54 protein-coding genes and 1 tRNA gene (2 of these 55 only partly in view) are annotated in these 55,915 nt (G+C 67.1%); 32 read left to right on the top strand and 23 right to left on the bottom strand.

Annotated elements, in window-relative coordinates; genetic code table 11:
* The 3 genes in view from ACREYQ_RS02110 to arsC are tightly spaced (at most 11 nt apart) and all read left to right on the top strand, a layout consistent with a single transcriptional unit that may run on beyond the window.
* A protein-coding gene (locus tag ACREYQ_RS02110) for an ArsR/SmtB family transcription factor (protein ID WP_432260343.1) crosses the window boundary here: on the top strand, positions 1 to 325 show its 3' portion. Its footprint begins 20 nt before the window's first position; 325 of the gene's 345 nt are visible here — the last part of the coding sequence; its start codon lies beyond the left edge, outside the window; it ends in the stop codon at positions 323 to 325.
* Positions 322 to 1,392, top strand: a complete 1,071-nt coding sequence (arsB, locus tag ACREYQ_RS02105; RefSeq protein ID WP_432259153.1) for an ACR3 family arsenite efflux transporter — start codon at positions 322 to 324, stop codon at positions 1,390 to 1,392. Before ACREYQ_RS02110 ends, arsB begins: the two co-directional genes overlap by 4 nt.
* A gap of 11 nt (positions 1,393 to 1,403) precedes the next feature.
* Positions 1,404 to 1,817, top strand: a complete 414-nt coding sequence (arsC, locus tag ACREYQ_RS02100; RefSeq protein ID WP_432259152.1) for an arsenate reductase (glutaredoxin) — start codon at positions 1,404 to 1,406, stop codon at positions 1,815 to 1,817.
* 244 nt (positions 1,818 to 2,061) lie between these two features.
* On the opposite strand, the gene ACREYQ_RS02095 is transcribed toward arsC, so the two are convergent.
* Positions 2,062 to 2,613, bottom strand: a complete 552-nt coding sequence (locus tag ACREYQ_RS02095; protein WP_432259151.1) for a single-stranded DNA-binding protein — start codon at positions 2,611 to 2,613, stop codon at positions 2,062 to 2,064.
* Positions 2,614 to 2,810: 197 nt separating this feature from the next.
* Positions 2,811 to 4,061, bottom strand: a complete 1,251-nt coding sequence (locus ACREYQ_RS02090) for an MFS transporter (protein WP_432259150.1) — start codon at positions 4,059 to 4,061, stop codon at positions 2,811 to 2,813.
* Positions 4,062 to 4,440: 379 nt separating this feature from the next.
* Between ACREYQ_RS02090 and uvrA the strand changes: the two genes are divergently transcribed.
* Positions 4,441 to 7,305, top strand: a complete 2,865-nt coding sequence (gene uvrA / locus ACREYQ_RS02085; RefSeq protein ID WP_432259149.1) for an excinuclease ABC subunit UvrA — start codon at positions 4,441 to 4,443, stop codon at positions 7,303 to 7,305.
* A 96-nt stretch (positions 7,306 to 7,401) separates the two neighbouring features.
* Complete coding sequence (locus ACREYQ_RS02080; RefSeq protein ID WP_432259148.1) at positions 7,402 to 7,887, top strand: adenosine-specific kinase; 486 nt, start codon at positions 7,402 to 7,404, stop codon at positions 7,885 to 7,887.
* 125 nt (positions 7,888 to 8,012) lie between these two features.
* On the opposite strand, the gene ACREYQ_RS02075 is transcribed toward ACREYQ_RS02080, so the two are convergent.
* The 4 genes from ACREYQ_RS02075 to ACREYQ_RS02060 all read right to left on the bottom strand — a co-directional run bounded on the left by ACREYQ_RS02075 (position 8,013) and on the right by ACREYQ_RS02060 (position 12,751).
* On the bottom strand, positions 8,013 to 9,401 hold the full coding sequence (locus tag ACREYQ_RS02075; RefSeq protein ID WP_432257801.1) for an IS4 family transposase: 1,389 nt from the start codon (positions 9,399 to 9,401) through the stop codon (positions 8,013 to 8,015).
* 253 nt (positions 9,402 to 9,654) lie between these two features.
* Positions 9,655 to 11,334, bottom strand: a complete 1,680-nt coding sequence (locus ACREYQ_RS02070) for a Na/Pi cotransporter family protein (protein WP_432259147.1) — start codon at positions 11,332 to 11,334, stop codon at positions 9,655 to 9,657.
* Between the two features lie 189 nt (positions 11,335 to 11,523).
* Positions 11,524 to 12,135 carry a LysE family translocator gene (locus tag ACREYQ_RS02065; protein ID WP_432259146.1) on the bottom strand — a complete coding sequence of 204 codons (612 nt, stop codon included), beginning with the start codon at positions 12,133 to 12,135 and terminating at the stop codon, positions 11,524 to 11,526.
* 43 nt (positions 12,136 to 12,178) lie between these two features.
* Positions 12,179 to 12,751: an adenine phosphoribosyltransferase gene (locus tag ACREYQ_RS02060; protein ID WP_432259145.1), complete on the bottom strand. Its 573-nt coding sequence runs from the start codon at positions 12,749 to 12,751 to the stop codon at positions 12,179 to 12,181.
* Positions 12,752 to 12,954: 203 nt separating this feature from the next.
* Here ACREYQ_RS02060 and ACREYQ_RS02055 point away from each other — a divergent pair, with 203 nt between their 5' ends.
* Together ACREYQ_RS02055 and ACREYQ_RS02050 are read left to right on the top strand one after the other, a co-directional pair.
* The gene (locus ACREYQ_RS02055; protein WP_432259144.1) at positions 12,955 to 13,533 is read left to right on the top strand and encodes a DJ-1/PfpI family protein; all 579 of its coding nucleotides are present in this window, start codon (positions 12,955 to 12,957) and stop codon (positions 13,531 to 13,533) included.
* Positions 13,534 to 13,634: 101 nt separating this feature from the next.
* A complete protein-coding gene (locus ACREYQ_RS02050; RefSeq protein WP_432259143.1) occupies positions 13,635 to 14,009 on the top strand; it encodes a ribbon-helix-helix domain-containing protein in 375 nt (124 codons plus the stop codon).
* 20 nt (positions 14,010 to 14,029) lie between these two features.
* Here ACREYQ_RS02050 and ACREYQ_RS02045 read toward each other — a convergent pair whose 3' ends face one another.
* Positions 14,030 to 16,009, bottom strand: coding sequence for a monovalent cation:proton antiporter-2 (CPA2) family protein (locus ACREYQ_RS02045; protein ID WP_432259142.1), 1,980 nt, complete (start codon positions 16,007 to 16,009; stop codon positions 14,030 to 14,032).
* A gap of 141 nt (positions 16,010 to 16,150) precedes the next feature.
* Here ACREYQ_RS02045 and ACREYQ_RS02040 point away from each other — a divergent pair, with 141 nt between their 5' ends.
* From ACREYQ_RS02040 to ACREYQ_RS01990, 11 genes are all read left to right on the top strand, one after another.
* Positions 16,151 to 17,134 (top strand): KpsF/GutQ family sugar-phosphate isomerase, encoded by a 984-nt coding sequence (locus ACREYQ_RS02040; RefSeq protein WP_432259141.1) that lies wholly within the window; start codon positions 16,151 to 16,153, stop codon positions 17,132 to 17,134.
* A gap of 40 nt (positions 17,135 to 17,174) precedes the next feature.
* Entirely contained in the window at positions 17,175 to 17,804 is a 630-nt protein-coding gene (lptC, locus tag ACREYQ_RS02035; RefSeq protein ID WP_432259140.1) for an LPS export ABC transporter periplasmic protein LptC, read from the top strand.
* 120 nt (positions 17,805 to 17,924) lie between these two features.
* Positions 17,925 to 18,572, top strand: a complete 648-nt coding sequence (lptA, locus tag ACREYQ_RS02030; protein ID WP_432259139.1) for a lipopolysaccharide transport periplasmic protein LptA — start codon at positions 17,925 to 17,927, stop codon at positions 18,570 to 18,572.
* Positions 18,573 to 18,629: 57 nt separating this feature from the next.
* Positions 18,630 to 19,430: an LPS export ABC transporter ATP-binding protein gene (gene lptB, locus ACREYQ_RS02025; protein ID WP_432259138.1), complete on the top strand. Its 801-nt coding sequence runs from the start codon at positions 18,630 to 18,632 to the stop codon at positions 19,428 to 19,430.
* 135 nt (positions 19,431 to 19,565) lie between these two features.
* Positions 19,566 to 21,047: an RNA polymerase factor sigma-54 gene (locus ACREYQ_RS02020; protein WP_432259137.1), complete on the top strand. Its 1,482-nt coding sequence runs from the start codon at positions 19,566 to 19,568 to the stop codon at positions 21,045 to 21,047.
* A gap of 48 nt (positions 21,048 to 21,095) precedes the next feature.
* Positions 21,096 to 21,446, top strand: a complete 351-nt coding sequence (gene hpf, locus ACREYQ_RS02015; RefSeq protein WP_010814386.1) for a ribosome hibernation-promoting factor, HPF/YfiA family — start codon at positions 21,096 to 21,098, stop codon at positions 21,444 to 21,446.
* 421 nt (positions 21,447 to 21,867) lie between these two features.
* Positions 21,868 to 22,323 carry a PTS sugar transporter subunit IIA gene (locus ACREYQ_RS02010; protein WP_078195189.1) on the top strand — a complete coding sequence of 152 codons (456 nt, stop codon included), beginning with the start codon at positions 21,868 to 21,870 and terminating at the stop codon, positions 22,321 to 22,323.
* 80 nt (positions 22,324 to 22,403) lie between these two features.
* Positions 22,404 to 23,375, top strand: a complete 972-nt coding sequence (gene hprK, locus ACREYQ_RS02005; protein WP_078195188.1) for an HPr(Ser) kinase/phosphatase — start codon at positions 22,404 to 22,406, stop codon at positions 23,373 to 23,375.
* A 161-nt stretch (positions 23,376 to 23,536) separates the two neighbouring features.
* Positions 23,537 to 23,914, top strand: coding sequence for a PsiF family protein (locus tag ACREYQ_RS02000; RefSeq protein WP_432259136.1), 378 nt, complete (start codon positions 23,537 to 23,539; stop codon positions 23,912 to 23,914).
* 108 nt (positions 23,915 to 24,022) lie between these two features.
* A complete protein-coding gene (gene rapZ / locus ACREYQ_RS01995; RefSeq protein ID WP_432259135.1) occupies positions 24,023 to 24,907 on the top strand; it encodes an RNase adapter RapZ in 885 nt (294 codons plus the stop codon).
* A gap of 82 nt (positions 24,908 to 24,989) precedes the next feature.
* Entirely contained in the window at positions 24,990 to 25,649 is a 660-nt protein-coding gene (locus ACREYQ_RS01990) for an LON peptidase substrate-binding domain-containing protein (protein WP_432259134.1), read from the top strand.
* A gap of 19 nt (positions 25,650 to 25,668) precedes the next feature.
* Here ACREYQ_RS01990 and mutY read toward each other — a convergent pair whose 3' ends face one another.
* The 3 genes from mutY to mutM form a co-directional block, all read right to left on the bottom strand.
* Positions 25,669 to 26,847: an A/G-specific adenine glycosylase gene (gene mutY / locus ACREYQ_RS01985; RefSeq protein WP_432259133.1), complete on the bottom strand. Its 1,179-nt coding sequence runs from the start codon at positions 26,845 to 26,847 to the stop codon at positions 25,669 to 25,671.
* 276 nt (positions 26,848 to 27,123) lie between these two features.
* Positions 27,124 to 29,076, bottom strand: coding sequence for a dynamin family protein (locus ACREYQ_RS01980; RefSeq protein ID WP_432259132.1), 1,953 nt, complete (start codon positions 29,074 to 29,076; stop codon positions 27,124 to 27,126).
* Positions 29,077 to 29,367: 291 nt separating this feature from the next.
* The gene (mutM, locus tag ACREYQ_RS01975; protein ID WP_432259131.1) at positions 29,368 to 30,258 is read right to left on the bottom strand and encodes a bifunctional DNA-formamidopyrimidine glycosylase/DNA-(apurinic or apyrimidinic site) lyase; all 891 of its coding nucleotides are present in this window, start codon (positions 30,256 to 30,258) and stop codon (positions 29,368 to 29,370) included.
* 153 nt (positions 30,259 to 30,411) lie between these two features.
* On the opposite strand from mutM, the gene ACREYQ_RS01970 reads away from it, so the two are divergent.
* From ACREYQ_RS01970 to pth, 7 genes are all read left to right on the top strand, one after another.
* Entirely contained in the window at positions 30,412 to 32,355 is a 1,944-nt protein-coding gene (locus ACREYQ_RS01970; RefSeq protein ID WP_432259130.1) for a tetratricopeptide repeat protein, read from the top strand.
* A gap of 91 nt (positions 32,356 to 32,446) precedes the next feature.
* Complete coding sequence (locus tag ACREYQ_RS01965) at positions 32,447 to 33,058, top strand: outer membrane lipoprotein LolB (RefSeq protein WP_432259129.1); 612 nt, start codon at positions 32,447 to 32,449, stop codon at positions 33,056 to 33,058.
* Positions 33,059 to 33,066: 8 nt separating this feature from the next.
* Complete coding sequence (ispE, locus tag ACREYQ_RS01960) at positions 33,067 to 33,945, top strand: 4-(cytidine 5'-diphospho)-2-C-methyl-D-erythritol kinase (RefSeq protein WP_432260342.1); 879 nt, start codon at positions 33,067 to 33,069, stop codon at positions 33,943 to 33,945.
* A gap of 59 nt (positions 33,946 to 34,004) precedes the next feature.
* Positions 34,005 to 34,081, top strand: a tRNA-Gln gene (locus ACREYQ_RS01955).
* A gap of 94 nt (positions 34,082 to 34,175) precedes the next feature.
* Positions 34,176 to 35,129: a ribose-phosphate pyrophosphokinase gene (locus ACREYQ_RS01950; protein ID WP_010814374.1), complete on the top strand. Its 954-nt coding sequence runs from the start codon at positions 34,176 to 34,178 to the stop codon at positions 35,127 to 35,129.
* Positions 35,130 to 35,261: 132 nt separating this feature from the next.
* Positions 35,262 to 35,879 carry a 50S ribosomal protein L25/general stress protein Ctc gene (locus tag ACREYQ_RS01945; protein WP_432259128.1) on the top strand — a complete coding sequence of 206 codons (618 nt, stop codon included), beginning with the start codon at positions 35,262 to 35,264 and terminating at the stop codon, positions 35,877 to 35,879.
* A 150-nt stretch (positions 35,880 to 36,029) separates the two neighbouring features.
* A complete protein-coding gene (gene pth / locus ACREYQ_RS01940) occupies positions 36,030 to 36,626 on the top strand; it encodes an aminoacyl-tRNA hydrolase (RefSeq protein ID WP_432259127.1) in 597 nt (198 codons plus the stop codon).
* Between the two features lie 76 nt (positions 36,627 to 36,702).
* Here pth and ACREYQ_RS01935 read toward each other — a convergent pair whose 3' ends face one another.
* From ACREYQ_RS01935 to ACREYQ_RS01915, 5 genes are all read right to left on the bottom strand, one after another.
* Positions 36,703 to 36,963, bottom strand: a complete 261-nt coding sequence (locus ACREYQ_RS01935; protein ID WP_078195177.1) for a YfhL family 4Fe-4S dicluster ferredoxin — start codon at positions 36,961 to 36,963, stop codon at positions 36,703 to 36,705.
* A 68-nt stretch (positions 36,964 to 37,031) separates the two neighbouring features.
* Positions 37,032 to 37,517 (bottom strand): pantetheine-phosphate adenylyltransferase, encoded by a 486-nt coding sequence (coaD, locus tag ACREYQ_RS01930; RefSeq protein WP_432259126.1) that lies wholly within the window; start codon positions 37,515 to 37,517, stop codon positions 37,032 to 37,034.
* 245 nt (positions 37,518 to 37,762) lie between these two features.
* A complete protein-coding gene (gene rsmD, locus ACREYQ_RS01925) occupies positions 37,763 to 38,410 on the bottom strand; it encodes a 16S rRNA (guanine(966)-N(2))-methyltransferase RsmD (RefSeq protein ID WP_432259125.1) in 648 nt (215 codons plus the stop codon).
* Positions 38,411 to 38,459: 49 nt separating this feature from the next.
* The gene (locus tag ACREYQ_RS01920; RefSeq protein WP_432259124.1) at positions 38,460 to 39,842 is read right to left on the bottom strand and encodes a M16 family metallopeptidase; all 1,383 of its coding nucleotides are present in this window, start codon (positions 39,840 to 39,842) and stop codon (positions 38,460 to 38,462) included.
* 9 nt (positions 39,843 to 39,851) lie between these two features.
* Entirely contained in the window at positions 39,852 to 41,411 is a 1,560-nt protein-coding gene (locus ACREYQ_RS01915) for a M16 family metallopeptidase (RefSeq protein WP_432259123.1), read from the bottom strand.
* Between the two features lie 217 nt (positions 41,412 to 41,628).
* On the opposite strand from ACREYQ_RS01915, the gene ftsY reads away from it, so the two are divergent.
* Positions 41,629 to 42,738, top strand: coding sequence for a signal recognition particle-docking protein FtsY (gene ftsY, locus ACREYQ_RS01910; RefSeq protein WP_432259122.1), 1,110 nt, complete (start codon positions 41,629 to 41,631; stop codon positions 42,736 to 42,738).
* An 82-nt stretch (positions 42,739 to 42,820) separates the two neighbouring features.
* On the opposite strand, the gene maiA is transcribed toward ftsY, so the two are convergent.
* Positions 42,821 to 43,468 carry a maleylacetoacetate isomerase gene (gene maiA / locus ACREYQ_RS01905; RefSeq protein WP_432259121.1) on the bottom strand — a complete coding sequence of 216 codons (648 nt, stop codon included), beginning with the start codon at positions 43,466 to 43,468 and terminating at the stop codon, positions 42,821 to 42,823.
* A gap of 4 nt (positions 43,469 to 43,472) precedes the next feature.
* Positions 43,473 to 44,174, bottom strand: a complete 702-nt coding sequence (locus tag ACREYQ_RS01900) for a fumarylacetoacetate hydrolase family protein (RefSeq protein WP_432259120.1) — start codon at positions 44,172 to 44,174, stop codon at positions 43,473 to 43,475.
* Positions 44,175 to 44,428: 254 nt separating this feature from the next.
* Here ACREYQ_RS01900 and ACREYQ_RS01895 point away from each other — a divergent pair, with 254 nt between their 5' ends.
* The 5 genes from ACREYQ_RS01895 to ybiB all read left to right on the top strand — a co-directional run bounded on the left by ACREYQ_RS01895 (position 44,429) and on the right by ybiB (position 49,601).
* Complete coding sequence (locus ACREYQ_RS01895) at positions 44,429 to 45,070, top strand: ANTAR domain-containing response regulator (RefSeq protein WP_432259119.1); 642 nt, start codon at positions 44,429 to 44,431, stop codon at positions 45,068 to 45,070.
* Positions 45,071 to 45,436: 366 nt separating this feature from the next.
* Entirely contained in the window at positions 45,437 to 46,747 is a 1,311-nt protein-coding gene (locus ACREYQ_RS01890; protein ID WP_432259118.1) for a CmpA/NrtA family ABC transporter substrate-binding protein, read from the top strand.
* A 52-nt stretch (positions 46,748 to 46,799) separates the two neighbouring features.
* The gene (gene ntrB, locus ACREYQ_RS01885) at positions 46,800 to 47,705 is read left to right on the top strand and encodes a nitrate ABC transporter permease (RefSeq protein ID WP_432259117.1); all 906 of its coding nucleotides are present in this window, start codon (positions 46,800 to 46,802) and stop codon (positions 47,703 to 47,705) included.
* An 18-nt stretch (positions 47,706 to 47,723) separates the two neighbouring features.
* Positions 47,724 to 48,527, top strand: a complete 804-nt coding sequence (locus ACREYQ_RS01880; RefSeq protein WP_432259116.1) for an ABC transporter ATP-binding protein — start codon at positions 47,724 to 47,726, stop codon at positions 48,525 to 48,527.
* 75 nt (positions 48,528 to 48,602) lie between these two features.
* Positions 48,603 to 49,601: a DNA-binding protein YbiB gene (gene ybiB / locus ACREYQ_RS01875; protein WP_432259115.1), complete on the top strand. Its 999-nt coding sequence runs from the start codon at positions 48,603 to 48,605 to the stop codon at positions 49,599 to 49,601.
* Positions 49,602 to 49,609: 8 nt separating this feature from the next.
* Here ybiB and ACREYQ_RS01870 read toward each other — a convergent pair whose 3' ends face one another.
* The gene (locus ACREYQ_RS01870) at positions 49,610 to 50,485 is read right to left on the bottom strand and encodes a pirin family protein (protein ID WP_432259114.1); all 876 of its coding nucleotides are present in this window, start codon (positions 50,483 to 50,485) and stop codon (positions 49,610 to 49,612) included.
* A 352-nt stretch (positions 50,486 to 50,837) separates the two neighbouring features.
* Between ACREYQ_RS01870 and rpoH the strand changes: the two genes are divergently transcribed.
* On the top strand, positions 50,838 to 51,767 hold the full coding sequence (gene rpoH / locus ACREYQ_RS01865; RefSeq protein WP_432259113.1) for an RNA polymerase sigma factor RpoH: 930 nt from the start codon (positions 50,838 to 50,840) through the stop codon (positions 51,765 to 51,767).
* A 104-nt stretch (positions 51,768 to 51,871) separates the two neighbouring features.
* On the opposite strand, the gene ACREYQ_RS01860 is transcribed toward rpoH, so the two are convergent.
* The 5 genes from ACREYQ_RS01860 to ACREYQ_RS01840 all read right to left on the bottom strand — a co-directional run.
* A complete protein-coding gene (locus ACREYQ_RS01860; protein WP_432259112.1) occupies positions 51,872 to 52,492 on the bottom strand; it encodes an SCO family protein in 621 nt (206 codons plus the stop codon).
* Positions 52,493 to 52,607: 115 nt separating this feature from the next.
* Positions 52,608 to 53,552, bottom strand: coding sequence for a heme o synthase (cyoE, locus tag ACREYQ_RS01855; protein ID WP_432259111.1), 945 nt, complete (start codon positions 53,550 to 53,552; stop codon positions 52,608 to 52,610).
* Positions 53,549 to 54,661: a COX15/CtaA family protein gene (locus tag ACREYQ_RS01850; RefSeq protein WP_432259110.1), complete on the bottom strand. Its 1,113-nt coding sequence runs from the start codon at positions 54,659 to 54,661 to the stop codon at positions 53,549 to 53,551. Before ACREYQ_RS01850 ends, cyoE begins: the two co-directional genes overlap by 4 nt.
* Positions 54,662 to 54,671: 10 nt before the next feature.
* A complete protein-coding gene (locus ACREYQ_RS01845) occupies positions 54,672 to 55,322 on the bottom strand; it encodes an SCO family protein (protein ID WP_432259109.1) in 651 nt (216 codons plus the stop codon).
* 78 nt (positions 55,323 to 55,400) lie between these two features.
* On the bottom strand, positions 55,401 to 55,915 hold the 3' portion of the coding sequence (locus ACREYQ_RS01840) for an SURF1 family protein (RefSeq protein ID WP_432259108.1). 253 nt of this gene lie beyond the right edge of the window; the window shows 515 of its 768 coding nt (coding positions 254–768); its start codon lies beyond the right edge, outside the window; the stop codon is at positions 55,401 to 55,403.

Raw genomic sequence — 55,915 nt, 5'->3', positions numbered from 1 at the left:
CGACGCGCTCGCCGCCCTGGCCCATGCGATTCGTCTGGCCGTTTTTCGCCTGCTTGTGCAAGCCGGCCCCGACGGCCTGCCCGCCGGCCGTATCGCTGAACTGATGGAAATGCCAGCCTCGTCGCTGTCCTTTCACCTCAAGGAACTGCATCGCGCCGGGCTGCTCACAAGCCGCCAGGATGGGCGGTCGATCCTCTACTCGGCCCGCTACGAGACCATGAACGATCTGCTCGGTTATCTCACGGAGAACTGCTGCGGCGGGAATCCGTGCTCCCCTGTGACCCGCTGCAGCATCGGCGAAGCGCCTGCGGGGCTGAAGCAATGAGCACGGCACAGCAAGCCGCCGTTGCAGCACCAGGCAGCGCCATCGGGTTTTTCGAACGCTACCTGACTGTCTGGGTCGCGCTCTGCATCGTCGCCGGCATCCTGCTCGGACAGGCGTTGCCCGGCGTGTTTCACGCCATCGGCGCCATGGAGGTGGCACGGGTGAACATCCCGGTCGGCCTGCTGATCTGGGTCATGATCATCCCGATGCTGATCAAGATCGATTTCGGGGCGATGGGCCAGGTCACCGGCCACTGGCGCGGCATCGGCGTGACGCTGTTCGTGAACTGGCTCGTGAAGCCGTTCTCGATGGCACTGCTCGGCTGGATCTTCGTGCGGCACGTCTTCGCGGCGTGGCTGCCGGCCGGCCAGCTCGACAGCTATGTCGCCGGCCTGATCCTGCTGGCAGCGGCGCCATGCACCGCGATGGTCTTCGTCTGGTCGCAGCTCTGCAAGGGCGATCCGTATTTCACGCTGTCGCAAGTGGCGCTCAACGACGCCATCATGGTCGTGGCCTTTGCACCCGTGGTCGGACTCCTGCTGGGGCTATCGTCGATCACCGTGCCGTGGGATACCCTCATCACGTCTGTCGCGCTCTATATCGTCATTCCGGTGTTGATTGCCCAGATCATCCGCCGGGCATTGCTTGCGCACGGCGAGGCAACGTATCGGCGCGTGGTGGGTGCACTCGGCCCTTATTCGATCACGGCACTTCTTGCCACGCTGGTCTTGCTCTTTGGCTTCCAGGGCAATGCCATTGTCGAGCAACCGCTGATCATTCTGCTGCTGGCCGTCCCGATCCTGATTCAGGTGATATTGAATTCCGGCCTCGCCTATTACCTCAATCGCCGCTTCGGCGTTGCCCACTGCGTGGCTGGCCCCTCGGCGCTGATTGGTGCCAGCAACTTCTTCGAGCTGGCGGTCGCCACCGCCATCAGCCTGTTCGGCTTTCAATCCGGCGCCGCGCTGGCCACGGTGGTCGGCGTACTGATCGAGGTGCCCGTCATGCTGCTGGTTGTCGGCGTGGTGAACCGATCCCGCCATTGGTACGAAGCCAGGACGAACTGAGAACCCGAACCATGTCTGTCACGATCTACCACAACCCCGCTTGCGGCACTTCCCGCAACACGCTGGCCATGATTCGCAACGCGGGCATCGAGCCACAGATCATCGAGTACCTGAGCGCCCCACCGGATCGTGCCGCCCTGCAGGACATGATCCGGCAAGCCGGCCTGACGGTGCGCCAGGCCACCCGCGAGAAGGGCACCCCCTATGCGGAACTCGGCCTGGGCGATCCGGCCCTGACGGATGACCAGTTGCTCGACGCCATGCTGGCCCACCCCATCCTGATCAATCGTCCGTTCGTCGTGACGGAGCTTGGCGTGCGTCTGTGCCGCCCGTCGGAACTGGTGCTCGACATCCTGCCGTCGCCCCAGCAAGGCCCGTTCACCAAGGAGGACGGCGAGGTGGTCATCGACGGCAAGGTCGAATGATCACAGGCCGCGAGGCCTGGGCATCGCGGTCAGGCGCATCATCGCCCTGAACGGGATGCCCTCGGAAGCTCTCATGCTGTTCAGTTAAGGTATCAAACGCTACTGTCATTCCCGCGCAGGCGGGAACGACGGTGGTCAACTGAACGGCATGACCTCGGAAGCCCCCGACTTTCCGGCGCTTCTAATCCAAAAAAATCCCCGCACAAAGGCGGGGTTCTTCTTCGCGGAATTCCGTTACAACATCTCAGAACGGAATATCGTCGTCCATATCCTCGAAACCATTCGATGCCGGCTGCTGCGGACGGCGCGCAGCGCCACCGCCCTGGCCGCCACCCTGGACGCCCGCCTGACCACCGCGGCCGCCGCCGTAGCCACCGCCGCCCGATGCTTCGCGGCTGTAGCCACCGCCACCGCCCGCGCCGCCACCGTAGCCGCCTTCGTCACCGCCACCGCCGCCACCTTGGCGCCCGCCCAGCATTTGCATCTGGTCGGCAACGATTTCGGTCGAGTACTTGTCCTGGCCGGACTGGTCCTGCCACTTGCGGGTGCGGATGCGGCCTTCGATATAGACCGACGAACCCTTCTTCAGGTACTGCGCGGCGATCTCGGCAAGCTTGCCGAACATCGAGACGCGGTGCCATTCGGTGGCTTCCTTCATCTCGCCGCTCTGCTTGTCCTTGTAGCGGTCGGTGGTCGCCAGGCGAAGGTTGGTCACGGCGTCGCCGCTGGGCATGTAGCGGGTTTCCGGATCTGCGCCGAGGTTGCCGACGAGAATGACTTTGTTGACCGATGCCATGTGAATATTCTCCAAAAGCCACGCGCTGTGTTGAAAAGCGTGGCAATACGATGACGGTAAAGCGGACTGTAGTGTGACGCGATACGGCGATGACGTAAACGAACATCGCGCCCCCGGCCAGACGTCGGGTGGCGCGATCATGCTAGGCCCTTTCCAGGCCAGATTCTTTACGAAGTGATGCGGACTCAGTTGCGGATTCAGGCGGCCGTAGCGGGTGCAGCTTCCTGCCCGCGCGCCGGCGGCGCCTTCATGCTCCAGGCGATTATAAGCCACAGCAGCAACACCGCCGCGCAACCGACGAACACTGCGCTGCGGCCCTCGTGCTTGAGCAGCCAGCCGCCCACGGCCCCGCCCAGGAACAGGCCCAGGGCCTGCGTCGTGTTGTACACGCCCAGCGCCGCGCCGCGCGCGGCCGCGGCATAGCGCGACACCAGCGAAGGCTGCATCGCCTCCAGCACATTGAAGGCCACAAAGAAGAGCAGCAATACGCCGACGATGGTCCACAGCCCGTGCACGGTGGCAAACAGCAGCTGCACCGCGGTCATCAGCGCGACCGCGCCCAGCAGCACCGGGCGCACGCGGCCGTAGCGCTCGGCCGCCATCATCGGGCCCAGCATCAGCACAAAGGACACCAGCACCACCGGCAGGTAGACCTTCCAGTGCTGGTCCAGCGGCATGCCGGCATCGGCCAGCATGGCCGGCACCACCATGAACATGGCCACCTGCGATGCGTGCAGCGCCAGCACACCCACGTTGAGGCGCACCAGGTCGGGGTTGAGCAGCACCTTGCGGAACGGCAGGCGCACCGGATGCGGCGGCGGCGGGGTCGGCACCAGGAACAGCGTCACGCCGATCGCCACCACCCCCAGCACCGACATCAGCCCGAAAATGCCGGACATGCCAATGCTGTGCAGCAGCGGCGAGGCGATCACCAGCGACAGCGCAAAGGTCAGGCCGATGCTGCCGCCCACCATCGCCATCGCCTTGGTGCGATGGCGTTCGCGCGTCAGGTCGGCGATGCAGGCGGTGATGGCCGCGGAGATCGCACCCATGCCCTGCAGCGCGCGGCCGGCGATGATGCCGCTGAGCGTGTCGGAAAAAGCCGCCACCAGGCCGCCGGCGATGAACAGCAGCAGGCCCGCCACCATCACCGGCTTGCGCCCGATCCGGTCGGACAGCCAGCCCAGCGGGATGTGCAGGAAGGCCTGCATCAGGCCGTAGATGCCCATGGCCAGGCCCACGCGCTGGGCGTCGTGCCCGTCGGGCAGGCCGCGCGCGTATTCGGCAAAGACGGGCAGGATCAGGAACAGGCCGAGCATGCGCAGGGCGAAGATGCTGGCCAGCGACACGGCGGCGCGCAACTCGGCGCGGCTCATGCGCTCGCGGGCGGGGGCCTGGGATGCGTCGGCGGCACCCGCACCCGGAGAAGAAGACTGGATCGACGGCATTGCGATCGTGGGATCGTGGAATCTTTCAGGCTGGCTGCCCGAGCCCGGTAATGCGGCACGCGGCAACGGCAGTTTTGATCGGGATCGCGGGGAGAAGTTGCCGCCCGGAACCCGGGGCCTGCGGCGGCTTCGCCGGGCACCTGCATGGCGCGGGCCACCCCGGAAACCGAAGTTGGGTATATTAACAGGTTTGCTCCTTCGCGCTTTCCGGGTCACCTGGCCATGCCAGAGGGTCCCCGGGCGTGTGCCCGGGCGCGCATTCCGGCCGTCGCCAGCGGTCGGAAGTGCCAATTTCGGTACTTGTTTCGGGTTCTGCGATTCCTTCAGACAGCCCTGCCAGCCTGGCGGGGCGGCCTGTCTGGCGACGACTTTTCGGCATATGGAAGAAATCAAGATCCGTGGGGCGCGTACCCACAACCTGAAGAACATCAATCTCGACCTGCCGCGCAACCGGCTGATCGTGATCACCGGCCTGTCGGGTTCGGGCAAGTCCTCGCTCGCCTTCGACACGCTCTATGCCGAGGGCCAGCGCCGCTACGTGGAGTCGCTGTCCGCCTATGCCCGCCAGTTCCTGCAGCTGATGGAAAAGCCGGACGTGGACCTGATCGAGGGGCTGTCGCCGGCGATCTCGATCGAGCAGAAGGCCACCAGCCACAACCCGCGCTCGACGGTGGGCACCGTCACCGAGATCCACGACTACCTGCGCCTGCTGTACGCCCGCGCCGGCACGCCCTACTGCCCGGACCACAACCTGGCGCTGCAGGCGCAGAGCGTGTCGCAAATGGTGGACGCCGCGCTGGCGCTGCCCGAGGACACCAAGCTGATGATCCTGGCGCCGGTGGTGGCCGACCGCAAGGGCGAGCACATGGACCTGTTCGACAGCATGCAGGCGCAGGGCTTCGTGCGCTTTCGCATCCGCTCGGGCGGCGGCGCCGCGCACGAGGCCGAGGCCAAGGTCTATGAGGTCGACGCGCTGCCGAAACTGAAGAAGACCGAGAAGCACACCATCGAAGTGGTGGTGGACCGCGTCAAGGTGCGCGCCGACATCAAGCAGCGCCTGGCCGAGTCGTTCGAGACCGCCTTGCGCCTGGCCGATGGCCGCGCGCTTGCGCTGGAACTCGACAGCGGCAAGGAGCATATGTTCAGCTCCAAGTTTGCCTGCCCGATCTGCTCGTATTCGCTGCAGGAGCTGGAGCCGCGGCTGTTCTCGTTCAACAACCCGATGGGCGCCTGCCCCAGCTGCGACGGGCTTGGCCAGATCACCTTCTTCGACCCGAAGCGCGTGGTGGCCTTCCCCAACCTGTCGCTGGCCTCGGGCGCGATCAAGGGCTGGGACCGCCGCAACCAGTTCTATTTCCAGATGCTGCAGAGCCTGGCGGCGTTCTACGATTTCGACACCGAGACCGCGTTCGAAGACCTGCCCGAAAACGTGCAGCAGGTGGTGCTGCACGGCTCCGGCGAACAGGAAATCCCGTTCACCTATATGAACGAGCGCGGCCGCACCACGGTGCGCGAGCATGTGTTCGAAGGGATCATTCCCAACCTGGAGCGCCGCTACCGCGAGACCGATTCGGTCGCGGTGCGCGAGGAGCTGGCCAAGTACCAGAACAACCAGCCCTGCCCCGCCTGCCACGGCACCCGCCTGCGCACCGAGGCGCGCCACGTCAAGCTGGGCGAGGGCGAACAGGCGCGCGCGATCTTCGAGATCAACGGCTTGCCGCTGCGCGACGCGCTGACGTACTTCCTGACGCTGGACATGCACGGCGCCAAGCGCGAGATCGGCGACAAGATCATCAAGGAGATCTCCGCGCGGCTGAATTTCCTGAACAATGTCGGGCTGGACTACCTGTCGCTGGAGCGCAGCGCCGATACGCTGTCGGGCGGGGAGGCCCAGCGCATCCGGCTGGCGTCGCAGATCGGCTCGGGCCTGACCGGCGTGATGTACGTGCTGGACGAGCCCTCGATCGGCCTGCACCAGCGCGACAACGACCGCCTGATCGGCACGCTCAAGCACCTGCGCGACATCGGCAACTCGGTGCTGGTGGTCGAGCACGACGAGGACATGATCCGCGCCTGCGACTACGTGGTCGACATCGGCCCGGGTGCCGGCGTGCACGGCGGCATGATCGTGGCCGAGGGCACGCCGCGGCAGATCGAGGAATCGCCGGCGTCGCTGACCGGGCAATACCTGTCAGGCCAGCGCCGCATCGAAGTGCCGAAGGAGCGCGCCGCGCCGGACAACGAGCGCCTGCTGCGCATCGTCAACGCCAGCGGCAACAACCTGCGCAATGTCACCGCCGAGGTGCCGGTGGGCCTGCTGACCTGCATCACCGGCGTGTCCGGCTCGGGCAAGTCGACGCTGATCAACGACACGCTCTACCACGCGGTGGCGCGCCACCTGTACGGCTCCACGCCGGAGCCGGCCGCGCACGACCGCATCGAAGGGCTGGAGCATTTCGACAAGGTCATCAACGTCGACCAGAGCCCGATCGGCCGCACGCCGCGTTCCAACCCGGCCACCTACACCGGCCTGTTCACGCCGATCCGCGAGCTGTTCGCCGGCGTGCCGTCGGCCAAGGAGCGCGGCTATGACCCGGGCCGCTTCTCGTTCAACGTCAAGGGCGGGCGCTGCGAGTCCTGCCAGGGCGACGGCGTGCTCAAGGTCGAGATGCATTTCCTGCCCGATGTCTACGTGCCGTGCGACGTCTGCCACGGCAAGCGCTACAACCGCGAGACCCTGGAAGTCCTCTACAAGGGCAAGAACATCTCCGAGGTGCTGGACCTGACCGTCGAGCAGGCGCACGAGTTCTTCAGCGCCGTGCCGGTGGTGCGGCGCAAGCTGCAGACGCTGCTGGACGTGGGCCTGGGCTATATCCGGCTGGGCCAGTCGGCGACCACGCTGTCGGGCGGCGAGGCGCAGCGCGTCAAGCTGTCGCTGGAGCTATCCAAGCGCGATACCGGGCGCACGCTCTATATCCTGGACGAACCCACCACCGGGCTGCACTTCCACGATATCGAGCTGCTGCTCAAGGTCATCCACAAGCTGCGCGACCAGGGCAATACCGTGGTCATCATCGAGCACAACCTGGACGTCATCAAGACCGCCGACTGGCTCATCGACATGGGCCCCGAGGGCGGCGCCGGCGGCGGCCAGGTGATCGCGCGCGGCACGCCGGAGGATGTCGCCAGGAGCAAGGCGAGCTTTACCGGCAAGTACCTGGCGCCGCTGCTCAAGCGGGCCTGAGCAGGTGTGGCCGCTCCGCGCGGCTTGCATTCGCCGACCCGCGCCCTACCATGAACCCGATGGCGGCAGACCCCTGCCGCCATGCGGGAGCCAGCCATGGAACTGTCGGTCGTGCCGGTCACCAAGCCGGAAGCCACCAACTTCATCTTGGGGCAGTCGCATTTCATCAAGACCGTGGAGGACCTGCACGAGGCGCTGGTGAGCACCGTGCCGGGCATCCGCTTCGGGCTGGCGTTCTGCGAGGCCTCGGGCAAGCGGCTGGTGCGCTGGTCGGGCACCGACGAGAGCCTGATCGACCTCGCCTGCGAGAATGCGCGCGCCATCGGCGCCGGGCATAGCTTCCTGATCTTCCTTGGCGACGGCTTCTTCCCGGTGAACGTGCTGCCCGCGGTGCGGGCGGTGCCCGAGGTGTGCCGCATCTTCTGCGCGACGGCCAATCCGACCCAGGTACTGGTCGCGCAGACCGACGCCGGGCGCGGCGTGGTGGGCGTGATTGACGGGGCCTCGCCGCTGGGGATCGAGACCGATGCGGATGTGGCGGAACGGAAGGCGTTGCTGCGGAAGTTTGGGTACAAGCTTTGAAAGCGCCCCCAACAGACGCGGAATAGGAGCGCGGTTTTAGGTGCGCCAAAGCCGCCCGAGCTTGCCTAAGCAAGGTGTTCTCCCTCTCCCCTCATGGCTTGCCTTTACCCACAACTTCCGGCGGCTTACTCGTTTTTCTGGAAGATCCGATACATTTCGGTGATTTCGTGCAAAACGAGGAAGCCGCGCCAGAGGACAGTAGCACCGGGGGGATCGTCGTTTTTGCGACCCAGGTAGCCACCGAGCTTGGCGATCCAAAGGACCGCTTCGCTGAGTTTGGGTGCCTGCTCCGGTGGCTTGGTTGTGCCGTGCGTGCGGCAGTACAAGGCCTGCCATTCGAGCGACTGCAATAGCACCGAGCAAGGGATATCGGCTTCAAGCCGGCCGAGCATGGTCGCGTACATGATGCGCCAGCCGATCACGGCGAACAGCGCCGTGGCGCGCAGGAACCGCTCCAGCGTCCCGAACTGCCGAGCCTCGATCTGGCAGCCACTTTTCAGGACACGATGCCAGGATTCAATGGTCCAGCGCCGGGCATACCAGCTCAGCCGTTCCAGCACATCTTCCAGCGTTTGGGTGGGCATCGAACTGAGCAACATCCATTCGAGCGGCTCAACACCTTCGGGCGGATCGATTTCCAGTGCGTGAATGGCAAACACTTCGAGGCTTGGTAGGGCCTCTGCGCCGCGGCTGCGCGGCGGTCGCAGTTGGACGGGCACACAGCGCAAAGCCAGTCGGGCGCTACGCGCTTGCCTGGCGCCACTCCTGGGCACGTGCAGGACGGTCTCCCCGAGTACGGGGGCCGCAGCAACCGTCTCCCACAGATACTTCTCTGGGTGATCCACGCCCCGATTCCAGGCGGCCCGCACCAACCAGTCCACCCCCGCTGGGCGCTGCGCCAGGAACACGTCGTACACATCGCCCTCGCGATCGCTGACGGCAACAAGGTGCGTGTCCGGACACTGCATCTTGAGCGGCTCAAGGCATTCCAGCCCCTCCAGCCACTTCACGCTTTCCTTGTCACGAATGGACAGCGCCCGGCGCTGCCTGGCCTTGCCCGATGCTTGCGGCGCACGCACCCACGTCTTCATGCTCAACACGCCCAGTGGCAGGCCCTCAGGCGTCACCGCCAGCACGCTGTGCAACATGAATCCGCGCAAATTGCCGCCCGTGCCGTGACCAAGTCCCTCAGTCGCGGGCAAATTTGCCAGATTGAATTCCGTGGTGTCCTGCACCGCCAATACGACAGGTACCTGCTGCATGCGACCCACGGTTTGAACGACGTGGCTCGCCAGTATTCCGTCCGGGTCGACCGCCTCATTATCAAAGAAGCGATATGCCGCCTTGAGTTGGGCACCACTCAAGGCCTGCGGGAACGAAACATGGGCTTTTTGCGCTAGTCCGCGCGCCAATGCCACAAGGCGCTGCGTGCGACGTGCATCGCCCAACTGAGCGCCACCGAATTCGTCGCTGGCCCAGTCTTCCAGATCTTCCGTATCAGACAAAATTGCCACCACTGATTGTCAACTTCCCCGAAGTTAACACCGTCCAATCCCGTTTACAACCTTTCCTATCGAGATGTGGGTAAAGACAAGCCTCATGGGGAGAGGGCCGGGGTGAGGGGTGGTCTAGCTAGGAACCACATCAAGCAGGGCCAACGGTTCTAACCCACCGGCCTCAGCCATTGACGCCCCCGCCCTCACCCCCTGCCCCTTTCCCGCAAGCGGGAGAGGGGAGCAAACAAGCGCTTGCTCAAACCCCTGCAGGTCAGTGCTGCGCCGCCGGCACCCGCGGCACCGGCGGCAGGTCGTCTTCCTTCATGCGGCTGCGGTTAAGCGCGCCGGCCTGTTCCAGCACCGGGTAGGCGGTGGCGCAGAACAGCGAATTCAGGCGCTTCAGTTCGCTGATCACGTCCAGGTGCAGCGAGCTGGTTTCGATGCTCTCGGCGGTCTGCACTGCCACGCGCTGCAGGTGGGTACGCGCGTACTTGCGCTCCAGCTCGCGGAAGTTGGCTTTCTCCGCCATCAGTGCCTGCGCGCTCCTGAGGTCGCCGTTGAGAAACACCGACAAGCCCAGCCTCAGGTTGGCGACCAGGCGCGCGTGCATCTCGGCGATCTCCTGCATGCCGGCCTCGGAGAACATCAGGTTGTGGGCGATCTTCTTGTCCTTGGTATCGAGCAGGATGCGCTCGATGATATCGCCCGCGTGTTCCAGGTTGATGGTGAGCGAGATGATTTCAGTCCAGCGCTGGCCGTCGCGTTCGTCCAGCGCTTCCAGGCTGATGCGGGTCAGGTAGAGCTTGATCGCGGTGTAGAGGTCGTCGACCTCGTTGTCGATGCGGCAGGTGGCGGTGGCCAGCTTGGCGTCGTTGGTGCGCAGCACGCGCAGCATATTGTCCAGCATCTGCTCGATGCGGTCGCCGATGCGCAGCACCTCGCGCGCGGCATTGGACAGCGCCAGCGTGGGCGTGGTCAGCGCGGCGGTATCGAGATGGCGCGGCGTGACCTGGCTGTCGCCGGTATTGCGCCCGGGCAGCACCTTCTCGCACAGCCGCGCCAGCGGCGCGGTGGCGCCCAGCAGCAGCACCGCCAGCGTGACGTTGAACAGCAGGTGGAAATTGACGATCAGCCGCTGCGGGTCATGATCGACCAGCGCCAGCAGTTCCTCGGCCTGGTTCAGCAGCGGCAGCGCGATCAGGCAGCCCAGCAGGCGCGACAGCAGGTTGCCCAGCGTCACGCGCTTGCCCGGCTGGTTGTTGCCCGAGGTGGTCAGCAGCGCCGAGATGCCCGAGCCCAGGTTGGCGCCCAGCACCAGCGCCAGCGCCACGTGGATCGACACCACGCCGGCCGAGGCCAGCGCGCCGCAGAACAGCACCACGGCCAGGCTGGAATAGCACAGGATGGTCAGGAAGGCGCCGACCAGCATGTCCAGCCCCGAGTCGCCGGTCAGCGAGGCGAACAGCACCTTGACGCCGGCGGCCTGCACCACGGGACGGGTCGCGATCGAGATCAGTTCCAGTGCCAGGGTAATCAGGCCCAGGCCGATCAGCACGCGGCCGACGTGGCCGGGCCTGCTGCCCTTCCAGGTCAGGTGGCAGATCACGCCGATGAAGATCAACAGCGGCGACAGCCAGGACAGGTCCAGCGAGAACACCTGCACCATCAGCGCGGTGCCGACGTTGGCGCCGAGCATGATGGCCAGCGCCGGCGCCACGGCGATCAGGCCCTGGCCGACGAAGGAACTGACGATGACCGCGGTGGCGTTGCTGCTCTGGACCAGCCCGGTGACGCCGAGCCCGGCGAGGAAGGCGGTGAAGCGGTTGGAGACGCTGGTCGACAGGACATGGCGCAGGTTCGCACCGTAGACGCGCAGGATGCCGACCTTGACGATATTGGTGCCCCAGACGAGCAGGGCAACGCCTGATAACAGGTGAAGGAGTACGCCCATGGTGCGCCTTTGTGTGACCAGTGCCGACAAAACCCTGGAGGCTCGGCCCGGTCATCGTGTAGTTGTCAATGGGGCATTATGCGCCCGTCACCCGACAGCGGCAACGGCATGGGTGCGGCGTGCGGGCAACAGGCAACACCCGCGGCGCAGCACCCGCGGACAAGCCCTCACACGCGCAAGCGGGGGCGCTCAGGGCAGCGCGACCTTGATCCCCAGCCCGACAAAGATCGCCCCCGCGGCGCGGTCCAGCCAGCGGCCGGTGGCCGGGCGGCGGCGCAGCCAGGCGCCCAGCCAGCCCGCGCACAGCCCGAACAGCGAGAACACCACCGCGGTCTGCAGCATGAAGACCACGCCCAGCAGCAGGAACTGCAGCCCCGGGTGCGCGGCATCGGCGCGCACGAACTGCGGCAGGAACACCAGGAAGAACAGCGTCACCTTGGGGTTCATCATGTTGCCCAGCACGCTCTGGCGGAACACGCGCGCGAGCGGCACGGCATCGACCTCGCCGCCCTGCGCCAGCCCGCCCTTCGCGCGCAGCGCCTGGATGCCGATCCAGATCAGGTAGGCCGCGCCGGCGTACTTGATCAGCTGGAACGCCAGCGGCGACGAGCGCAGCACCGCCGCCAGCCCCACCGCGGCGATCATGGTATGGAACAGGCATCCGACCGAAAAGCCCAGCGCCGCCACCAGCCCGGCGCGCCGTCCCTGCGCCATGCCGCGCGCCAGCACCTGCAGGTTGTCGGGCCCGGGGGCCACGGTGACGGCAATTGAAGTCAGCAGGAACAGCAGCAGGTCAGGCATGGGGTCTCCTTGCGTGGAAATCTTGCGGGTCTGTCAACGCGGCTCAGTGCCCCTCGAACTTGCACACGGTGAACAGCGGCAGGCCGCCATCCTGCAGCAGCCTGGAGCCGCCCAGTTCGGGCAGGTCGACGATGGCGGCGCCCTCCACCACCGTGGCGCCCAGGCGTTCCAGCAGCTTGCGCCCGGCCATCATGGTGCCGCCGGTGGCGATCAGGTCGTCGACCAGCAGCACGCGGTCGCCGGCCTTGCAGGCATCGGCATGGATCTCGACGGTGGCGCTGCCGTATTCCAGCTCATACTCCTCGGCCACGGTCTGGAACGGCAGCTTGCCCTTCTTGCGGATCGGCACGAACCCCAGGTTCAGTTCATACGCGACGATCGCGCCCAGGATGAAGCCGCGGGCATCGATGCCCGCGACCAGGTCGAGCTGCGCGTCCATGTAGCGGTGCACGAAGACATCGATCAGCACGCGCAGGGTCTTGGGGTTCTGCAGCAGCGGGGTGATGTCGCGGAACATCACGCCCGGCATGGGCCAGTCCGGCACGGTCCGGATGCGCTCGCGCAGGTAGCCGGTGACGTCGCCGAGTTCGGGGGACTGGATGATGGAATCTGCCATAGGGGTCTGCAAACGGTAGGCGCGCGACGTGGCGCGCCAGTAGAAAAGGGGGACGTATCCAGGGTCAGGCGCACGCGGTAACCAGTTACCACCCGCGCCGCCGGGGCCGCCAGCACAATGGCCTTGCCGGCCGCACAGGCTGCCTGGGCCGGCCTGCCGCGTCCGGCACCCGCCGGACACCCGTAACCATACAGGAGACCGCAATGGCAAAGAAGATTCTGATGCTGGTGGGCGACTACGCCGAAGACTATGAAACCATGGTGCCGTTCCAGGCACTGCAGATGGTCGGCCATACCGTCCACGCGGTCTGCCCCGACAAGCAGGCGGGCGGCGCCTGCGCCACCGCGATCCACGACTTTGAGGGCGACCAGACCTACACCGAGAAGCGCGGCCACAACTTCACGCTGAATGCGACCTTTGCCGAGATCGACCCGGCCGGGTACGACGCGCTGGTCATCCCCGGCGGCCGCGCCCCCGAATACCTGCGCCTGAACGCGCACGTGCTGGAGATCGTGCGCCACTTCGCCCAGGCCGACAAGCCGATCGCCGCGGTCTGCCACGGCGCCCAGTTGCTGGCCGCGGCGGGCGTGCTGGAAGGCAAGACCTGCTCCGCCTACCCGGCGTGCGCGCCCGAGGTGAAGCTGGCCGGCGGCACCTATGCCGATATCCCGGTCGACCAGGCCCATACCGACGGCAACCTCGTCACCGCCCCGGCCTGGCCCGCGCATCCGGCCTGGCTGGCGCAGTTCCTTGCCCTGCTGGGCACGCGGATCGTACATTAGAGCTTTCCGCACGCGGCGCCCCCACGCGTGAAGGCACGGCTCGCTCACATGCGGCGAGCCATGCACATGCCTCCGGCAGCGCCGCCCGCACGGGAGCATCCATGTGTGAAATCTTTATCCGCGCCAATCCGGCGTCGTACCAGAGCCAGTCGCGCTCGCTGCGCCTGCACGGGGTGGCCACCAGCATCCGGCTGGAAAGCCTGTTCTGGGAAGTACTGGAAGAACTGGCGCAGCGCGACGGCATGACCGTCAACCAGCTGATCACCCGCCTGTACGATGAGCTGACCGAGCATCGCGGCAGCGAGGCGGTGGCGGGCAATTTCTCGTCCTTCCTGCGCGTGTGCTGCCTGCGCTACCTGATGCTGCAGGGCGAAGGCCGCATCCCGGCCGACACCAGCGTGCCGATCCGCTCGCTGGACGCCCGCGCCGTGCTGGACAACCTGCCGGAATCCTGGGTCGAGGCGCGTCCCCACTGACGCGCCCGCACCGGCCTGGCTCAGCCGTTCAGGATGCGCGTTTCCGCGGCCTCCAGCGCCTCGGAAGGGCCGCGCAGCACCACGATATCGCCTGGTTCCAGCACGGTCTCGGGCTGCGGGTCGAAGGCGCGGATGCCGCGCCGGCGCACGGCGGTGACTTCTACCCCGATGCGCTCCAGCCCCAGCGCGCTCAGGCGCCGCCCCACCGCGGTCGATTGCGGCCCGAGCGACACGGAATGCAGCCGCACCGAATCGCGCTCGACCATGTCCTCGTCATCGTCGCGGCCGTGGAAGTAGCCGCGCAGCAGGCTGTAGCGCGCGTCGCGCGCCTGCTGCACGCCGCGCACCACCCGGCGCATCGGCACGCCCAGCAGCACCAGCGCGTGCGAGGCCAGCATCAGGCTGCCCTCGATGATCTCGGGCACCACTTCGGTGGCGCCGGCCTTCTGCAGCGTGTCGAGTTCTGAATCGTCCACCGTGCGCACGATCACCGGCAGCGCGGGCGCCACTTCCTGGACATGGTGCAGCACCTTGAGCGCCGACGGCGTGTTGGCATAGGTGACGATCAGCGCGGCGGCACGGTGGATGCCGGCGGCGATCAGCGCCTCGCGCCGGCCCGCGTCGCCGTAGACCACGGTATCGCCGGCGGCGGCGGCCTCGCGCACGCGGTCGGGGTCCAGGTCCAGCGCCACATAGTTGATGCCCTCGCGCTCCAGCATATGCGCCAGGTTCTGCCCGCTGCGGCCGAAGCCGCAGATGATGGCGTGCTTCTCGGTCTGCAGGCTCTGCGCGGCGATGCGGGTCATGTTCAGCGACTGCATCAGCCATTCGTTGGCGGCAAAGCGCAGCACGATGGCGTCGCTGTACTGGATCAGAAACGGCGCCGCCAGCATCGACAACAGCATCGACGCCAGGATCACCTGGATCAGCACCGGGTCGACCAGGTTCAGGCCGTCGATCTGGTTGAGCAGCACGAAACCGAATTCGCCCGCCTGCGCCAGCCCCAGCCCGGTGCGGATGGCCACGCCCTGGCGCGAGCCGAAAACCCGCGCCAGCACCGAGATCAGCAACAGCTTGAACAGTATCGGCACTACCAGCAGCGCCAGCACCAGCCACGCGTGGTCCAGCACCACGCGGATATTGAGCAGCATGCCGATGGTGACGAAGAACAGCCCCAGCAGCACGTCGCGGAACGGCTTGATGTCTTCTTCCACCTGGTGGCGGTAGGGCGTCTCGGAGATGAGCATGCCCGCCATGAAGGCGCCCAGCGCCATCGACAGGCCCAGCCGCTCGGTCAGCGCCGCCATGCCCAGCGTCACCAGCAGCAGGTTCAGCATGAACAGTTCCTGCGAGCGGCGCGCCGCCACCACATGGAACCAGCGGCTCATCAGGCGCTGGCCAAGGAAGAAGATGGCGCCCAGGGCCACCACGATCTTGAGCGTGGCCAGGCCCAGCGCCGCCATCAGGTCGCCCGGGTCGCGCGACAGCGCCGGGATCACGATCAGCAGCGGCACCACCGCCAGGTCCTGGAACAGCAGGATGCTGATGATATTGCGGCCGTGCTCACTCTCAAGCTCCATGCGCTCGGACAGCATCTTGGAGACGATCGCGGTGGAAGACATCGCCAGCGCCCCGCCCAGCGCCACCGAGGCCTGCCAGGACATCGGAAACAGCCAGTTGAACGCCCAACTGGCCGGCACCACCGCCAGCATCGACAGCACCACCTGGGAGCCGCCCATGCCGAACACCAGCCGCTTCATCGAGCGCAGCTTGCTCAGGTTGAACTCCAGCCCGATCGAGAACATCAGGAAGACCACGCCGAATTCGGCCAGGTACTTGGTCTGCGCGGTGTCGCTGGCCAGCCCCAGCGCATGCGGGCCGATCAGGATGCCGACGGCCAGGTAGCCCAGCATCGGCGGCAGCTGCAACATGCGGAATGCGACCACGCCGAAAACGGCGGCGGCCAGCAGCACCAGGGTCAGTTCCAGCGGAGAATGCATCAGGCGGTCAGGGTGACCGGCCAGGCGCGCGTCCGACCCGGCACGGGCGCCCTGCCGGCAAGATACGGCGAGCACTGCAAGCACGATGTGCGCCATGGGTCGGGCCAGGCGCCATCGCATTCGTTGGTATACTTCGTCGCCATGATAGCCAATTTCGATGCGGATCGAGCACTCAGGCTCGCCCGCGACACTCTCCAGACGGAAGCCGACGCGGTTTCCGCACTTTCCGCACGCCTGAACGGCGACTTTGCCCGTGCCGTGCAGCTGATCCTGCAATGCACCGGGCGCGTGGTCGTCTCCGGCATCGGCAAATCCGGCCATATCGGGCGCAAGGTCGCGGCCACGCTGGCCTCGACCGGCACGCCGGCGTTCTTCGTGCACCCGGCCGAAGCCAGCCACGGCGACCTGGGCATGGTCACGCGCGACGACGTGCTGATCGCCTTCTCCAATTCGGGCGAGACCGGCGAGCTGCTGTCGATCATCCCGATCGTCAAGCGCATCGGCGCGCGGCTGATCTCGGTCACCGGCAACCCCGACTCCAACCTGGCCAGGCTGGCCGACGTCCACCTGGACGCGGCGGTCGAGAAAGAAGCCTGCCCGCTGAACCTGGCGCCCACGGCCAGCACCACCGCAGCGCTGGCGCTGGGCGATGCGCTGGCGGTGGCGGTGCTGGACGCGCGCGGTTTCGGCGAGGAAGACTTCGCCCGCTCGCACCCCGGCGGCGCGCTCGGGCGCAAGCTGCTGACCCATGTGCGCGACGTGATGCGCACCGGCAACGCCGTGCCCGAGGTGCGTGAGAACACGCCGCTGGCCCAGGCGCTGATGGAAATCACCCGCAAGGGCATGGCCATGACCGCGGTGGTGGACCCGGACGGGCACGCCATCGGCGTGTTCACCGACGGCGACCTGCGCCGCCTGCTGGAAACCCCGCGCGACTGGAAGACCGTGCCCATCGGCGAGGTCATGCACCGCAACCCGCATGCGGTCAATGAGAACCAGCTGGCCGTCGAAGCGGTGCAGGTGATGGAAGCCAACCGCATCAACCAGTTGCTGGTGGTGGATGACAGCGGCCGCCTGACCGGGGCGCTGCATATCCACGACCTGACGCGCGCCAAGGTCATCTGAGCGGGCGCGCCCGGCAACCAGGCACAACGCCAAGGACACCATGCAGGCACTCCTCGCCTCCCTCAGCGGCATCGTCATGCGGCTGCTGCCGCTGCTGCTGATGGCCATCGTGGCGGGCAGCACGTTCTGGCTGGTCCAGATCAACTCCCCCAAGGAAGAGCAAGCCGCGAACAGCGCCAAGAAGCACGAGCCTGACTACTTCATGGACGGCTTCTCGGCCACCGAGCTGGCGCCTGACGGCAGCACCAAGATCCGCTTCACCGGCGATCGCATGGTCCATTTCGAGGACGATCAGACCTACGAGGTCACGCGTCCCGCCATGCGCGCGTATGAGCCGGAGCGCCCGCCGGTGACCGCCCGCGCCGACCTCGGCCGCATGAACGCCGAAGGCTCGGTGATCGACCTGTACGGCAACGGCTTCGTGCTGCGCCAGCAGGGCGCGGACGCGTCCAGGGATCCGCAGCTGACCGCGGCATCGAGCTACTTCCAGCTGCTGGTCAACGACGACATCGTCAAGACCGACAAGCCGGTCAAGCTCACGCGCGGCCCCTCGGTGATGACTGCCAACGGCCTGATCTTCAACAACGTCACCCGCGAAGTACAATTGCTCGGCAATGTACGCGGCACCATCGTCACCGGCCCGTCGCCGGCCCGCGCGCCGGGGTCCTGAACCCTGGCCTTGCCGGGCCGCGCATGCGGCGCCGGAGCGTGCCGGCCGGCACGAACCCGTGCAAACCCGCGTGAAAGCGCGCCACCACGTATCCCGACGCCCTCAAGCAACCCTGCCAACATGACCGCTTCCCTGACGACTTCGTCCCGTCGACGCACCGCCCCGGCCCTGCTCGCGCTGGCCATGGCCTTCGGCCTGCTGGCCCAGCCTGCCCTTGCCGAGCGCGCGGACCGCGACAAGCCGATGGTGCTGGAGGCGGACAACGCCAGCTACGACGACGTCAAGCAGATCTATACCCTGACCGGCAACGTGGTGCTGACCAAGGGCACCATGATTCTGAGGTCCGACGCCGCCGAACTGCGCACCGACCCCGAGGGCTACCAGTTCGCGGTGGCCACCGCCAAGCCGGGCAAGCAGGCCTATATCCGGCAGAAGCGCGAAGGCGTCGACGAATACATCGACGGCTGGGGCGACCGCATCGAATACGACGGCAAGCAGGAATTCTCCAAGCTGATCGGCAATGCCCGCATGGCGCGCCTGCAGGGTGCCAAGCAACTCGACGAGATCCGCGGCGCGGTGCTGACCTACGACAGCCGCAAAGAGTTCTACACGGCTGCCGGCGGCAGCGGCGACGCCGCGGCCGCCAATTCGTCCGGCCGCGTGCGTGCGGTGCTGTCGCCGCGCCAGGACCCGAAAGCCGGCACCCCGGGCAGCGGCGGCTCGCCGCTGGACCTGAAGCCGGCCCCCGCGCCCGCCAACAAACCATGACGCCGGGCGCGGACCTGCCCGCCCGCGCCTGAAACGCCCGAACGCCTGACTGTGCCCATGACCGATACCGCAACCATCGCCGACAAGCCTTCCGTCGAAGCCTCCACCGTCCTTCCCGGCGGCAGCACGCTGGTCGTGCGCCACCTGAAGAAGCGCTATGGCTCGCGCACGGTGGTCAAGGACGTCTCGCTCGACGTGAAAAGCGGTGAAGTGGTCGGGCTGCTCGGCCCCAACGGCGCGGGCAAGACGACGTCGTTCTACATGATCGTGGGCCTGGTGGCGCTGGACGAGGGCGATATCGTGCTCGACGGCGACCATATCAGCGGCCTGCCGATCCACGAGCGCGCGCGCATGGGGCTGTCGTACCTGCCGCAGGAAGCCTCGGTGTTCCGCAAGCTCAACGTCGAAGAGAACATCCGCGCGGTGCTGGAACTGCAGCTGGACAAGGGCAAGCCGCTGGCCAAGGCCGAGATCGAGCGCCGCCTGGATGCGCTGCTCGACGACCTGCAGATCGCGCACCTGCGCAACAACCCGGCGCTGTCGCTGTCGGGCGGCGAGCGCCGCCGCGTGGAAATTGCGCGCGCGCTGGCGTCGTCGCCGCGCTTTATCCTGCTGGACGAGCCCTTCGCCGGCGTGGATCCGATCGCCGTGGGCGAAATCCAGCGCATCGTCAGCTTCCTCAAGGCGCGCAACATCGGCGTGCTGATCACCGACCATAACGTGCGCGAGACGCTCGGCATCTGCGACCACGCCTACATCATCAGTGAAGGCGCGGTGCTGGCCGCAGGCCAGCCCGAGGACATCATCGCCAATGACGCCGTGCGGCGCGTCTACCTGGGCGAGAACTTCCGCATGTGACATGACGGCCTGCCCCTGGCGGGCAGGCATTCCGGCGGGGCGCGCGCGGACGCGCCACAGCCAGCGGCGATCACGACCCATCAGCGATAGCAATTTCCGTTCCAACATCGGAAAGATGCGCATAAAATAGGTCGCATGAAACCGTCGCTACAGCTCCGCCTCTCCCAGCACCTGGCGCTCACCCCACAGCTGCAACAGTCGATCCGGCTGCTGCAGCTTTCCACGCTGGAACTGCAGCAGGAAGTCGAACAGGCCCTGACGGAAAACCCCCTGCTCGAGCGTGAGAACGACTGGATCGAGAGCCCGCTGCGCGTGGCCGCCGATGGCTCGGTCAACGTCCAGAGCGCACCCGCGCCCGCCCCCGCCGAACCGCAGGGCAATGGCGACGCCCGCGCCGACGGCGCGGGTGACGACGACAGCTTTGGCGATAACAACAGCGGCGACGACTACGGCAGCAGTGACTGGAGCCTGGACGACTTCGCCCGCCGCCCGCAAGGCGACGAGGACGAAAAGACGCCGATGCAGCTGCGCGAGGCCGAGCCCACGCTGCGCGAATACCTGATGGAGCAGCTGACGCCGCTGAAGATCTCGGCGCGCGACAAGGGCCTGGCCATCTTCCTGATCGAGTCGCTCGACGACGATGGCTACCTGAGCGCCTCGCTTGAAGAGATCTGCGCGGAGTTGCCCGAAGAACTCGAATTCGAGCTCGACGAAGTCCATGCGATCCTGACGCTCTTGCAGAGCTTCGACCCGCCGGGCGTGGGCGCGCGCAATGCCGCCGAGTGCCTGGTGCTGCAATTGCGCCGCCTGACCCACCCGCAGCGCGACCTGGCGCTGAATATCGTCACCAATCACCTGGAGTTGCTTGCAGTACGCGACTACACGCGGCTGAAGAAGGCGCTGCAGGTCGATGAAGTGGCGCTGAAGGCCGCGCACGACCTGATCCGATCCCTGGCGCCCTACCCGGGCCATGCCTACAGCCGCCCGGAAGCCGATTTCGTGGTGCCGGACGTGTTCGTGCGCAAGAGCGGCGGCGGCTGGATCGCGCAGCTGAACCCGGATGTGATGCCGAGGCTGCGCATCAACGATATGTATGCACAAATCCTGCGTGGCGCAAAAGGGGAAACCGGCACCGCGGGGTTGCAGCAGAAACTGCAGGAGGCACGCTGGCTGATCAAGAACATCCAGCAAAGGTTCGATACGATCCTGCGTGTCTCGCAAGCCATTGTCGAGCGTCAAAAGAACTTTTTCACCCACGGTGAAATCGCCATGCGCCCCTTGGTTTTGCGGGAGATTGCCGATACACTGGGATTACACGAGTCAACCATCTCCCGGGTGACGACCAATAAATACATGGCAACGCCGATGGGTACTTTCGAACTGAAGTACTTCTTCGGCAGCCACGTGTCCACCGAAACCGGTGGCGCGGCTTCATCAACGGCCATCCGCGCCTTGATCAAGCAACTGATAGGAGCCGAAGACCCGAGGAATCCCCTTTCCGACAGTCGCATCGCCGAACTGCTGGGTGAGCAAGGCTTCGTTGTCGCACGACGCACCGTTGCCAAGTATCGCGAGGCCCTGAAGATCCCCGCAGTCAATCTCCGCAAGTCTTTGTAGCCGAGCCCACCGCCTGCCTGGTGAGGCTCTTTCAGAAGGAGAAGCGCTATGAACTTCAAGATCAGTGGACACCACCTGGACATCACGCCCCCTCTGCGTGAGTACGTGGAAACGAAGCTGGAGCGAATCGTCAGGCATTTCGATCAGGTCATTGGCGTTAGCGTGCTGCTCTCTGTCGACAATCACAAGGAAAAGGACCGGCGTCAGTACGCAGAAATCAATCTACATCTCAAGGGCAAGGACATCTTTGTCGAGGCGCATCACGAAGACCTTTATGCAGCGATCGACGCACTCGTCGACAAGCTGGACCGTCAGGTGATCCGCTACAAGGATCGCGTGCAAGGCCACGACCGCGAAGCGGTCAAGTACCAGATGGCCGCAGCGCAGATGCAGCAATGACCGTGCCCGGCGGCCCCGAAGAGGGCTGCTGAATCAGGATTGACCAGGCAAGCCGCGCCACGAAGCGCGGCTTTTTTGCGCCCATGCGTGGCGCCACGGCAGGTTGTGGCGCCGGAGCAAACGCTTTTCACCCGAATGAGCAAGGGTGTTCGCAAGCGCGGCGGCAAGGTGTATGCTGCGCCATACAAAGAGAGGGAATCCTGGCCGCGCCCTGCATCGGTGCGACGGCTCCCGGCCCGGAGGCACGATTGCATCGCCATGTATCGTTCTGCACCAGCTTGCTCCGCTGCACTGCACAATGCGAGGGTGGCCGCTGCTCTATAATGGGCCGAACGCCTCCGGCCAGGCCAGGGGCAGCCCGGAGCCAGCCCCCTGCCCGGCGGAACGATCCGCCCGCTAACTGAAATCCTGCGCATCGCCCATGAATCGTTTGGCCAAACTGCTGCCACCCGGCAACATCAATCTCGACGTCAGCGTCACCAGCAAGAAACGTGTGTTCGAGCAAGCCGGGCTCCTCTTCGAGAACAACCATGGCGTGGCACGCGCCATCGTGACCGACAACCTGTTTGCGCGCGAGTCGCTGGGCTCCACCGGCCTGGGCGCCGGCGTGGCGATCCCGCATGGCCGCATCAAGGGACTGAAGCATCCCCTGGCCGCCTTCATGCGCCTGGCCGAGCCGATTCCGTTCGAGTCGCCCGACGGCAAGCCGGTATCGCTGCTGATCTTCCTGCTGGTGCCCGAACAGGCCACGCAGCAGCATCTGGAAATCCTGTCCGAGATCGCGCAACTGCTTTCGGACCGCGACATGCGCGAAGGGCTGGCGACGCTGCCCACGCCCGATGCCGTGCACGAGTTGCTGATCGCATGGCACCCCTGATCCTCTGATCCCCCAAAGCGGGCCGGCACAGACCGGGCAGGCGCCACGCGCTTCGCACACCGCCCTACCAGTCATCCCGCATGGAACTCACCGGCGTCACCTCCCAGTCCATCTTCGACGACAACGCAGCCGACATCAAACTCTCGTGGGTGGCCGGCCTGGAGGGCGCGGACCGCGCCTTTGACGTGGAGTTCGCCCGCGAAGCCACCTCCGCCGCCGACCTGGTGGGCCACCTGAACCTGATCCACCCGAACCGCATCCAGGTGCTCGGCAAACCCGAGATCACCTACTACCAGCGCCTGGACGACGAGACCCGCAAGCGCCAGATGGGCGAGCTGATCCTGCTGGAGCCGCCTTTCCTGGTGATCGCCGACGGCATGGAGCCGCCACCCGACCTGGAACTGCGCTGCACGCGCTCGTCCACGCCGCTGTTCACCACGCCGGTATCGTCGGCGGCGGTGATCGACCACCTGCGCCTGTACCTGTCGCGCATCTCCGCGCCGCGCGTGACTATGCACGGCGTGTTCCTCGACATCCTGGGCATGGGCGTGCTGATCATGGGGGAATCGGGGCTGGGCAAGAGCGAACTGGGCCTGGAACTGATCTCGCGCGGCCACGGGCTGGTGGCCGACGATGCGGTCGACTTCGTCCGGCTGGGGCCGGATTTCATTGAGGGCCGCTGCCCGCCGCTGCTGCAGAACCTGCTGGAAGTGCGCGGCCTGGGCCTGCTCGATATCAAGACCATCTTCGGCGAGACCGCGGTGCGGCGGAAGATGAAGATCAAGCTCGTGGTGCAGCTGGTGCGGCGCAACGACGGCGAGTTCGAGCGGCTGCCGCTCGATTCGCAGTACCTGGACGTGCTGGGCCTGCCGATCCACATGGTCAAGATCCAGGTGGCGGCCGGCCGCAACCTCGCCGTGCTGGTCGAGGCCGCCGTGCGCAACACCATCCTGCGCCTGCGCGGCATCGACACGCTGCGCGACTTCATGGACCGCCAGCGCGCCGCCATGCAGGCCGACGTCGTGTCGCGCGGCCAGGGCCGCCTGCTGTAAGCCCGGCGTTTTCAATTGCTTACAACGGGACGGACGCAAAACGTCAACTTTTCTCAGGCATGCTCCGTTTTGTGCTGTAATGGGCATCACGCCCGTTACGGAAGCTGCAACGCCGGCAATGGCGCGCGGCCATGGAGTTTTCCACCCCGAGGAGAGCAAGCATGAAGAAACTGATCGCGATGTGCGCGCTGGTCACCCCAATGATCGCGGCCAGCGCTTTTGCGCAGACCGCCGCCACGCCGGCCAAGCCGGCGGCAACGGCCCCGGCAATGCCTGCCGCACCCGCCACGTCCGCCACGCCGGCTACCCCGGACAAGCCCGCGGCCAACGCCCAGCAGGACAAGATGAAGGCCTGCAATACCCAGGCCTCCGGCAAGAAGGGCGACGAACGCAAGGCGTTCATGAAGGAATGCCTGTCCAAGGCCGGGGTACCCAAGACCCAGCAGGAGAAAATGGCCTCCTGCAGCAAGTCGGGCAAGGGCAAGAAGGGCGACGAGTACAAGGCCTACATGAAGGATTGCCTGTCCAAGTCGGCCTGAGCGGCGGCACAAGCTGCAGAAGCAATGGCGAACCGGGAGGTTCGCCATTTTTGCTTGTCAACGCACTGTCATGACGCAGCCGGCACCTGATGCTATGCTTCAGGTGCTATGCGCATCATCCTCATCACCGGCATATCCGGTTCCGGCAAGTCCGTCGCACTGAACGTCCTGGAAGATGCAGGCTACTACTGCGTGGACAACCTGCCGGCCCAGTTCATCCCTGAACTGACCCGCTATCTCGACAGCCAGGGCTATACGCACCTGGGCGTGGCCACTGACATCCGCAGCCGCGAATCCCTGGACCAGCTGCCGGACACCGTGCGCGCACTGGCGGCCGAGCACCAGGTCGAGGTGATCTTCCTGACTGCCAGCACCGATGCCCTGGTGCAGCGCTACTCTGAGACGCGCCGCCGCCATCCGCTGTCGGTGCGCACCGACGGTGTGACGGGCCCGGGGGGCGAACCTGCCTTCAACGACACCGCGCTGATGGAAGCGATCGAGATGGAGCGCGCGCTGCTCAGTCCGCTGGCCGAGGCCGCACACCGTATCGACACCAGCAATGTGCGCACCAATACGCTGCGCAGCTGGATCAAGGAACTGATCCGCGAAGACAGCCAGCGCCTGACGCTGCTGTTCGAGTCGTTCGGCTTCAAGCACGGCGTGCCCAGCGATGCCGACATGGTGTTCGACGTGCGCTCGCTGCCCAACCCCTATTACGACCTGGCACTGCGCCCGCTGACGGGCCGCGACACGCCTGTGATCGACTTCCTGCAGGCCCAGCCAATGGTCCTGGCAATGGCCGAGGATATCCGCGCCTACGTCGAAAAGTGGCTGCCAAGTTTCATTGCCGACAACCGCAGCTACCTGACCGTGGCCATCGGCTGCACCGGCGGCCAGCATCGCTCGGTCTATATTGCGGAAAGGCTCGCCAACTATTTCCGGGCGCATGGTAATGTGCTGGTGAGACACCGAGAGCTCGCACCGGCGGGCTGACGCAGGCGCGACTGCCCACTGGCATCCGCACGCGGCGTCGGCCTGTCGGCCCTTTGCTGCGCGATACCCAAGCTGGCACTGCATGTCCTCGACCGACCTCTACCGTCCCACGGCATCAGAAGCTCCGCCACGGACGCTCGACAACCTGCCGCTGTTCCCCTTGCACACGGTGCTGTTTCCCGGTGGACGGCTGCCATTGCGCGTGTTCGAGGCGCGCTATGTCGACATGGTGCGCAACTGCCTGCGCGACAGCACGCCCTTTGGCGTCTGCCTGATCGAAAGCGGCGAGGAAGTGGCCCGCCCGGACCAGCCCACCGTGCCCGAACTGGTCGGCTGCCTGGCCGAGATCGTCGACTGCAACATGGAGCAGCTCGGCGTGCTGCTGATCCGCGCGCGCGGCCGCGAGCGTTTCCATATCGTCAGCCATGAGACCCGCGACGACGGCCTGCTGGTGGCACGCGCCGAAGTCCTCCCCCCCGACATCATCGACTGCAAGCTGGAACTGCTGGGCGAATGCCTGGATGCGCTGCGGCGCATTGTCACGCGGCTGCATGCCGAGCAACCCGACCGCCTGCCGTTCGACGAGCCCTACCTCTGGGACGACCCGAGCTGGGTGGCCAACCGGCTGTGCGAGTTGCTGCCGGTGCCGCTCAAGGCCAAGCAGATGCTGATGGCGCTGCCCGACGCGGGCATGCGCGTCGAGATCGTGCACCGCTATATGCGCCAGAACCACATGCTCTAGCCGCGGTTTTCCGTCACGGTCAGAACAACCCGCCGCGGGCCTGGTCTTCCAGCAGCCGGCGCACCGGCGCGGGCGTCCCCACGGCATCGAGATCGTCGAGCGAGAGCCAGCGTTGCGCGGCTTCCCCGGCGCTGTCCTGCACCATCAGGCTTGCGCCGTCGGCGCTCACATCGACCCGGATGGCACGGATCAGCAGGCGGAAGTGCGTGAACACATGGGTCAGCTCCCCGGTCAGCGTGGCGCGCGCGGGCTTGCCGAAGGCGCGCGCATAGTCCAGCGCCGCCGCCTCGGCGGCGTCCGCATCGAAGGGCACGGTGTCGACCGGCATCTCCGGCAGGCTCCACAGGCCGCCCCAGATGCCGCTGCCCGGGCGCAGGCGCAGCAGCACTTCGCGCTCGCGCCGCACCAGCAGCATCACCGTGCTGCGCTCGGGGATGGCGGCGCGCGGCTTGGGCGTGGGCAGCACGCCGGTGAGCCCGTCACGGCGCGCCACGCAACCGGCCGACAGCGGGCACGCGCCGGCGTCGGCCAGACAGGCCGGCTTGCCGCGCGAACACACCGTGGCGCCCAGGTCCATCAGCCCCTGCGTATAGGCGATCATGTCCTCGGCCTGGCGCGGGCCGGGCGCCGGCAAGGCCACCTCTGCCAGTTGCCACATGCGCGTTTCCACCGCGCGCTCGCCCGGATGGCCATGGATGCCGAAGCAGCGCGCGAACACTCGCTTGACGTTGCCGTCCAGGATCGGCGAACGCACGCCGGCACTGAACGCGGCGATCGCCGCCGCGGTGGAGCGGCCGATGCCTGGCAGCGTGGCCAGCACCGCGGGATCCGTCGGGAAACAGCCGCCGTGCTCGCTGACCACCTGCATGGCGCAGCGGTGCAGGTTGCGCGCGCGCGAGTAATAGCCCAGGCCCGCCCACAGCGCCATCACCTGGTCGGCAGGCGCCGCGGCCAGGTCCTGCACCGTGGGCAGCTGCGCTACAAAGCGCTGGAAATAATCGATCACCGCGCTCACCTGGGTCTGCTGCAGCATGATCTCCGACAGCCAGATGCGGTACGGGTCGCGCGTGTTCTGCCACGGCAGGTCGTGCCGGCCATGCCGGCGCTGCCAGTCGACCACGCGCGCGCCGAAGTCGGGCGGCACGCGGATGTCGTCGGGCATGGCGGGGACGGTGCGGGGGGCTGGTTTGCGGGGCATGTGGGGAAGACGATGTAGTACGCGGCGCCAGCAATTGCTGCAGACTCTGCAGTCACTGCCTGGGTGCTCCCTCTCCCGCTTGCGGGAGAGGGTTGGGGTGAGGGCGGGCGCGTCAACGAAGTGACGCGTGTCGGTATGCCAGCGCCTGCCCTCACCCCCTGCCCCTCTCCCGCAGGCGGGAGAGGGGAGCAAACCGGCAGCGTGCGAAGTTCGTGAGCAAACTGAAGGCGCCGCTAAGGGTGCGGCGCCACATGATATACCGGCTTCAGGATCGGCCTAGGCTACCGCAAGGCTCGCACTATCGGCGCCGGCAGCCGGCCGCATCAGCCGCTCGGCATAGCCCTCGATGCGCCCGCTGCGCTCATCGAGGCCGTTGAGCACTTCCTCAAGCTCGGCGATGCGGCTTTCCAGCGTGTCGGTGGCCTCGTGGATGCGCTCGATCGAATCGACGCGCCGGCGCAGCTGCTTCTGGTGCTCGCGCACCTGCGCTTCCAGCGGCGTCATCACCGACTTGAGCCAGACCTCGATATCGCGGTTCAGGTCGCGGAAATTCTCCAGCACGCGGCTGGCCATGGTGTTGAATGCGCTCTGCACCAGCTGCGGGCGCGAACGCGTCAGCATGTTGACGGTGCCGAAGTGCGCGTGCACCAGCCGCAGCGTCTCCTGCAGCTCGGCCACGTAGCGCTCGGCGGTGAACTGCATCGGCGCGGGCAGCGTGAAGCCGTGCTCGGCATTGAAGCGCCGGTACATGCTTTCGATCAACTGGTACAGCTGGCCGATCTTGTTGTCGGCATCGGTCACCAGCACCGTCAGTTGCGCGAACAATGCGTCCATGTCCTCGCGCAGGCCGCGCGAGAAGAAGCGTTCCTTCATCTGCTCGCGCGCGGTGCGCATGGTGCGGCGCACGTCGCGCAGCTGCAGGCTCTTGATGATGTCGGCACTATGGCGGCCGAAGACCATGCGCAGTGCCTGGAACTTGCTGATGCTCTGCTCGAACTCGTCCTTCTCGCCGTGCACCCGCATCAGCATGTGCTTGACCATCGCATGGTTCTTGCCGCGCAGGCCGCGCAGCTCGAACAGCTGCTCGACGATATCGCGGCGGCGGATCTGCAGCATCTGCTGCGCGGCGCGCGCCATGTCCTGCACCAGCCGGTGCACCTGGTCCGAGACGATCTCGCGCCGGCGCGGAATCAGCTGCTCGGACAGCACGTGCTCGAATTCGGGCAGCCCGCTGCGCGCCAGCAGCGCGTCGTCATGCGTGACCTTGGCCACCAGGCCCTTCTGCGCCGATACCGGATACACGCGCGACTGCTCGATGCCCAGCACCTGCGCGGTGGTGGACACCTGCCGCGCGATCTCCTGCGCAATCTCGCCCGGCTGGCGCAGCGGATCCCACAGCCCGTCGATCTTGTTGAGCACGGCCAGGCAGCCGCGCCGGTGGCCGGCGCCGACATGGCCGCGCCACAGATCGAGGTCGCTCTTGGTGACGCCGGCGTCGGCGGCCAGCACGAACACCACCACGTGCGCATCCGGGATCAGCCGCAGGGTCAGCTCGGGCTCGGTGCCGATCGCGTTCAGGCCCGGCGTGTCCAGGATCACCAGGCCCTGGCGCAGCAGCGGGTGCGGAAAATTGATGACGGCGTGGCGCCAGCGCGAGATCTCGACCATGCCTTCGGCATCGACCGCATACGCGGCGTCGGGATCGTTCTCGTGGTACAGCCCCAGTGCCTCGGCCTGCTCGGGCGGCACGCGCATGGTCTGCACCACGTGCTGGAACGCCTCCAGCATGCCCTCGGGCGAAGACGGGTCCAGCGGCACCGAATGCCAGTGCGAAGCCGAGGTGCCGGCCTCCAGGAAGTCAGCGGTCGAGGCCTCTTGCAGGCGCGTCTCGATTGGCAGCAGGCGGATGCTGGGCGGCTCGGCCTCGTCGTAGCGCAGCTCGGTCGGGCACATGGTGGTGCGCCCCGCCGACGATGGCAGGATGCGGCGCCCGTAATCGGCAAAGAAGATGGCGTTGATCAGCTCGCTCTTGCCGCGCGAGAACTCGGCAATGAACGCAACCTTGAGGCGGTCGCTGCGCAGCACGCTCTGGATGCGCTGCACGCGGTCGTCGGCCTGGGCATCGTACAGGTCGTGCTGCTGCAGCCAGGACTGGAATTCGGCCAGTGACTGGAGGACCCCGGTTCTCCAGGCGCCGTATTGTTCGAATTGGTGGGCGAGCGTTGTCATGGAGCTGTTCGGCTGACTCGGTTTTACCTCGGGGTTCGCCGCCTGCGCGGTGCGCCCGTGTTCACGCAATGCCGGCCCGCAACTGCGTCTACCCGGCAAGCGGCTGGGCCATTTTGTAACTTTTTATGTCTGCGCACACGATACAGGTTTCCACGGCGGTTTTGTGGAATTCGCGCCCCGTGCGCGGCGGCGGCGCCAGGAGTGTTGCGCCGACCCATCGACAATGGCCTGTGGCGCGCTTTGTGCGCCACACGGCGCCTGCTGCCGGGCTTGCTGGGGGGCCGGCAAGACTCAGTGCTGGCAGTTGGGGCAGTAGAAGGTGGAGCGCTGGCCTTGCACGATCTGGCGCACGGGGGTGGCGCAGACCCGGCACGGCTGGCCGGCGCGATCGTAAACAAAGCAATCGAGCTGGAAGTAGCCGCTGGCGCCATCGCTGCCGACAAAATCGCGCAGCGTGCTGCCGCCGCGCTCGATGGCCTGCGCCAGGGTCTCGCGCACGGCCTGCGCCAAGCGGTCGCAGCGCGCGCGGCTCAGGCGCCCGGCCGGGGTGGTCGGGCGGATGCCGGCGCGGAACAGGCTTTCGGACGCATAGATATTGCCCACCCCCACCACGATGCCGCCGGCCAGCAGCACGGTCTTGATGGCGGCGCTGCGCCCGCGCGTGTGGCGATGCAGCCAGGCGCCGTCGAAGGCGGGATCGAAGGGCTCGATGCCGAGCGTGCGCAGCAGCGGATGCGACGCCAGTTCCGCCTCGGGCAGGGTCGTCCACAGGATGGCGCCGAAGCGGCGGGGATCGCGGAAACGCAGCACGATCGTGCCCTGCCCGGGCTGCGGTGTGGCGTCAGGCGTGGTGCCCGGCTCCGGGGCCAGCACCAGGTCGAGGTGGTCGTGCACACCGGCTGGCGGCGCATCGGGCAGCACCCGCAGGGTTCCGGTCATGCCAAGGTGCACCAGCAGCCAGCCAGCGGGCTCCCCCGCATCGGCACTGACGCACTCGAGCAGCAGGTACTTGCCGCGGCGCTCGATACGGCGCACCAGCCGCCGCGCCAGGCGCTCTTCCAGCTTCGGATCGACCGGCCAGCGCAGGCCGCGGTGGCGCACCGTGACCGCGGCGATGCGCCGTCCCACCACATGCGGCAGCAAGCCGCGCCGGGTCACTTCGACCTCGGGCAATTCTGGCATCGAACCTCTCCGTTGGTTACCGCTCAAAACTTCTGCCGCGCCCGCGGGCACCGTCCCGCGGCGCCAAGCAGCGCATTGTAGCGGCAGGCTACAATGCCCTTATCAATGCGCAATCCCCCATCCTTCGCCAGCGCGCGCCGGAGCACTCAATACATGTCGGACCTCATGCCGGACCTGATGCCGGACTCCACGTTGCAAGCCACCGCGGGCGGCCGCCTGGCCACATTCCCGGGCGCCTGGCCGCGCACAGCCGGTGCTTTTGCCCGCTTGTGCCAGGCGTCACGGCGCCACGCGCGGGCGCTGGCCGCCTTTGCGGTGCTGGCCATGGCCGCTGGCGCAAGCCATGCGGCGCCAGCGGTTGACGCCGGGCCACTGCCAAGGTTGCAGCTGGCCGCGGCGGAAGGCGAAAGCCCTGCCGCCGGCAAGGCGGCGCGCACCCCGCTGCCGTCGCTGGAGCTGACCGAGGATATCGTCTATATGGTGCTGGCCGCGGAGATTTCCATGCAGCGCGGGCTGGTCGGCCCGGCCTACCGCACCTACCTGGAACTGGCGCGCCAGACCCGCGACCCGCGCTTCGCGCAGCGCGCCACCGAGATCGCCTTCAACGCGCGCAACCCGCAGCAGGCGCTTGACGCCGCACGCCTGTGGAAGGACATCACCCCGACCTCGCCCGCGGCAACCCAGGTGCTGTCGACGCTGCTGGTGCTCAACGGCCGCTGGGACGACGCCCGGCCGCTGCTGCAGCAGCAGCTGGCCGCGGTGCCGGCCAACCATCGCGGCGATGCCATCCTGCAGCTGCAGCAGCAGCTGTCGCGCACCAGCGATCCGGCCGGCGCAGCCGCGCTGCTGCAGGACCTGACCCGGAATGAAGCCCGGCTGCCTGAAGCGCAGCTGGCCCTGGCGCGCGCCAGGGAAATCGCCGGCGACGAGCCGGGCGCGCTGGCCGCCCTCGACCAGGCGCTGCTGCTGCGCCCCGGCTATGAAGCGGCCGCGCTGATGTCGGCCGAGATGCGCGCGGAGAAGCAGCCCGACGAAGCCGTCGCGGTGCTCAGGCGCTTCCTCGGGAAGTCGCCCGAATCCGTCAACGGCCATATCACGCTGGCGCGGCTGTACCTGCTGAAGAACGACATGCCGTCGGCCCGCGCGGAATTCGAGACGCTGCGCAAGGTAGCCCCTGCCGACCCGCGCGTGCCGCTGGCACTTGGCCTGACCAGCCTGCAGGCCAAGAACTACGACGAGGCCGAGCAGTACCTCCAGGAATACCTGCGACTGGTCGAGAAGCAGCCCACCGCCAACCCGGACATCGCCTACCAGTACCTGGCGCAGATTGCCGAGGAGCGCAAGGACTATGCGGGTGCGATCCGCTGGCTGGACCGCATCGAGGATGTCCGCCTCGCGCCGGCGGCGACCGCCAAGCGCGCGCAGTTGCTGGCGCGCATGGGCAAGCTCGACGACGCGCAGGCGCTCTTCGGCGAGCTGCTCAGCGATGCCGACGACATCCCCGATCCCGGCCAGCGCACGCAGCGCGTGACCGCCATCCGCCAGGCCGAAGTGGCCACGCTGATGGAGAGCAAGGCCTATGACCGCGCCCGCAAAGTGCTCGACGAACGCGTTAGCGCCGAGCCCGACAACGTCGACTGGATCTACGAGCTGGCCATGCTCGACGAGCGCCAGAAGCGCTACGACAGCATGGAAAAAGGCCTGCGCAAAGTGATCGCGCTGCAGCCGCAGCAGAAGCAGGGCTACAACGCGCTGGGCTACTCGCTGGCCGACCGCAACGAGCGCCTGCCCGAGGCGCTCAAGCTGCTGGAGCGCGCCTCCGAGCTGGGGCCGGACGATCCTTACATCATGGACAGCCTGGCTTGGGTCAAATTCCGCATGGGCGACCTGCGCCCCGCGGCCGACCTGCTGCGCAACGCCTATTCCAAGGCGCCCGAGGCCGAGATCGGCGCGCACCTGGGCGAGGTGCTGTGGGCACTCGGCGAGCGCGACGAGGCGCGCAAGACCTGGACCGAAGCCGTGCGCATCGACCCCGAGAACGAGACCCTGGTCGATACGCTGCGCCGCTACAAGGTCAACGTGCAGCTGTCCAAGTAACCCCGCGCGCCGCACGCCCGAAGCCCGGGCCCGCGGCGCCGGATTCCCGTCAGCCGGCGGCCGCCGCGCCGCTGTCCTCGCGACCATGCCCATGAACCGATCCCGACGCCTGGCGCTGCTTTGCCTGGGCGCGCCCCTGCTGTTGCAGGCGTGTGCCAGCGTGGCGCCGTCGCGCAGCTTTGATGCCGACCCGAGCGCCGCCAGCCGGCAATACACCGGCCGCTTCTCCGCCAACTACGTGCGCTACGGCCGCAACGAGGGCGTGCAGGGCAGCTTCCGCTGGGAAGAGCAGGGCCGCAACGTGCGGCTGGACCTGGTGTCGCCGCTCGGCCAGACCCTGGCCGTGGTCACCGCCACGCCGTCCGGGGCCACGCTGGACCTGCCCAACCAGCCGCCGCGCAACGCGCCCGAAGTCGACACCCTGATGGAGGAAGCGCTCGGCTTTGCGCTGCCGGTGGCCGGCATGCGCGACTGGCTGCACGGGCGCGCCACCCAGGGCACGCCCGCGCGCACCACGCGCGACGAGCAGGGCCGCCTGGCCACGCTGGCGCAGAACGGCTGGACCGTGCGCTACGTCGCCTGGCAAGATGCGCCCGCCGCTGGCGCCGCTGCAACCCAGGTGCCGCGCCGCATCGACCTGGCGCGCGACGCCGGCAGCAATCCGCTCTCGGTGCGCCTCGTGATCGATCCCCAGACACCATGAACCACGCCATGCGCAGCAGCCATCCCCTGCCCCCGCCCGAACTGCGCGACTGCCCCGCGCCGGCCAAGCTCAACCTGTTCCTGCACGTGACCGGACGCCGCGCCGACGGCTACCACACGCTGCAGACCGTGTTCCAGCTGGTCGACTGGTGCGACACGCTGCATTTCCGGCGCCGCGAAGACGGCGTGGTCGCGCGCGTCACCGAGGTGCCCGGCGTGCCGGCCGAGACCGACCTGGTGGTGCGCGCCGCGCGCGCCCTGCAGGCCGCCACCGGCACCGCCTTCGGCGCCGACATCGCCATCGACAAGGTGCTGCCGATGGGTGGCGGCATCGGCGGCGGCTCGTCCGATGCCGCCACCACGCTGCTGGCGCTGAACCACCTGTGGGGACTGGACCTGACGCGCGCCGAGCTGATGCAGATCGGACTGAAGCTGGGCGCCGACGTGCCGGTGTTCGTGTTCGGCGAGAACGCCTTCGCGCAAGGCATCGGCGAGGACCTGACGCCGGTCGAGTTGCCCGACAGCTGGTTCGTGGTTATCCACCCGAAACAGCATGTCCCCACCGCTGAAATTTTTTCGGACGAGTGCTTGACAAGGGATACGCCCCTCTCCATAATTGCGGTCTTCGCTGCTCGCACAAACAAATTCGATTTCGGTCGCAACGATCTGGAACCGATAGCAACAGCGAAGTTCGGCGAAGTCGCCCGAGCCCTGGCATGGCTGAAGCAACACAACCAGCATGCCCGGATGACCGGTTCCGGAGCCTGCGTGTTCGCGCGTTTTCCCGACGCAATAACGGCGCAGAAGGTTCTGGAGAGGTTGCCTCCTGAATGGGATGGCAGGTGTGTGCGCAGTCTGGCACGTCACCCGCTCGCAGCGCTCGCGTAGCAAGTTTTCGTTCGGCGCGGTACCGCAGTCTGGTACCACGATGAACGGCCCGGTTGTGTAGGGGAGTCGCCAAGTTGGTCAAGGCACCGGATTTTGATTCCGGCATTCGAAGGTTCGAATCCTTCTTCCCCTGCCATTACATTCCTATAGTGTCCTTACGGACCCTCAGTATCTGTCACCGGCCTTGCCGGTGACGCCAAGCTCCCCCAGCAGCAAGACAGGTGCCCCGAATGAGCAGCGAAGGCTTGATGGTATTTACCGGCAACGCCAACCCCAAACTCGCGGAGGCTGTCGTACAGCACCTCGGCATTCCGCTGGGTAAGGCACTCGTTGGCCGTTTCTCCGACGGCGAAGTTCAGGTTGACATCCAGGAAAACGTTCGCGGCAAGCACGTCATCGTGCTGCAGTCCACCTGCGCGCCGACCAACGACAACCTGATGGAACTGATGGTGATGGTCGATGCGCTCAAGCGCGCCTCGGCACGCAGCATCACCGCCGCCATGCCCTACTTCGGCTATGCCCGCCAGGACCGCCGCCCGCGTTCGGCGCGCGTGGCGATCTCGGCCAAGGTCGTGGCCAACATGCTGGAAGTCGCCGGCGTCGAGCGCGTGCTGACGATGGACCTGCACGCGGACCAGATCCAGGGCTTCTTCGATATCCCCGTCGACAACATCTACGCTTCGCCGGTTCTGCTGGGCGACCTGCGCGAGAAGAACTACGGCGACCTACTGGTAGTGTCGCCGGACGTCGGCGGCGTGGTCCGTGCCCGCGCGCTGGCCAAGGAACTGAACTGCGACCTGGCGATCATCGACAAGCGTCGTCCCAAGGCCAACGTGGCCGAGGTGATGAACATCATCGGTGAAGTCGACGGCCGCAACTGCGTCATCATGGACGACATGATCGACACCGGCGGCACGCTGTGCAAGGCCGCCCAGGTGCTGAAGGAGCGCGGCGCGCTGAAGGTCTTCGCCTACTGCACGCACCCCGTGCTGTCGGGCGGCGCGGCAGCACGCATCGCGGACTCGGCGCTGGACGAAGTGGTGGTGTGCGACACCATCCCGCTGTCCGAAGAAGCCGCAAAGTGCACCAAGATCCGTCAGCTCTCGACCGCTCCGCTGCTGGCCGAGACCTTCACCCGCATCGTCAAGGGCGACTCGATCATGTCGCTGTTTGCGGGTTCCTGATAAGATCTATAGTTTTACTGCGTTGATCGCCGCTTTTTGGAGGTCAACGTGACTTGATCGGCGCATATCTTTCCATTTGCGCCGCAACGAGGCTGTCTGGTCGCGGACAGCCTTCTTACTTTTGGAGTCATCATGAAAGTTGTCGCTTTCGAGCGTAGCGTACAGGGAACGGGTGCGAGCCGCCGCCTGCGCAATTCGGGCAAGACCCCCGGCATCATCTACGGCGGCACCGCCGAGCCGAAGATGATCGAACTGGATCACAACGCCCTGTGGCACGCCCTGAAGAAGGAAGCGTTCCACTCGTCGATCCTGGACCTGGAAGTTGCCGGCAAGAGCGAACAGGCCCTGCTGCGCGCATTCCAGATGCACCCGTTCAAGCCGCTGGTGCTGCACGTCGATTTCCAGCGCGTGTCGGCCAACGACAAGATCCACGTCAAGGTGCCCCTGCACTTCATGAACCAGGAAACCGCTCCTGGCGTGAAGCTGGGCCACGGTCTGGTCAACCACATCGTGAACGACCTGGAAGTGTCGTGCCTGCCGGCCGACCTGCCCGAGTTCATTGAAGTGGACGTCGGCACCATGGAACTGGGCCAGACCCTGCACCTGAGCGACCTGAAGCTGCCGAAGGGCGTGACCGTCATCACCCACGGTGACGACAACCCGGCCATCGCCAGCATCTCGCAACCGGCTGGTGCCGTGTCGGAAGCTGCCGAAGGCGGCGAAGCCGCCGGCGAAACGCCGGCTGCCTAAGCTGCAGCAGCGGTTGCGGCCCGCGGGCCGCGCCACGAAGAAACCGCCGCTCTTGCGGCGGTTTTTTTTCGCCCGGCAGCCGTCTGCCGGTTTTTCGGTATCCTTGGCGCCTGTGGCGCAGTTCCGCGCGCCAACGACACAGTCAAACGCATGATCAAGCTCATCGTCGGCCTCGGCAATCCCGGTGCGGAGTACGAGGCCACCCGACACAACGCCGGCTTCTGGCTGGTGGACCAGCTGGCCCGCCTGGGCGGCGCCACGATGCGCGTGGAAGGCCGCTTCCACGGCCTGGCCGCGCGCGCGCGGCTGTGGGACCAGGACATCTGGCTGCTCAAGCCGTCGACCTTCATGAACCGCTCCGGACTGGCCGTGGTGTCGCTGGCGCGCTTCTACAAGATCCTGCCCGACGAGATCGTGGTCGCCCATGACGAAATGGACCTGCCCGCGGGCGCCGCCAAGCTCAAGCGCGGTGGCGGCGCGGGCGGCCACAACGGCCTGAAGGACATCTCGGCCCACCTGACCACGCAGGACTACTGGCGCCTGCGCCTGGGCGTGGGCCATCCGCGCAACGCGCCTGGCGGCGCCGGCGCGGGCCGCGAGGACGTGGTCAACTACGTGCTCAAGCCGCCGCGGCGCGAGGAGCAGGAGGCCATCGACACCGCCATCGACCGCTGCATCGACCCGCTCGGCCTGCTGGCGCGCGGCGATGCCGAACGCGCCATGGCGCAGCTGCATACCGCTCGCTGAGCTGCAACCCGGAAAAATCAAGCCCCCGTCACCTTGCGGTGCCGGGGGCTTTTTCGCCAGGCTGAAGCTGCCGGATTCAGGCCGCGTGCTTCGCCGCCGTCAGCAGACGGTAGCGCTGCATCAGCACCTCATGGGTCTCGACGCGGTTCGGATCCTTGGGGATGCAGGCGACCGGGCAGACCTGCTGACATTGCGGCTCGTCGAAGTGCCCGACGCACTCGGTGCACTTGTTGGGGTCGATTTCATAGATCTCGGGCCCCATCGAAATGGCTTCGTTCGGGCACTCGGGTTCACAAACGTCGCAGTTGATGCAGTCGTCAGTGATGATCAGCGCCATGGTGTTTCCTTCCTGCCGACACGCCCGCGCCCGACTGGCCGCGAACTGGCGTGTCTGAAAACGATATTTTATTCCGCTTTGCCGATTTTCTCTTGCAGCCAGCGTTCCACCGACGGAAACACGAACTTGCTGACGTCGCCGCCCAGCACCGCGATCTCGCGCACGAAGGTGCCGGAGATGAACTGGTACTGGTCCGACGGCGTCAGGAACATGGTTTCCACGTCGGGCAGCAGGTAGCGGTTCATGCCTGCCATCTGGAATTCATACTCGAAGTCCGACACCGCGCGCAGGCCGCGCACGATCACGCGCGCATTGTTATTGCGCACAAAGTCCTTGAGCAGGCCGGAAAAGCCTTCGACGCGCACATTGGGATAGTGCCCGAGGACTTCACGGGCGATGCCGATGCGCTCTTCGAGCGAAAAGAACGGGCGCTTGTTGGGGCTCTGCGCCACGCCGACCACCAGTTCGTCGAAGATGTTCGACGCGCGGCGGACAAGATCCTCGTGTCCCCGGGTCATTGGATCGAAGGTGCCGGGATAGACCGCGATGACCATACTTCCTCCTTGATCTGCCCGCTGCCGGCCATGGAAGGGCCGCCTCTTGCGCCGGCCGGGCCGGTGTGGGTGCTGCGTCGCGGGCGTTGTGACAGCGGCGTAGTGTAACCCTAAATGCGCCAGTTGGAAGTCGCCCGGCGCACCGTTTTGCGGCAGTGCAGCTAAGAATCCGTTCCGCAATAAGGAAGGCGGCCTTCCCCATTCTGGAACCGGCGGTGGCCGGGGCCGCGCCCCGGACTGGTGACTCAGGCGGCGCCGTTGCCCGCCACGCGGTGCTGCAGCAAATGGAAATGCACCGCGCCGGCACGCGCGTGCCGCATGATCTCAAGCGATGCCGGCACGGGCGCGTCGGCACCGGTCAGCGCGTGGTCAGTCTCGACATAGACCGCGCCGCCGGGGCGCGACAGCCGTGCCGCGTGTTCCAGCGCGGGTCCGATCCAGTCCTCGGCAAACGGCGGGTCCAGGAAGACCACGTCAAAGCTGGCATCGGGCAGCTGCGCGGCAATGGCGAAGGCATCGCCCTGCATCACGCGCACCTGCGACGCATCGAGCCGGTACTGGTTGTCGCGCAACTGCCTGGCCACGCGCGCATTGGACTCGACCAGCGTCACCGCGGCCGCGCCGCGCGAGGCGGCCTCGAAGCCAAGTGCGCCGGAGCCCGCGAACAGGTCCAGGCATTCCAGCCCGGACAGGTCCTGGCCAAGCCAGTTGAACAACGTCTCGCGCACGCGGTCGGGCGTGGGGCGCAGGCCCTGGGCGTCGGGAACGGGCAGCAGGGTGCGCTTCCAGCGGCCGCCGATGATGCGGACCTGGGAAGGTGCCTGGCGCGGCACTGCGGAGACGGGAGGTCGCCCGCCATTGGCGGGCGAAGGCAATCGGGAGCGCGAATTCATGCCGTGATTGTAGAGCCTGTGGGCCGGTCCGCCGCAGGCGGCGCCGCCATCACTGCCCGGCAGCGGCTGCGGACGCGGCAACCGGGCCGCCGACGATCACCGTCGCCATGCTGTCCGGGTGCACATGGCGCTGGAAAGCCGCCTTGACCTGTTCGCGCGTGACCTTGCCGATCTGCGCGGTCCAGCTGTCCAGGTAATCCAGCGGCAGCCCGTACCAGCCGATATTGGCCACGTTGGTCAGCAGCTTGCGGTTGTTGTCGATGCGCAGCGGGAATCCGTTGACCAGGTTGTCCTTGGCCGCGCGCAGCTCCTTGTCGGTGGGACCCTCGGCGACAAAGCGCGCCAGCACCTGGCGCACCAGCGCCAGCGCTTCATCGGTCTGCGCCTTCTTGGTCTGCAGGCTGATGCCGAACGGGCCCGGCTGCTTGGATGGTGCGAAGTAACTGTCCACGCCATAGGTCAGGCCGCGCTTTTCGCGCACCTCGTCGGTCAGGCGCGAGCTGAAGCCGCCGCCGCCCAGCACGTAGTTGCCCACCAGCAGCGCGAAATAGTCGGGGTCGCCCCGCGCGATGGCCGGCTGGCCGATCGCCACGCTGGATTGCTGCGCCGGGTGCGGCATGCGCTGTTCGCTGGGCGCGATCTTCAGGCGCACCTGCGGCATCGCCGGCGCCGCGCTGCCCGGCGGCAGGCCGCGCGTAAGCTGCTCGGCGATGGCTTCGGCCTGCTTGCGGTCGACCGCGCCGATCAGCGTCACCACCGCGCGCTGCGCGCCGTAGTTGTCGCGCCAGAACTTGACGACGTCATCGCGCCGGATCGACGTCACGCTGTCCGGGGTCGCGGCCACGCCATAGGGATGGTCGGGATACATGGCCCTGGCCAGCGCCTTGTCGGCGATCACGCCGGGCTTGGCGTCGGCTTCGCGGATGGCGGTGATCAGCCGCTGCTTCTCGCGCCCGACCACGGCGTCCGGGTAGGTCGGCGCCTTGATCAGCTGCGCGGCCAGCGCGACCGACTGGTCCAGCTCCGGCTGCGCGGTCAGCGTGCGCAGCCCGATGCCGCCGCGGTCGCCGCCGGCCGCGCCGCCAAAGGCGGCACCGGTATCGGCAAAGGCGTCGGCGATCTTCGCTTCGTCGCGCGCCGGCTGGCCGTCCTGCGCCGCCGCACCCTTGTCCAGCAGCGCGGCCGTCAGCGTAGCCAGCCCGGCCTTGCCCGGCGGGTCATAGCGGCTGCCCGCGTCGAAGTCGATATTGATATCGAGCATCGGGATCGACGGGCTGTGCACGAAGAACACCTGGGCGCCGGTGGAAGCGGTCCAGTGTTCGATCGGGATCGCGGCCTGTGCCAGTTGCGCGGCCAGCAGCATGGCGGCGCCCAGCGCCGCGCCGGCGAACTTGCGCAGCGCACGCTGCGGGGTGTTGACGTATTCAGTCATCGCCTTTCCTCAATGGCGCAGGCCCGCCGGGGCCTGGGACTTGGGCTTGTTCGGATCGATCGGCTGCGGCACCAGCGTGGCCACGGTCAGGTTGTCGTCGTTGAAATACTTCGCGGCGACGGCCTGCACCTGCTCCGGCGTGACGGCCTTGATCTTGTCGAGCATGCGGTCGATCCGGCGCCAGGAGATCTCCGAGATCTCCGAGACGCCGATCTCCATGCCCTGCCCGAATACCGAATCGCGCTTGTAGATCTGGCCGGCCACCACCTGCGCCTTGACGCGCTTGAGCTCCTCCGGCGACACGCCTTCCCTGGCGATGCGCTGGACCTCGGCGCGCAGCGCGCGCTCGATCTCGTCGGTGTTGTGGCCCGCGGCCGGCGTGCCGTCGAGCACGAACAGCGATTCGCCGCGGTTGATGCTGTCGTAGCCGACATTGACGTCGTCGGCCAGGCGCTGCTCGCGCACCAGTTCGCGCGTCAGGCGCGCGTTGTCGTAGCCGTTGAGCACGGCCGACAGCACTTCCAGCGCGTAGGGATCGACGTCTTTCTCGACATCACGCAGGCGCGGCACCTTGTAGGCCATCACCATGTACTGGTTCTCGGCCGGCGCCTTGACCCAGATGCGCTTGATGCCCTTCTGCGCCGGCTCTTCCTGGTCCTTGCGCAGCGGCAGCGTGCGCGGCTTGAGCTTGCCGTAGTAGCGCTCGGCCAGCGCGCGCACTTCCTCGGCCTTGACGTCGCCGGTGACGATCACCATGGCGTTGTTGGGCACATACCATTGGCGGTACCAGTCCTTGACGTCGTCCACGCGCATATTGACCAGGTCGTCCATCCAGCCGATCACCGGGTGGCGGTAGGCGGCGGCGGTGTAGACCGTGGCCAGCAGCTGCTCGTAGACGGTGCCGCGCGCGGAGTCGTCGGTGCGCAGGCGGCGTTCTTCCATCACCACCTTCATCTCGCGCTCGAACTCATCCTTGGTGATGATGAGGTTGGCCATGCGATCGGCCTCCAGCTCCATCATCCTGGGCAGGTACTGCTTGCCGATCTGCTGGTAGTACAGGGTGAAGTCGCGGTTGGTCATGGCGTTCTCACGCCCGCCCAGCGCCGCCACCTGCTTGGAGAACTCGCCCACGCCGACCCTGGGCGTGCCCTTGAACATCATGTGCTCGAGCATGTGGGCCACGCCGGTGGTGCCGCTGACCTCGTCGATGCCGCCCGCGCGGTACCAGATCTGGTGCGCCACCGTAGGAGCCCGGTGGTCTTCCTTGACGATCAGCCGCAGCCCGTTGGACAGGCGGTATTCGGTCGTGCCCTGCTCGGTCGCGCCGGCCAGGGCGGTCTGCGTGCCGGGCCTCGATGAGGCCACGGCTTCCTGCGCCCCTGCCGGCATCGACCAGGGCAGCAAGGCCAGCAGCAGCGCGGGAAGGACTCGCCGCGCAAGGCGCGCGGCGCGGGCAGCGTGCGTGGAAAGAAATGGTTGGGAAGATGGTGCGTGGCGTTGGATGCGCGCTTGGGCCCAGGCTTTGGTGCCTGGTGCGCCCGCCGCGGTCAGGACAGCGCAATGGTTCATGCGACCCCGTCTGCTAGAATTTTGCCGATTGACTCACGTGCGCAAGGCTGCGCGCATGAATCTGCCATGTAGCGAACTATACGCAATCGCCGGCCGGGACCACAACGGTTTCTCCCCAGCCAGCGCGACGCCTGCGTAACCCATTGATTTATAACCGGTTGCCTGCTGGCATTGGCTGCCGCCAGGGTATCGGCCCCGGTATTGACCCCATTCCCCAATGTTTAGTTTCTGGAAGAAGCGCAAGGCCGAGCCCGCGCCCGTCGAGGCGCCCGCCCCGGCCCCCGCTCAGGTCGAGGTCCCCGCACCCGCTCCTGCACCGGCCCTCATGCCTGCGCCAGTCCCGGCGCCGGTGGCGGCTCCGGTCGCTGCACCGGTGCCCACCCCTGAGACGCTCGAACTGGTTCCGCCTCCGGCCCCCACCGCGGAATCGAAGCTGGGCTGGATGCAGCGCCTGCGTACCGGCCTGTCCAAGACCAGCCGCAACATCGGCACGCTGTTCGTCGGCGTCAAGGTCGACGAGGACCTGTTCGAGGAACTGGAAACCGCGCTGCTGATGGCCGATGCCGGCGTCGAAGCCACCGAATACCTGCTGGGCGAACTGCGCAAGCGCGTCAAGGCCGAGCGCATCGAGACCGCCGAAGGTGTCAAGGCGGCGCTGCGCGACCTGCTGATCCAGCTGCTGCGCCCGCTGGAAAGAACCATGGCGCTGGGCCGCGAGCAGCCGCTGGTGATGATGATCGCGGGCGTCAACGGCGCCGGCAAGACCACCAGCATCGGCAAGCTGTGCAAGCACTTCCAGAGTTATGACCAGAAGGTGCTGCTGGCCGCCGGCGACACCTTCCGCGCCGCCGCGCGCGAGCAGCTGACGATCTGGGGCGAGCGCAACAACGTCACCGTGGTGGCGCAGGAAAGCGGCGACCCGGCGGCGGTGATCTTCGACGCCGTCAACGCGGCCAAGGCGCGCGGCATCGACATCGTCATGGCCGACACCGCCGGCCGCCTGCCGACCCAGCTGCACCTGATGGAAGAGCTCAAGAAGGTCAAGCGCGTGATCAGCAAGGCCATGCCCAGCGCCCCGCACGAGGTGCTGCTGGTGATCGACGCCAATACCGGCCAGAACGCCCTGCAGCAAACCCGCGCCTTCGACGATGCGCTGGGCCTGACCGGGCTGATCGTGACCAAGCTCGACGGTACCGCCAAGGGCGGCATCCTGGCGGCGATCGCGCGCCAGCGCCCGGTGCCGGTCTACTTCATCGGCGTGGGCGAGAAAGTGGAAGACCTGCAGCCGTTCAAGGCGGATGAGTTCGCCGAGGCGCTGCTGGGGTAAGGCCCGCTACGCCTGAACGTCCAATTGGGTGCTCCCTCTCCCGCAGGCGTGGAGCAAACCCTCGGCACTGCGATTTGAGAAGTTATTCCGCGTCCGGCTGCGACTTTGGCTGAGCCGTCTGGAACGCCGGCAGTTCCATGCAGGCGTCGTAGACCTTCGCGATCGCCGGGAAGCTGCTCAGGTCGATATTGAAACGCTTCGCATTGAACGCCTGCGGCACCAGGCAGATATCGGCCAGCGTGGGCGTGTCGCCAAAGCAGAAGCGCCCGGCCTTGCCGCCACGCTCCAGGTTGGCCTGCAGCGACGCGAAGCCCAGCTCGATCCAATGGCGGTACCACGCGTCCTTGACCTCGTCGGTCACGCCCACGGTGTGCTTCAGGTACTTCAGCACGCGCAGGTTGTTCAGCGGGTGGATCTCGCACGCGATCTCCTGGGCCAGGCCGCGCACATAGGCGCGGTCCAGCGCCGTGCCGGGCAGCAGCTTCGGCTCGGGGTGGACCTCGTCCAGGTACTCGACGATGGCCAGCGATTGCTGCAGCACGTGCTCGCCATCGGCCAGCGCCGGCACCAGGCCGTCCGGATTGACCGCGCGGAACTCGGCCTTGAGCTGCTGGCCGCCTTCCTTGAGCAGGTGCACCGGCACATAGTCGTAGGTCAGCCCCTTGAGCTCGAGCGCGATGCGCACGCGGAACGAGGCCGAGCTGCGGAAATAGCTGTAAAGCTTGAGCATCGGATCAGACTACCTTGAGGGTGAGGTCGCCCACGCCACCGACGTGGCACTGCATGACGTCGCCCCTGACCACCGGGCCCACGCCCTCGGGCGTGCCGCTGAAGATCAGGTCGCCCGGCTGCAGCGCGAACAGCTTCGACAGGTAGGACACCATCTCCGGCACCGACCAGATCAGGTCGGACAGGTCGCCGCGCTGCTTTTCCACGCCGTTGACCGTCAGCGTCACCTCGCCCTTCTCCGGGTGGCCGATGGCCGATACCGGCACGATCGGGCCGATCGGCGCGGACTGGTCGAAGGCCTTGCCGGTCTCCCAGGGGCGGCCGGTCTTCTTCGATTCGTTCTGCAGGTCGCGGCGGGTCATGTCCAGGCCCACGGCATAGCCGAACACGTGGCCGGCAGCCTGGTCGACCGGGATGTCGCGGCCGCCCTTGCCGATCGCCACCACCAGCTCCACTTCATAGTGGCAGTTGCTGGTGCCCGGCGGGTACGGGAAGGCGCCTTCGGTGCCGTCGGCGACGTAGCTGACCGCATCCGACGGCTTGCAGAAGAAGAACGGCGGCTCGCGGTCGGGGTCCGAGCCCATTTCACGGGCGTGGGCAGCATAGTTGCGGCCGACGCAGTACACGCGCCGGACCGGGAAGCTAGCGTTGCTGCCGCGCACCGGCACGCCAACGGGCGCGGGCGGGGCGAACACGAATTCGGTCATGCATCTCTCCAGATTTGTTCTCATCGGTGCTGCGGCGCGGGGATGCAGGGTTGCCGGAGGCAGCCACCTGCGGCGTCGCCAGCAGACGCGCCCGGCGCAGCAGGGCAACAGGATACACCGCGCGGGTTGGCTCTGCGTACGACCGCATACAATGAAACAGGCATCCTCGCAGCGCCGCCGCACCGGACTGGCGCAGGTGACCCGATACTTACCCGGCGCGAATCTTGCATGGCGCACTGCAACAGAGCCTAGCCATGACACGACGCCATCCGCCCCCTTCGCCCACGACGCCCGCAACGCCCGCCGCCGGAGGCCGGGTGTTGCGCATCCTGCTCGTGCGCGACCCGCTTGACGCGGACCCGCTGAACGTCGAGACCATCCGCGGCGGGCTGGTGAGCGCGGGCTTTACCGAGATCCAGATCGTCGATGCCGACCTGCGCCTGCCGGACGTGATCACGGCCACCCAGCCCGACATGCTGATCATCGCGTCCGAGTCCGCCGCGCGCGACACCATCGAGCATGTCTGCGTCTCGACCCAGCATGCGCCGCGCCCGATCGTGCTGTTCACCGACAACGACGACAGCCAGCGCATCAAGGCGGCGCTGACTGCCGGCATCACCGCCTATATCGTCGACGGCCTGCGCGCCGAGCGCGTCAAGACCGTGCTCGACGTGGCCTACGCGCGCTTCGAGCTGGACCAGGAGCTGCGCGCCGAACTCGACGCCACGCGGCTGAAGCTGGCCGAGCGCAAGGTGGTCGAGCGCGCCAAGGGCCTGCTGATGCAGGCGCGCGGCCTCAGCGAGGAAGAGGCCTACAAGCGCCTGCGCAGCATGGCGATGGAGCGCGGCCTGAAGCTGGTGGACGCCGCCCAGCGCGTGATCGACGTGATGGGCTGAGCCGCTCTCGCCTGGCGCTCGCGGTGCGCCGCCGCACGCGCTTGGTGCACCGCACACTCCTGGCGCTTACCGCCAGAGCCGCCCCGGCGCCCCTGCCACCCGTATGCGGCGGCCTCCTCTCCGCGCGCACCGCGTCCGCCCAATTCGCCCCGATCCGGGACATAGCCGCCCATATTTGTTGCACCGCACAGGCTGGCACACGCCTTGCGTCATGCAGGTATCGGCCAACGGCGGCCGACCGACCATTCAGGCGGACACGGCCAACGCAGGCCGCGCCACGCCTCGGACAACGGCGTCCCTGCACCGCAACGGTCTTCTGGCGAAGCCGGCTGCGCAAGGGGACGCCCTTTTTCTTGGAGCCATGCAATGCCCTCTCGCCTCAGGTTTGCCAAGCCGCTGCACGCAGCCGTCCAGGATTCCGACTCGGCTGCCGACGCCGTGCCGGCCAGCACCGGCCGCCGCCGCGCGCTGGCCACCATTGCCGGCGCCAGCGTGATGACCCTGGTCGACCCGCTGGTGCGCGCCGGCGCGTGGGCAGCGGGCTCTGACGCGCCGGAGAAGGCCGACGTGCGTATCGGCTTTATCCCGCTGACCGACTGTGCCTCGGTGGTGATGGCGGCCACGCTCGGGCTCGACAAGAAATACGGGATCAAGATCACGCCGACCAAGGAAGCCTCGTGGGCCGGCGTGCGCGACAAGCTGGTCAATGGCGAGCTGGACGCGGCTCACGTGCTGTACGGCCTGATCTACGGGGTGCAGTTGGGCATCGGCGGCCCGAAAAAGGATATGGCGGTGCTGATGAGCCTGAACAACAACGGCCAGGCCATCACGCTGTCCTCCAAGCTGGCCGAGAAAGGTGTCAAGGACGGCGCCAGCCTGAAGGCGCTGATGATGAAGGAGAAGCGCGACTACACCTTCGCCCAGACCTTCCCCACCGGCACGCACGCGATGTGGCTGTACTACTGGCTGGCGGCCAACGGCATCAACCCGATGCAGGACGCCAAGGCGATCACGGTGCCGCCGCCGCAGATGGTGGCCAACATGCGCGTGGGCAATATGGATGGCTTCTGCGTGGGCGAGCCCTGGGGCGCGCGCGCCATTGCCGACAAGATCGGCTTTACCGCCGAGACCACGCAGGCGATCTGGAAGAACCACCCCGAGAAGACGCTGGGCACCACCGCCGAGTTCGTGCAGAAGCATCCCAACACCGCGCGCGCGATGGTGGCCGCGGTGCTGGAGGCATCCAAGTTCATCGATGCGTCAGCCTCGAACCGCCGCAAGACCGCCGAGACCATCGCTGCCAAGTCCTACGTCAACACCGACATGGACATCATCCTGGACCGCATGCTGGGCCGCTACACCAACGGCCTGGGCAAGACCTGGGACGACCCCGACGCGATGAAGTTCTACCAGGACGGCAGCGCCAACTACCCGTACCTGTCCGATGGCATGTGGTTCCTGACCCAGCACAAGCGCTGGGGCCTGCTGAAGGAACATCCGGACTATCTCGCCGTGGCGAAGCAGGTCAACCGCATCGACGTCTACAAGCAGGCTGCCACGGCGGCGCAGGTGGCGCTGCCCAAGTCCGACATGCGCAGCGCGAAGCTGATCGACGGTGTGGTCTGGGACGGCAAGGACCCCAAGGCCTACGCCGATGGTTTCAAGATCAAGGCCTGATGCAGGCCCTCCCCCGCTGATTCGCAGTGCCCCTGACAAAAAGGAGCCAGACGTGAATGCCATTGCCCACCCTGCGCCCGATGGTGCAACCGTAGCCGCCAGTGCCGATCCCGACACCAAGGAGCGAACGCGCCGGCGCGAGCAGGAAATCGCTGCGCAGGCCCGGCGCGCGCAACGGCGCGAGGCGGTCGCCGCGCTGGTGCTCAAAGCCGTGCCGCCGGTGCTGGGCTTTGCCCTGTTCGTGCTGGCCTGGCACGGCATCGCCACGATGATCCCGGCCATCCCCACACCGGGGGCGACCTGGAACGCCGCGGTGCCGCTGTTTGCCGACCCGTTCTACCGCAACGGGCCCAATGACCAGGGCATCGGCTGGAACGTGCTGGCGTCGCTGGCGCGCGTGGCGGCGGGCTTCGGCCTGGCCGCGGTGATCGGCATCCCGGCCGGCTTCCTGATCGGGCGCTTTGCCTTCCTGAACGCGATGACCGCGCCGGTGATCAGCCTGCTGCGCCCGGTCTCGCCGCTGGCGTGGCTGCCGATCGGGCTGCTGCTGTTCAAGGCGGCCAACCCGGCCGCGATCTGGGCGATCTTTATCTGCTCGATCTGGCCGATGGTGATCAACACCGCGGTGGGCGTCACGCGCGTGCCGCAGGACTACCTGAACGTGGCGCGCGTGCTCGACCTGTCGGAATGGAAGGTGTTCACGCGGGTGCTGTTTCCCGCGGTGCTGCCCTACATGCTGACCGGCGTGCGGCTGTCGATCGGCACCGCGTGGCTGGTGATCGTCGCCGCCGAGATGCTGACCGGCGGCACCGGCATCGGCTTCTGGCTGTGGGATGAATGGAACAACCTGAAGGTCGAGCACATCGTGATCGCGATCTTCGTGATCGGCATCATCGGCCTGCTGCTGGAGCATGCGCTGCTGGCGCTGGCCCGGCGCTTCAGCTACGGCACCAACTGATACGCGGGGAGCAACGCCATGGACAAGTTCGTCAGCATCGAAAGCGTCGGCCAGACCTTCAAGACCCGCAAGGGCCCGTTCGTCGCCCTGCGCGATATCCACCTGCAGATCGCCGAGGGCGAGTTCATTACGCTGATCGGCCATTCCGGCTGCGGCAAGTCCACGCTGCTGAACCTGGTCGCGGGGCTGGCCACGCCCACCGCCGGCGCGCTGATCTGCGCCGGGCGCGAAATCGCCGGCCCGGGGCCGGAGCGCGCGGTGGTGTTCCAGAACTATTCGCTGCTGCCGTGGCTGACCTGCTTCGAGAACGTCTACCTGGGCGTGGAGCGCGTGTTCGCGGCCGGCGAGAGCAAGGCGCAGCTCAAGGCGCGCACCCACGACACGCTGGCGCTGGTGGGCCTGACGCACGCCGAAAACAAGTACCCGCATGAAATCTCCGGCGGCATGAAGCAGCGCGTAGGCATTGCCCGCGCGCTGGCAATGGCGCCCAAGGTGCTGCTGATGGACGAGCCCTTCGGCGCGCTCGATGCGCTCACGCGCGCGCATCTGCAGGATGAGCTGATCAAGATCGTGGCGCGCACGCGCAGCACCGTGGTGATGGTGACCCACGATGTCGACGAGGCCGTGCTGCTGGCCGACCGCATCGTGATGATGACCAACGGCCCGGCCGCCACCATCGGCGAAATCCTGAAGGTGAACCTTCCACGTCCGCGCGACCGCGTGGCGCTGGCCGACGACAAGGCCTACCACGCCTGCCGCACCGCGGTGCTGGACTTCCTCTACCGCAAGCAGCGCAACCCGGCGCTGCAGGAAGCCGCGTAGTGCTTGCCTGCGGCGATGGGCGCGGCGGCCCTGCTCCGCTATCATGAACCCAGAACAGACTACCCCCACGCCGCCATGACCACATCAGCCGCCCCCTTCCCCGCCGCCCGCTATATCAAGGAAATTGGCCGCGGCGTCAACGGCGCCCGGGCGCTGCCGCGCGAAGACGCGCAGGCCTTGTTCGACGCCATGCTGGCCGGGCGCGTCTCCGACCTGGAGCTTGGCGCCATCCTGATGGCTTACCGCATCAAGGGTGAGGCGCCGCACGAACTGGCCGGCATGCTGGAGGCCGCCCATGCGCACTGCCAGCCGCTGGAAGCACCGCCTGACCGCCAGGTGGTGGTGATCCCCAGCTACAACGGCGCGCGCAAGCAGCCCAACCTGGTGCCGCTGCTGGCGCTGCTGCTGGCACGCGAGGACATCCCCGTGCTGGTGCATGGCACGCGCCTGTTCAACGGCCGCGTGACCAGCATGACGCTGTTCGAGGCGCTGGGCGTGCCCTTGTGCGCGACCACCGCCGAAGCCTCGGCACGGCTGCACGAAGGGAATGGCAGCGACCACGGGCCGCTGGCAGTGCTGCCGGTGGATGTGCTGTCGCCCGGGCTGTCGCAGCTGCTGGAGCGGCGCACCGTGATCGGCCTGCGCAATTCATCGCATACGGTGGCCAAGATGCTGCAGCCGGTCGGCGAGCATTCGCCGGCGGAAGGCTTGCGGCTGTACAGCTACACCCACCCCGAATACCGCGAGACGCTGACCGACTACTTTTCGCACGAACCCGCCAACGTCCTGCTGGCACGCGGCACCGAGGGCGAAGTGGTGTCTGATGCACGCCGCACCAGCCGCATCGACTGGATGCATGAAGGGCACCAGCAGACCCTGGTCGATCCGGCCGTGGGTTCGCTGGCCGAAGTGCCGGAACTGCCGCCCGGCAGTGATGCCGGCCTGACGGTAGCCTGGATCCGGCGCGTGCTGGACGGCGCGGTGCCGGTGCCGGCACCGCTCGCGATCCAGGTGGAGGCCATCCGCGAATGCCTGCGGCAAGGCACCCGCGTGACCTGGGCCAGCCCGGTCTGAGCCGGCCGTCAGGGCTTGCGCGGGGGCAGCGGGATGCGCTCGGTCTCGCCCGGCACGTGCGGGAACTGGTCGCTCTCCCAGCGCTGGGCGGCGGCTTCGATCGCCACCTTGCTGCTGGCCACGAAATTCCAGTAAATAAAGCGGTGCCCGTCGGTCGGGTCGCCGCCCAGCAGCATCACGCGCGACGCCGCCGTGGCCGTCAGCGTCGCGGGCTGGCCCGGGATGAGCACCACCATATGCTCGGCCGGCAGCGGCTCGCCGTCGAGCGCCACCGCGCCGTCGACCGGATAGATGCCGCGCTCGGCATGGGCGGCCGGGATCTCCACGCTGGCGCCCGCGTCCAGTTCAATGGCAACGTAGAGCGTGCGGCTGAAGACCTTGACCGGCGAGGTCTCGCCGAAGGCATCGCCGGCAATCACCACCATGCGCACGCCGGGCCGCTCGATGCGCGGCAGCGTGGCGGCGGGATGGTGGAAGAACGACGGCTCGGCGCCCTCATGCTCCTGCGGCAGCGCCACCCAGGTCTGGATGCCGTGCAGACGGGCGCCCGCGGGGCGCACATGCTCGGGCGAGCGCTCCGAATGCACAATGCCGTGGCCGGCGGTCATCCAGTTGACGTCGCCCGGGCGGATCGCCTGGTCGCTGCCCAGGCTGTCGCGGTGGATGATCTCGCCTTCGAACAGATAGGTGACGGTAGCCAGCCCGATATGCGGATGCGGGCGCACATCCGCACCCTGACCAGGTGGCAGTTGCACCGGGCCCATATGGTCGAAGAAGATAAACGGCCCGACGGTCTGGGTCGCCGCGGCCGGCAACAGCCGGCGCACGGTGAAATCGCCCAGGTCGCGCACATGCGGCTTGAGCAAGTGTTCGATAGCAGACATAACTCCTCCGGTGGAATAAGAGAGGCTTGCAGCACACTGACATGCCAGCGTGACGCCGCTTGGTCGAGTGTAGCCGCTGGTGCAACAACTCATTCCAGCAGCAGCCAGAACCCCCATGCCCCGCGCCGCTCTAATATCCATTACGCCGCACCGCAGGTATCGTTCCCGGCGCTCAATGTGATGAATAGCTATGCCATCAGCAAATGCCATCGACGGGAACTATCGCTGCCATCGAGACTCCAATTAGCACTCACCCGGCCTGAGTGCTAAGATGCGTTGCAGTGCTGCCGACTCCCAGGAGGAGGCACGGCACACCGGCAACCGAACCGCCGGATGCGAAAGGAGCCATTGCGTGAACGCAGTCTTGTCTGCTGATCAAACCCCGACGAACAACCGTCTGCCGACGGCGCCCCGGAACGCGGGCAGCTTTGCGCTGACCTTCCCGGCGACCGTAGGCAACCTCGACAGCTATATCCAGGCTGTCCACCGGATTCCGCTGTTGACCGCGGAGGAAGAGCAACGCCTGGCGCGCGATCTGCGCGACCACGATTCCGTTGATGCGGCCCGCCGCCTGGTGATGTCCCATCTGCGCCTGGTGGTGTCGATCGCCCGCCAGTACCTGGGCTACGGCCTGCCCCACGCCGATCTGATCCAGGAAGGCAATATCGGCCTGATGAAGGCCGTGAAGCGCTTCGATCCCGAACAAGGCGTGCGCCTGGTGTCGTACGCGATGCACTGGATCAAGGCCGAGATCCACGAGTACGTGCTGAAGAACTGGCGCATGGTCAAGGTGGCCACCACCAAGGCCCAGCGCAAGCTGTTCTTCAACCTGCGCAGCCACAAGCAGGGCGCGCACACGTTCACGCCGGAGCAGGTCGAGGCCGTGGCGCGCGAGCTGAACGTCAAGCCCGAAGAAGTGATGGAGATGGAAACCCGCCTGTCGGGCGGGGACCTGGCGCTGGAAGGCCAGGTCGACGACGGCGAGGAAGAATTCGCCCCCATCGCCTATCTGGCGGATAACCACAACGAGCCCACCCGCGTGCTCGAGGCCAAGCGCCAGGACCGCATGCAGGTCGAGGGGCTGGAAGAGGCCCTGGGCAAGCTGGACGAGCGCAGCCGCCGCATCATCGAGGCACGCTGGCTCAATGTCGAGGACGACGGCTCCGGCGGCGCCACGCTGCATGAACTGGCCGACGAGTTCGGCGTGTCGGCCGAGCGCATCCGCCAGATCGAAGCCGCGGCAATGAAGAAGATGAAGGGCGCGCTGCAGGCCTTCGCCTGATCCGCTCCCAGCCATGCAAAAGGCCGGTCCACTGGGCCGGCCTTTTTGTTGCCCGCGACACAGTGGGTGCGACGTTATGCCGCACCCCTTCGCGCCCCCTTATGTCACGACAGCAGCTGTTTCAGGTCGTGGGCAATCGGTTCCGGACCCTGGCCATGGCGGATGAACAGCCGCAGCTTGCCCTCCGGATCGAAGACATAGCTGCCGGCGGAGTGGTCCACCGTGTAGTTGCCGGGCGAGCTGCCCGGCACCTTGGCGTAGAACACCTTGAAGTCCTTGGTCACCTTCTGCAGCGCGGCCTCGTCGGCGGGGCGCAGCCCCACGAAGCGCGCGTCGAAGGCGGGCACGTACTGGGCCAGCAGCGCCTGCGTGTCGCGCTCCGGGTCGACCGTGACGAACAGCACCTGCACACGGTCGGCGTCCGGCCCCAGTTTTTCCATCACGGCCTTCAGTTCGGCCATGGTGGTGGGGCAGACATCCGGGCAGTGGGTGTAGCCGAAGAACATCACCACGGCCTTGCCCTTGTAGTCGGCCAGGGTGCGCACCTTGCCGGTGTGGTCGGTCAGCGAGAAGTCCTTGCCGAAGTCAGCGGCGCCGGTGATATCGACATTGCGGAACGAAGCCTTTTGCTGCCCGCAGGCGGCCACGGCCAGCGCAAGCACGGCCAGCAGGGAGAAGCGGCGGAAGGCGGCGAACAGGCCAGAGGCGGGGCTTGGGCGGGGCATGGGGAGGAAACCGGTCAGCGGTGGGAGGGATACAGCACGCAGTATCGCCGATCGTGCCGCGGCGCCGCGCCGGCCGCGACAAGATGCCGCAGCCGGCCAGGCCCGGTGGCACAGGTCAGACCTGCGGCACGAACTTGAAGTAGTGGTCGACCAGCAGCGCGGCGAACAGCAGCGACAGGTACAGGATCGAGAAACGGAAAGTGCGCTGCGCCAGTTCGTCGGAATAGTTGCGGTACATCTTCCAGGCGTAGGCCAGGAAGCCGGCGCCCAGCGCCAGCGCGGCGGCCAGGTAGATGTAGCCGCTCATGCCGTAGACAAAGGGCAGCAGCGTCGCCGCGATCATGATCAGCGTGTACAGCAGGATATGCAGCAGCGTGTAACGCTCGCCGTGCGTGACCGGCAGCATCGGCAAGCCGGACTTGGCGTAGTCGGCGCGGCGGTACAGCGCCAGCGCCCAGAAGTGCGGCGGGGTCCAGGTGAAGATGATCAGCACCAGGAACCAGGCCTCGGCCGGCACCTCGCCCGCCACCGCGGCCCAGCCCAGCGCCGGCGGCATCGCCCCCGACAGCCCGCCGATGACGATGTTCTGCGGCGTGGCCGGCTTGAGCAGGATGGTGTAGACCACCGCGTAGCCCAGGAAGGTGGCAAAGGTCAGCCACATCGTCAGGTCGTTGGCGTAGGCGTGCAGCAGCCACATGCCGGCGCCGCCCAGGATGGCGGAAAACACCAGCGTCTGCGGCGTGGTGATCTCGCCGGTGGCCGACGGACGCCATGCGGTGCGGCGCATCAGTGCGTCGATCTTCTGCTCGACCAGGCAATTGATGGCGAAGGCCGCGCCGGCCAGCAGCCAGATGCCGGCGGCGCCGCCGATCAGCACGCGCCATGGCACCATGCCCGGCGTGGCCAGGAACATGCCGATGATGGCGCAGAAGACGGCCAGCTGCGTCACGCGCGGCTTGGTCAGGGCGGCATACTGCCGGGCAAGGTGCCGCATTCGGCTCAACTTGCCCAGGGGATGGGGGTGTGTAGCGGTAACCACGGAAGGGGTCTTGTCTTTCATGTGGCGCGGGCGGCGTTCGGCGCGGCGGCTGTGGCGCCGGCGGCCCGCACCGTCAGCCCAGCGAGCCCTATATTGTAGTGGAGGCGGACCAGCAGCAGCAGGAGCACCGCCGCGCCGCCGTTGTGCGCGACCGCGGCCACCAGCGGCCAGTCGAACACGATATTGGACATCCCGGTCGCCAGCTGCAGCGCCAGCACGGCCAGCAGCCAGCCGGCGGCACGCCCCAGCCCTTCCAGCCGGCGCGCGCGCAGGCCGAACCACGCCAGGTAGCCCAGCACGACAAAGGCAAAGCCGCGGTGCACCCAGTGGATCGCCACCAGCGCCGCGTGCGGAATGTAGTCGCCGTCGGCTGTCATGCCCAGCTGGCGCCACAGCGTGAAGCCGTGGCGGAAGTCCATCTCGGGCACCAGCTGGCCGTTGCACAGCGGGAAGTCGGTGCAGGCCAGCACGGCGTAGTTGGTGCTGACCCAGCCGCCCAGGAAGATCTGGATCACCAGCAGCAGCAGGCCGATGCGTACCGGCCAGCGCAGCCGCGCGGCCTGCGCCGCGACCGCGTGCGGCGGATCGTTGCGCGAGCCCAGCTGGATCAGCGCCGCCAGCAGGGCCATGCCCAGCATCAGGTGCGTGACCACGATGACGGGCTGCAGCTTCAGGGTCACGGTGAAGGCGCCGAACGCGCCCTGCACGCACACCAGCAGCAGCACCCCGGTAGCGAACCACGGCGATTGCTTCAGCTCGCGCCGCCTGACCCACGCCAGCACCATCAGCGTGATGATCAGCACGCCCACCGCCATGGCGAAGTACCGGTGGATCATCTCGATCCACGCCTTGGCCAGGGTCACCGGGCCGCTGGGCAGCGCGGTCTCGGCCGCGCGGATCGGCTCCATCGCGGCGTGCGGGTTGGAATGCCCGTAGCAGCCGGGCCAGTCAGGGCAGCCCAGGCCGGAGTCGGTCAGCCGCGTAAAGCTGCCGAACATGATCAGGTCCAGCGTCAGGAACGCCGTGATCCAGGCGAGCTTGCGGTACTTGTTGCGGTCCCCTTTCACCAGCACGTAGGACAGCGGAAACAGCGCGATCAGGATGCCGATGATGGCCAGTTGCAGCAGCATGCCGTCCCCTTCACCCGATGCGCGAGACCTTGAGCAGCTTCTTCAGGTCGCCGCTCAGCTTCTTGGGGTCCGGGTCCTGCGGGAAACGCATCATCAGGTTGCCCAGCGGGTCGACCAGGTACAGCGTGTCCTCGGCGCGCTTGCCGGGCTCGGCCGGCAGCCACTGCCGGGCGGCCTGGCGGTCGATGCGCAGGAAGCGCACGCCGGCATAGGGCTCGTTGTAGGCGGCGACGAGGCGCTCGTCGATCTTGCCGTCGTCCGTGACCAGCCACACCGGCACGATGCGCTCGCGGTCCTGCCCCTGCCCGGCGCGGATCTGGCGGATGGTGAAAAGCTTCTTCGCGCAGGCCTCGTCGCAGCCGGACGGATCGGCGCTCACCAGCAGCCACTTGCCGCGGAACTGCTCCAGCGGCACCGCCTGGCCCTGCTCGTCGGCGACGCGCACCGGCGGCATCGGCCGCTGCGGCTCGACCAGCGCACCGTAGTTGGTGGCACCGCCGCGCGGCTTGATCACGTAGTAGGTGAAGTAGGAGGCAATCACCGGCGAGGCGCATACCAGCAGCAGCATCAGCATCTGCAGGCGGCCGCGGTGCGTGCCCGCGTCGATGCGGGGATCCGGCGGCGAGGCCGCGGCGGCCGGAGTGGAGTCTTGCTGTGCCATGGAGTACGTCTGTCCTTTGTCTTCGGCGAGCGCATGCGCCTGTTCGGGGCGCATGCGGTCATGTCTCATGTCATTCGATTACGGAGCCGCCAGCCGCCGCGCGCGGCGCCAGCCCAGCACGATCACCAGCACCACCGTCAGCGCGGCCAGCCCGAACCACTGGAAGGCATAGCCATAGTGCCGGTCGGCGCCCAGGTCGGCCGGGGCCCAGTCGCGCGCCAGGCCATCGCCGGTATCGCTGCGCTGCTCGAGCACCAGCGGATGCAGCGCGAGGCCGGATTCGGCGGCATAGGCGGCGAGATCCACATTCTGGCGGATCTTGCTGCCGGCGGCGTCGTGGCCCAGGCTATAGACCCGCGGCACGGCCGCCAGTGCCGTGCCTTCGATGGTGACTTCTCCGTCGGGCGTCGGGAACGCCGCAATCCGGGTGCGGTCCTGGGCATCGCGCGGCAGCCAGCCGCGCAGCACCAGCACCGCCTGGATGGCGCCATCGGCACCTGGCGGGGCGGTCGGGGAAGCGGAAATCCGCAACGGCGTCAGTACCAGGAAGCCGGCGCGGCTATCCCCGGGCTGGCTGCCATTGCCGTGGGGGC

It is taken from the genome of Cupriavidus sp. TMH.W2 (assembly GCF_050847365.1).
Classification (GTDB): Bacteria; Pseudomonadota; Gammaproteobacteria; order Burkholderiales; family Burkholderiaceae; genus Cupriavidus.
Note: the sequence above shows the minus strand (reverse complement) of the source record. Positions and strands in the feature narration are given on the sequence as shown.

Coding starts and splice junctions, on each gene's coding strand:
- ACREYQ_RS01970 (WP_432259130.1), top strand. CDS start 30,412: ATGTCGGACCTCATGCCGGACCTGATGCCGGACTCCACGTTGCAAGCC.
- uvrA (WP_432259149.1), top strand. CDS start 4,441: ATGGAAGAAATCAAGATCCGTGGGGCGCGTACCCACAACCTGAAGAAC.
- ACREYQ_RS01950 (WP_010814374.1), top strand. CDS start 34,176: ATGAGCAGCGAAGGCTTGATGGTATTTACCGGCAACGCCAACCCCAAA.
- ispE (WP_432260342.1), top strand. CDS start 33,067: ATGCGCAGCAGCCATCCCCTGCCCCCGCCCGAACTGCGCGACTGCCCC.
- ACREYQ_RS01945 (WP_432259128.1), top strand. CDS start 35,262: ATGAAAGTTGTCGCTTTCGAGCGTAGCGTACAGGGAACGGGTGCGAGC.
- ACREYQ_RS02070 (WP_432259147.1), bottom strand. CDS start 11,334: ATGGGCGTACTCCTTCACCTGTTATCAGGCGTTGCCCTGCTCGTCTGG.
- ACREYQ_RS01915 (WP_432259123.1), bottom strand. CDS start 41,411: ATGAACCATTGCGCTGTCCTGACCGCGGCGGGCGCACCAGGCACCAAA.
- lptA (WP_432259139.1), top strand. CDS start 17,925: ATGACCGCTTCCCTGACGACTTCGTCCCGTCGACGCACCGCCCCGGCC.
- ACREYQ_RS02020 (WP_432259137.1), top strand. CDS start 19,566: ATGAAACCGTCGCTACAGCTCCGCCTCTCCCAGCACCTGGCGCTCACC.
- coaD (WP_432259126.1), bottom strand. CDS start 37,517: ATGGTCATCGCGGTCTATCCCGGCACCTTCGATCCAATGACCCGGGGA.
- lptC (WP_432259140.1), top strand. CDS start 17,175: ATGCAGGCACTCCTCGCCTCCCTCAGCGGCATCGTCATGCGGCTGCTG.
- ACREYQ_RS02050 (WP_432259143.1), top strand. CDS start 13,635: ATGTGTGAAATCTTTATCCGCGCCAATCCGGCGTCGTACCAGAGCCAG.
- ACREYQ_RS02010 (WP_078195189.1), top strand. CDS start 21,868: ATGAATCGTTTGGCCAAACTGCTGCCACCCGGCAACATCAATCTCGAC.
- arsB (WP_432259153.1), top strand. CDS start 322: ATGAGCACGGCACAGCAAGCCGCCGTTGCAGCACCAGGCAGCGCCATC.
- ybiB (WP_432259115.1), top strand. CDS start 48,603: ATGACCACATCAGCCGCCCCCTTCCCCGCCGCCCGCTATATCAAGGAA.
- ACREYQ_RS02040 (WP_432259141.1), top strand. CDS start 16,151: ATGATAGCCAATTTCGATGCGGATCGAGCACTCAGGCTCGCCCGCGAC.
- arsC (WP_432259152.1), top strand. CDS start 1,404: ATGTCTGTCACGATCTACCACAACCCCGCTTGCGGCACTTCCCGCAAC.
- pth (WP_432259127.1), top strand. CDS start 36,030: ATGATCAAGCTCATCGTCGGCCTCGGCAATCCCGGTGCGGAGTACGAG.
- ACREYQ_RS01845 (WP_432259109.1), bottom strand. CDS start 55,322: ATGGCACAGCAAGACTCCACTCCGGCCGCCGCGGCCTCGCCGCCGGAT.
- maiA (WP_432259121.1), bottom strand. CDS start 43,468: ATGCTCAAGCTTTACAGCTATTTCCGCAGCTCGGCCTCGTTCCGCGTG.
- hpf (WP_010814386.1), top strand. CDS start 21,096: ATGAACTTCAAGATCAGTGGACACCACCTGGACATCACGCCCCCTCTG.
- ACREYQ_RS01935 (WP_078195177.1), bottom strand. CDS start 36,963: ATGGCGCTGATCATCACTGACGACTGCATCAACTGCGACGTTTGTGAA.
- ACREYQ_RS01920 (WP_432259124.1), bottom strand. CDS start 39,842: ATGACTGAATACGTCAACACCCCGCAGCGTGCGCTGCGCAAGTTCGCC.
- ACREYQ_RS01880 (WP_432259116.1), top strand. CDS start 47,724: ATGGACAAGTTCGTCAGCATCGAAAGCGTCGGCCAGACCTTCAAGACC.
- ACREYQ_RS02045 (WP_432259142.1), bottom strand. CDS start 16,009: ATGCATTCTCCGCTGGAACTGACCCTGGTGCTGCTGGCCGCCGCCGTT.
- ACREYQ_RS02000 (WP_432259136.1), top strand. CDS start 23,537: ATGAAGAAACTGATCGCGATGTGCGCGCTGGTCACCCCAATGATCGCG.
- ACREYQ_RS02065 (WP_432259146.1), bottom strand. CDS start 12,135: ATGCCTGACCTGCTGCTGTTCCTGCTGACTTCAATTGCCGTCACCGTG.
- ACREYQ_RS02080 (WP_432259148.1), top strand. CDS start 7,402: ATGGAACTGTCGGTCGTGCCGGTCACCAAGCCGGAAGCCACCAACTTC.
- ACREYQ_RS01900 (WP_432259120.1), bottom strand. CDS start 44,174: ATGACCGAATTCGTGTTCGCCCCGCCCGCGCCCGTTGGCGTGCCGGTG.
- lptB (WP_432259138.1), top strand. CDS start 18,630: ATGACCGATACCGCAACCATCGCCGACAAGCCTTCCGTCGAAGCCTCC.
- ACREYQ_RS01890 (WP_432259118.1), top strand. CDS start 45,437: ATGCCCTCTCGCCTCAGGTTTGCCAAGCCGCTGCACGCAGCCGTCCAG.
- ftsY (WP_432259122.1), top strand. CDS start 41,629: ATGTTTAGTTTCTGGAAGAAGCGCAAGGCCGAGCCCGCGCCCGTCGAG.
- rsmD (WP_432259125.1), bottom strand. CDS start 38,410: ATGAATTCGCGCTCCCGATTGCCTTCGCCCGCCAATGGCGGGCGACCT.
- ACREYQ_RS01990 (WP_432259134.1), top strand. CDS start 24,990: ATGTCCTCGACCGACCTCTACCGTCCCACGGCATCAGAAGCTCCGCCA.
- ACREYQ_RS02060 (WP_432259145.1), bottom strand. CDS start 12,751: ATGGCAGATTCCATCATCCAGTCCCCCGAACTCGGCGACGTCACCGGC.
- ACREYQ_RS02055 (WP_432259144.1), top strand. CDS start 12,955: ATGGCAAAGAAGATTCTGATGCTGGTGGGCGACTACGCCGAAGACTAT.
- ACREYQ_RS01860 (WP_432259112.1), bottom strand. CDS start 52,492: ATGCCCCGCCCAAGCCCCGCCTCTGGCCTGTTCGCCGCCTTCCGCCGC.
- ACREYQ_RS01850 (WP_432259110.1), bottom strand. CDS start 54,661: ATGCTGCTGCAACTGGCCATCATCGGCATCCTGATCGCGCTGTTTCCG.
- mutM (WP_432259131.1), bottom strand. CDS start 30,258: ATGCCAGAATTGCCCGAGGTCGAAGTGACCCGGCGCGGCTTGCTGCCG.
- ACREYQ_RS02095 (WP_432259151.1), bottom strand. CDS start 2,613: ATGGCATCGGTCAACAAAGTCATTCTCGTCGGCAACCTCGGCGCAGAT.
- ACREYQ_RS01980 (WP_432259132.1), bottom strand. CDS start 29,076: ATGACAACGCTCGCCCACCAATTCGAACAATACGGCGCCTGGAGAACC.
- mutY (WP_432259133.1), bottom strand. CDS start 26,847: ATGCCCCGCAAACCAGCCCCCCGCACCGTCCCCGCCATGCCCGACGAC.
- cyoE (WP_432259111.1), bottom strand. CDS start 53,552: ATGAAAGACAAGACCCCTTCCGTGGTTACCGCTACACACCCCCATCCC.
- ACREYQ_RS02090 (WP_432259150.1), bottom strand. CDS start 4,061: ATGCCGTCGATCCAGTCTTCTTCTCCGGGTGCGGGTGCCGCCGACGCA.
- hprK (WP_078195188.1), top strand. CDS start 22,404: ATGGAACTCACCGGCGTCACCTCCCAGTCCATCTTCGACGACAACGCA.
- rapZ (WP_432259135.1), top strand. CDS start 24,023: ATGCGCATCATCCTCATCACCGGCATATCCGGTTCCGGCAAGTCCGTC.
- ACREYQ_RS01895 (WP_432259119.1), top strand. CDS start 44,429: ATGACACGACGCCATCCGCCCCCTTCGCCCACGACGCCCGCAACGCCC.
- ACREYQ_RS01870 (WP_432259114.1), bottom strand. CDS start 50,485: ATGTCTGCTATCGAACACTTGCTCAAGCCGCATGTGCGCGACCTGGGC.
- ACREYQ_RS01965 (WP_432259129.1), top strand. CDS start 32,447: ATGAACCGATCCCGACGCCTGGCGCTGCTTTGCCTGGGCGCGCCCCTG.